The 57,671-nt window shown below is 45.7% G+C and carries 57 protein-coding genes and 2 pseudogenes (1 of these 59 running past the window's edge); 36 read left to right on the forward strand and 23 right to left on the reverse strand.

The genetic code is table 11. The annotated features are described in order from the left end of the window. The first annotated feature begins 206 nt into the window (after window positions 1-206). The gene (locus tag RIM23_RS13560; RefSeq protein WP_446367778.1) at window positions 207-554 is read left to right on the forward strand and encodes a hypothetical protein; all 348 of its coding nucleotides are present in this window, start codon (window positions 207-209) and stop codon (window positions 552-554) included. A 147-nt stretch (window positions 555-701) separates the two neighbouring features. On the opposite strand, the gene RIM23_RS13565 is transcribed toward RIM23_RS13560, so the two are convergent. The 4 genes from RIM23_RS13565 to RIM23_RS13580 all read right to left on the reverse strand — a co-directional run bounded on the left by RIM23_RS13565 (window position 702) and on the right by RIM23_RS13580 (window position 3,605). Next, window positions 702-914 carry a hypothetical protein gene (locus RIM23_RS13565; protein ID WP_446367779.1) on the reverse strand — a complete coding sequence of 71 codons (213 nt, stop codon included), beginning with the start codon at window positions 912-914 and terminating at the stop codon, window positions 702-704. Between the two features lie 33 nt (window positions 915-947). Next, window positions 948-1,199, reverse strand: coding sequence for a hypothetical protein (locus RIM23_RS13570; RefSeq protein ID WP_446367780.1), 252 nt, complete (start codon window positions 1,197-1,199; stop codon window positions 948-950). Between the two features lie 134 nt (window positions 1,200-1,333). Continuing rightward, window positions 1,334-2,050 carry a biliverdin-producing heme oxygenase gene (locus RIM23_RS13575; protein WP_446367781.1) on the reverse strand — a complete coding sequence of 239 codons (717 nt, stop codon included), beginning with the start codon at window positions 2,048-2,050 and terminating at the stop codon, window positions 1,334-1,336. A gap of 313 nt (window positions 2,051-2,363) precedes the next feature. Then, window positions 2,364-3,605 (reverse strand): vWA domain-containing protein, encoded by a 1,242-nt coding sequence (locus tag RIM23_RS13580; RefSeq protein ID WP_446367782.1) that lies wholly within the window; start codon window positions 3,603-3,605, stop codon window positions 2,364-2,366. 197 nt (window positions 3,606-3,802) lie between these two features. Here RIM23_RS13580 and RIM23_RS13585 point away from each other — a divergent pair, with 197 nt between their 5' ends. The 8 genes from RIM23_RS13585 (at window position 3,803) to RIM23_RS13620 (ending at window position 12,427) form a co-directional block, all read left to right on the forward strand. Further along, a complete protein-coding gene (locus RIM23_RS13585) occupies window positions 3,803-4,459 on the forward strand; it encodes an ATP-dependent Clp protease proteolytic subunit (protein ID WP_446367783.1) in 657 nt (218 codons plus the stop codon). Between the two features lie 220 nt (window positions 4,460-4,679). Further along, the gene (locus tag RIM23_RS13590) at window positions 4,680-5,276 is read left to right on the forward strand and encodes an ATP-dependent Clp protease proteolytic subunit (protein WP_446367784.1); all 597 of its coding nucleotides are present in this window, start codon (window positions 4,680-4,682) and stop codon (window positions 5,274-5,276) included. Between the two features lie 65 nt (window positions 5,277-5,341). Then, window positions 5,342-5,923, forward strand: a complete 582-nt coding sequence (locus RIM23_RS13595; protein WP_446367850.1) for a J domain-containing protein — start codon at window positions 5,342-5,344, stop codon at window positions 5,921-5,923. 569 nt (window positions 5,924-6,492) lie between these two features. Next, the gene (locus RIM23_RS13600; RefSeq protein WP_446367785.1) at window positions 6,493-6,777 is read left to right on the forward strand and encodes a hypothetical protein; all 285 of its coding nucleotides are present in this window, start codon (window positions 6,493-6,495) and stop codon (window positions 6,775-6,777) included. Between the two features lie 394 nt (window positions 6,778-7,171). Continuing rightward, the gene (locus tag RIM23_RS13605) at window positions 7,172-7,981 is read left to right on the forward strand and encodes a P pilus assembly protein, chaperone PapD (RefSeq protein WP_446367786.1); all 810 of its coding nucleotides are present in this window, start codon (window positions 7,172-7,174) and stop codon (window positions 7,979-7,981) included. A 536-nt stretch (window positions 7,982-8,517) separates the two neighbouring features. Further along, window positions 8,518-10,938 (forward strand): carboxypeptidase-like regulatory domain-containing protein, encoded by a 2,421-nt coding sequence (locus RIM23_RS13610; protein ID WP_446367787.1) that lies wholly within the window; start codon window positions 8,518-8,520, stop codon window positions 10,936-10,938. A 78-nt stretch (window positions 10,939-11,016) separates the two neighbouring features. Further along, window positions 11,017-11,604, forward strand: a complete 588-nt coding sequence (locus RIM23_RS13615; RefSeq protein ID WP_446367788.1) for a hypothetical protein — start codon at window positions 11,017-11,019, stop codon at window positions 11,602-11,604. Further along, entirely contained in the window at window positions 11,537-12,427 is an 891-nt protein-coding gene (locus tag RIM23_RS13620) for a CHAT domain-containing protein (RefSeq protein WP_446367789.1), read from the forward strand. Before RIM23_RS13615 ends, RIM23_RS13620 begins: the two co-directional genes overlap by 68 nt. 224 nt (window positions 12,428-12,651) lie before the next feature. On the opposite strand, the gene RIM23_RS13625 is transcribed toward RIM23_RS13620, so the two are convergent. Beyond that, window positions 12,652-13,890 carry a tetratricopeptide repeat protein gene (locus tag RIM23_RS13625; RefSeq protein WP_446367790.1) on the reverse strand — a complete coding sequence of 413 codons (1,239 nt, stop codon included), beginning with the start codon at window positions 13,888-13,890 and terminating at the stop codon, window positions 12,652-12,654. A 293-nt stretch (window positions 13,891-14,183) separates the two neighbouring features. Then, a complete protein-coding gene (locus tag RIM23_RS13630; RefSeq protein WP_446367791.1) occupies window positions 14,184-15,401 on the reverse strand; it encodes an RNA-guided endonuclease InsQ/TnpB family protein in 1,218 nt (405 codons plus the stop codon). Window positions 15,402-15,553: 152 nt separating this feature from the next. On the opposite strand from RIM23_RS13630, the gene RIM23_RS13635 reads away from it, so the two are divergent. Next, window positions 15,554-16,999: a YcjF family protein gene (locus RIM23_RS13635; protein WP_446367792.1), complete on the forward strand. Its 1,446-nt coding sequence runs from the start codon at window positions 15,554-15,556 to the stop codon at window positions 16,997-16,999. 120 nt (window positions 17,000-17,119) lie between these two features. Here the strand turns inward: RIM23_RS13635 and RIM23_RS13640 are convergent, their stop codons facing one another. Continuing rightward, entirely contained in the window at window positions 17,120-17,338 is a 219-nt protein-coding gene (locus RIM23_RS13640) for a hypothetical protein (protein WP_446367793.1), read from the reverse strand. 398 nt (window positions 17,339-17,736) lie between these two features. Beyond that, entirely contained in the window at window positions 17,737-18,360 is a 624-nt protein-coding gene (locus tag RIM23_RS13645) for an alpha-ketoglutarate-dependent dioxygenase AlkB (protein WP_446367794.1), read from the reverse strand. A 162-nt stretch (window positions 18,361-18,522) separates the two neighbouring features. Between RIM23_RS13645 and surE the strand changes: the two genes are divergently transcribed. Beyond that, window positions 18,523-19,200 (forward strand): 5'/3'-nucleotidase SurE, encoded by a 678-nt coding sequence (gene surE / locus RIM23_RS13650; protein ID WP_446367795.1) that lies wholly within the window; start codon window positions 18,523-18,525, stop codon window positions 19,198-19,200. A 93-nt stretch (window positions 19,201-19,293) separates the two neighbouring features. Here surE and RIM23_RS13655 read toward each other — a convergent pair whose 3' ends face one another. From RIM23_RS13655 to patD, 4 genes are all read right to left on the reverse strand, one after another. Beyond that, complete coding sequence (locus RIM23_RS13655; protein ID WP_446367796.1) at window positions 19,294-20,952, reverse strand: ABC transporter ATP-binding protein; 1,659 nt, start codon at window positions 20,950-20,952, stop codon at window positions 19,294-19,296. A 247-nt stretch (window positions 20,953-21,199) separates the two neighbouring features. Next, entirely contained in the window at window positions 21,200-21,721 is a 522-nt protein-coding gene (locus RIM23_RS13660; protein WP_446367797.1) for a hypothetical protein, read from the reverse strand. A 133-nt stretch (window positions 21,722-21,854) separates the two neighbouring features. Beyond that, window positions 21,855-22,439: a zf-TFIIB domain-containing protein gene (locus RIM23_RS13665; RefSeq protein ID WP_446367798.1), complete on the reverse strand. Its 585-nt coding sequence runs from the start codon at window positions 22,437-22,439 to the stop codon at window positions 21,855-21,857. 183 nt (window positions 22,440-22,622) lie between these two features. Then, window positions 22,623-22,982 (reverse strand): heterocyst frequency control protein PatD, encoded by a 360-nt coding sequence (gene patD / locus RIM23_RS13670; RefSeq protein WP_446338263.1) that lies wholly within the window; start codon window positions 22,980-22,982, stop codon window positions 22,623-22,625. Between the two features lie 529 nt (window positions 22,983-23,511). Between patD and RIM23_RS13675 the strand changes: the two genes are divergently transcribed. Further along, window positions 23,512-25,767 (forward strand): RelA/SpoT family protein, encoded by a 2,256-nt coding sequence (locus tag RIM23_RS13675; protein WP_446367799.1) that lies wholly within the window; start codon window positions 23,512-23,514, stop codon window positions 25,765-25,767. A gap of 163 nt (window positions 25,768-25,930) precedes the next feature. Here RIM23_RS13675 and RIM23_RS13680 read toward each other — a convergent pair whose 3' ends face one another. Next, on the reverse strand, window positions 25,931-26,746 hold the full coding sequence (locus RIM23_RS13680; RefSeq protein ID WP_446367800.1) for a Uma2 family endonuclease: 816 nt from the start codon (window positions 26,744-26,746) through the stop codon (window positions 25,931-25,933). Window positions 26,747-26,912: 166 nt separating this feature from the next. On the opposite strand from RIM23_RS13680, the gene RIM23_RS13685 reads away from it, so the two are divergent. Beyond that, complete coding sequence (locus tag RIM23_RS13685; RefSeq protein WP_446367801.1) at window positions 26,913-27,707, forward strand: DsbA family protein; 795 nt, start codon at window positions 26,913-26,915, stop codon at window positions 27,705-27,707. Between the two features lie 79 nt (window positions 27,708-27,786). Here RIM23_RS13685 and RIM23_RS13690 read toward each other — a convergent pair whose 3' ends face one another. Next, window positions 27,787-28,743, reverse strand: coding sequence for a hypothetical protein (locus tag RIM23_RS13690; RefSeq protein WP_446367802.1), 957 nt, complete (start codon window positions 28,741-28,743; stop codon window positions 27,787-27,789). Beyond that, entirely contained in the window at window positions 28,736-28,942 is a 207-nt protein-coding gene (locus tag RIM23_RS13695; RefSeq protein ID WP_446367803.1) for a hypothetical protein, read from the reverse strand. Before RIM23_RS13695 ends, RIM23_RS13690 begins: the two co-directional genes overlap by 8 nt. Before the next feature lie 155 nt (window positions 28,943-29,097). Between RIM23_RS13695 and glmU the strand changes: the two genes are divergently transcribed. Then, window positions 29,098-30,456 carry a bifunctional UDP-N-acetylglucosamine diphosphorylase/glucosamine-1-phosphate N-acetyltransferase GlmU gene (gene glmU / locus RIM23_RS13700; RefSeq protein WP_446367804.1) on the forward strand — a complete coding sequence of 453 codons (1,359 nt, stop codon included), beginning with the start codon at window positions 29,098-29,100 and terminating at the stop codon, window positions 30,454-30,456. A gap of 67 nt (window positions 30,457-30,523) precedes the next feature. Here glmU and RIM23_RS13705 read toward each other — a convergent pair whose 3' ends face one another. Both RIM23_RS13705 and RIM23_RS13710 read right to left on the reverse strand, forming a co-directional pair. Then, the gene (locus RIM23_RS13705) at window positions 30,524-31,438 is read right to left on the reverse strand and encodes an Rpn family recombination-promoting nuclease/putative transposase (RefSeq protein ID WP_446367805.1); all 915 of its coding nucleotides are present in this window, start codon (window positions 31,436-31,438) and stop codon (window positions 30,524-30,526) included. 44 nt (window positions 31,439-31,482) lie between these two features. Beyond that, a complete protein-coding gene (locus tag RIM23_RS13710; protein WP_446367806.1) occupies window positions 31,483-34,311 on the reverse strand; it encodes a GAF domain-containing protein in 2,829 nt (942 codons plus the stop codon). Between RIM23_RS13710 and RIM23_RS13715 the strand changes: the two genes are divergently transcribed. From RIM23_RS13715 to RIM23_RS13745, 7 genes are all read left to right on the forward strand, one after another. Beyond that, window positions 34,300-34,446: a hypothetical protein gene (locus RIM23_RS13715; protein WP_446367807.1), complete on the forward strand. Its 147-nt coding sequence runs from the start codon at window positions 34,300-34,302 to the stop codon at window positions 34,444-34,446. The two genes, RIM23_RS13710 and RIM23_RS13715, sit on opposite strands and share 12 nt — an antisense overlap. Beyond that, window positions 34,439-35,584, forward strand: a complete 1,146-nt coding sequence (locus tag RIM23_RS13720) for a quinone-dependent dihydroorotate dehydrogenase (protein ID WP_446367808.1) — start codon at window positions 34,439-34,441, stop codon at window positions 35,582-35,584. Before RIM23_RS13715 ends, RIM23_RS13720 begins: the two co-directional genes overlap by 8 nt. Window positions 35,585-35,999: 415 nt before the next feature. Next, the gene (locus RIM23_RS13725; protein ID WP_446367809.1) at window positions 36,000-36,224 is read left to right on the forward strand and encodes a hypothetical protein; all 225 of its coding nucleotides are present in this window, start codon (window positions 36,000-36,002) and stop codon (window positions 36,222-36,224) included. A gap of 83 nt (window positions 36,225-36,307) precedes the next feature. Beyond that, window positions 36,308-37,852, forward strand: coding sequence for an ArnT family glycosyltransferase (locus RIM23_RS13730; protein ID WP_446367810.1), 1,545 nt, complete (start codon window positions 36,308-36,310; stop codon window positions 37,850-37,852). Window positions 37,853-38,117: 265 nt separating this feature from the next. Continuing rightward, window positions 38,118-38,390 carry a BrnT family toxin gene (locus RIM23_RS13735; protein WP_446367811.1) on the forward strand — a complete coding sequence of 91 codons (273 nt, stop codon included), beginning with the start codon at window positions 38,118-38,120 and terminating at the stop codon, window positions 38,388-38,390. Beyond that, window positions 38,377-38,643, forward strand: coding sequence for a hypothetical protein (locus tag RIM23_RS13740; protein ID WP_446367812.1), 267 nt, complete (start codon window positions 38,377-38,379; stop codon window positions 38,641-38,643). The genes RIM23_RS13735 and RIM23_RS13740 overlap by 14 nt, the downstream gene beginning before the upstream one ends. A gap of 156 nt (window positions 38,644-38,799) precedes the next feature. Next, window positions 38,800-39,432: a transaldolase family protein gene (locus tag RIM23_RS13745; protein ID WP_446367813.1), complete on the forward strand. Its 633-nt coding sequence runs from the start codon at window positions 38,800-38,802 to the stop codon at window positions 39,430-39,432. A 269-nt stretch (window positions 39,433-39,701) separates the two neighbouring features. Here the strand turns inward: RIM23_RS13745 and RIM23_RS13750 are convergent, their stop codons facing one another. From RIM23_RS13750 to RIM23_RS13760, 3 genes are all read right to left on the reverse strand, one after another. Beyond that, the gene (locus RIM23_RS13750; RefSeq protein ID WP_446367814.1) at window positions 39,702-40,391 is read right to left on the reverse strand and encodes a YtxH domain-containing protein; all 690 of its coding nucleotides are present in this window, start codon (window positions 40,389-40,391) and stop codon (window positions 39,702-39,704) included. 264 nt (window positions 40,392-40,655) lie between these two features. Next, the gene (locus RIM23_RS13755) at window positions 40,656-41,543 is read right to left on the reverse strand and encodes a metal ABC transporter permease (RefSeq protein ID WP_446367851.1); all 888 of its coding nucleotides are present in this window, start codon (window positions 41,541-41,543) and stop codon (window positions 40,656-40,658) included. A 79-nt stretch (window positions 41,544-41,622) separates the two neighbouring features. Next, a complete protein-coding gene (locus RIM23_RS13760) occupies window positions 41,623-42,342 on the reverse strand; it encodes a metal ABC transporter ATP-binding protein (protein WP_446367815.1) in 720 nt (239 codons plus the stop codon). A 254-nt stretch (window positions 42,343-42,596) separates the two neighbouring features. Between RIM23_RS13760 and RIM23_RS13765 the strand changes: the two genes are divergently transcribed. Further along, entirely contained in the window at window positions 42,597-43,682 is a 1,086-nt protein-coding gene (locus RIM23_RS13765; RefSeq protein WP_446367816.1) for a metal ABC transporter solute-binding protein, Zn/Mn family, read from the forward strand. Here the strand turns inward: RIM23_RS13765 and RIM23_RS13770 are convergent. After that, window positions 43,664-44,899: an FAD-dependent oxidoreductase gene (locus RIM23_RS13770; protein WP_446367817.1), complete on the reverse strand. Its 1,236-nt coding sequence runs from the start codon at window positions 44,897-44,899 to the stop codon at window positions 43,664-43,666. The two genes, RIM23_RS13765 and RIM23_RS13770, sit on opposite strands and share 19 nt — an antisense overlap. Before the next feature lie 129 nt (window positions 44,900-45,028). On the opposite strand from RIM23_RS13770, the gene RIM23_RS13775 reads away from it, so the two are divergent. The 14 genes and pseudogenes from RIM23_RS13775 (at window position 45,029) to RIM23_RS13840 (ending at window position 56,565) form a co-directional block, all read left to right on the forward strand. Further along, window positions 45,029-46,708, forward strand: a complete 1,680-nt coding sequence (locus RIM23_RS13775) for an iron uptake porin (RefSeq protein WP_446367818.1) — start codon at window positions 45,029-45,031, stop codon at window positions 46,706-46,708. 118 nt (window positions 46,709-46,826) lie between these two features. Further along, window positions 46,827-47,798, forward strand: coding sequence for a CobW family GTP-binding protein (locus RIM23_RS13780; protein ID WP_446367819.1), 972 nt, complete (start codon window positions 46,827-46,829; stop codon window positions 47,796-47,798). Next, window positions 47,786-48,862, forward strand: coding sequence for a WD40 repeat domain-containing protein (locus RIM23_RS13785; protein ID WP_446367820.1), 1,077 nt, complete (start codon window positions 47,786-47,788; stop codon window positions 48,860-48,862). The genes RIM23_RS13780 and RIM23_RS13785 overlap by 13 nt, the downstream gene beginning before the upstream one ends. A 100-nt stretch (window positions 48,863-48,962) precedes the next feature. Beyond that, window positions 48,963-49,220 (forward strand): hypothetical protein, encoded by a 258-nt coding sequence (locus tag RIM23_RS13790; RefSeq protein ID WP_446367821.1) that lies wholly within the window; start codon window positions 48,963-48,965, stop codon window positions 49,218-49,220. Between the two features lie 15 nt (window positions 49,221-49,235). Continuing rightward, window positions 49,236-49,994 (forward strand): energy-coupling factor ABC transporter permease, encoded by a 759-nt coding sequence (locus RIM23_RS13795; protein WP_446367822.1) that lies wholly within the window; start codon window positions 49,236-49,238, stop codon window positions 49,992-49,994. Further along, the gene (locus tag RIM23_RS13800; RefSeq protein WP_446367823.1) at window positions 49,991-50,293 is read left to right on the forward strand and encodes an energy-coupling factor ABC transporter substrate-binding protein; all 303 of its coding nucleotides are present in this window, start codon (window positions 49,991-49,993) and stop codon (window positions 50,291-50,293) included. The genes RIM23_RS13795 and RIM23_RS13800 overlap by 4 nt, the downstream gene beginning before the upstream one ends. Window positions 50,294-50,606: 313 nt before the next feature. Then, window positions 50,607-51,404: a cobalt ECF transporter T component CbiQ gene (gene cbiQ, locus RIM23_RS13805; protein ID WP_446367824.1), complete on the forward strand. Its 798-nt coding sequence runs from the start codon at window positions 50,607-50,609 to the stop codon at window positions 51,402-51,404. A gap of 21 nt (window positions 51,405-51,425) precedes the next feature. Continuing rightward, a complete protein-coding gene (locus RIM23_RS13810; protein WP_446367825.1) occupies window positions 51,426-52,295 on the forward strand; it encodes an energy-coupling factor ABC transporter ATP-binding protein in 870 nt (289 codons plus the stop codon). Window positions 52,296-52,316: 21 nt separating this feature from the next. Further along, a complete protein-coding gene (locus RIM23_RS13815) occupies window positions 52,317-52,652 on the forward strand; it encodes a DUF1830 domain-containing protein (protein WP_446367826.1) in 336 nt (111 codons plus the stop codon). Continuing rightward, window positions 52,627-52,758 (forward strand): annotated as a pseudogene (locus tag RIM23_RS13820) (porphobilinogen synthase); the annotation flags it as partial. The gene RIM23_RS13815 and the pseudogene RIM23_RS13820, both read left to right, overlap by 26 nt. A gap of 12 nt (window positions 52,759-52,770) precedes the next feature. Further along, window positions 52,771-53,829, forward strand: coding sequence for a CobW family GTP-binding protein (locus RIM23_RS13825; protein WP_446367827.1), 1,059 nt, complete (start codon window positions 52,771-52,773; stop codon window positions 53,827-53,829). 86 nt (window positions 53,830-53,915) lie between these two features. Then, on the forward strand, window positions 53,916-54,914 hold the full coding sequence (locus tag RIM23_RS13830; RefSeq protein ID WP_446367828.1) for a CobW family GTP-binding protein: 999 nt from the start codon (window positions 53,916-53,918) through the stop codon (window positions 54,912-54,914). Between the two features lie 274 nt (window positions 54,915-55,188). Next, window positions 55,189-55,884 carry a Uma2 family endonuclease gene (locus tag RIM23_RS13835; protein WP_446367829.1) on the forward strand — a complete coding sequence of 232 codons (696 nt, stop codon included), beginning with the start codon at window positions 55,189-55,191 and terminating at the stop codon, window positions 55,882-55,884. 294 nt (window positions 55,885-56,178) lie between these two features. Next, window positions 56,179-56,565: an ArsR/SmtB family transcription factor gene (locus RIM23_RS13840; protein WP_446367830.1), complete on the forward strand. Its 387-nt coding sequence runs from the start codon at window positions 56,179-56,181 to the stop codon at window positions 56,563-56,565. On the opposite strand, the pseudogene RIM23_RS13845 reads toward RIM23_RS13840, so the two are convergent. After that, window positions 56,566-56,962, reverse strand: a pseudogene (locus RIM23_RS13845) (CobW family GTP-binding protein); the annotation flags it as partial. A 38-nt stretch (window positions 56,963-57,000) separates the two neighbouring features. Further along, a protein-coding gene (locus RIM23_RS13850; protein WP_446367831.1) for a metal ABC transporter permease crosses the window boundary here: on the reverse strand, window positions 57,001-57,671 show its 3' portion. 163 nt of this gene lie beyond the right edge of the window; the window shows 671 of its 834 coding nt (coding positions 164-834); the start codon falls outside the window, past its right edge — the gene reads right to left on this strand; its stop codon occupies window positions 57,001-57,003.

Consider the following 57,671-nt stretch of genomic DNA (forward strand, 5'->3'; position numbering starts at 1 on the left):
CTTCAGCATCTTGGATATTTTCTGCTATAACTCCCGGCAGGTTTAGGAGCTTAGTCATTTCTCTTTTTATCCTTGCCATTTTTATCTTATTATTTTAAGGTTTATTTTAATAGTTTAGCACACTAAGTACGGAAGACCCAAATTTTCCCGAACTTTATTTTACTATTCTCATTGAAAAAGATTTCCTAACCATATTCATTACTAACATGCTAACGCCAGCAATCATTGCTGTCTTGCTATTCTTCATCCAGAGTATCGTTAACCGCCTGAGTCCCCTAGAGACAATTGAGGTAACAGGAGCGTTTCTGTTTATTGTGATTCTTGATCAGATTAATCTGAGACAAAATCTTCTTGCCGCCGGTCTTTTGTACATTGATTATTTTTACTTTGCGTTGTATCTATTGATTTTGCTGGTGGCAATTAATGCACGTTTGTGCTCCTCGCGGCTTAGTCTTCCGGCTTTTGAGTATAAAGATAGCCTAATTCCCAAACTGCTTTATTGGCCCAATCTTTTGGGGTTCCTCTTGATAGTTACTCTGCTGGTCTTTTTTTAGGGGTTGCTGAATACGTCTTGTGGTGAGGGTAGGGAACAGGGAACGGGGAATAGGGAACAGTCGAAAATGTCCTAACCTTTATGGCGACAGCTAAGTACCTAGGCATAAATTCTCTCCGCTGTACTAAGAAAGTTCCCTGCAATAATCTTAATAAGGTGTTCCATTCGGGTAAAGCAGTTTAATCCGCTTTTGACGAAGCTGTTCTTCTTCTTTGTGAAGTTCTACTAATTGCTCCACTACTTCAGACGTCACCCCTAACAGTTCAGCCATTTGAGAGATTTTATCCAGTTCCGGTTCGTTCAACTCACCGTCTGCTGCTGAAGCTTTAATCGCTTGATAAACAACATCTCTTTGTACCAAGTTTTTTATTCGCTCAGAAGAATTCGCAAGCAGCTACGCCAGATCATCATTCGCTTCGTAAACTTCCAGTTCTTTCAGCACAGATTCGGGAGTTCCCAGAGCGCTGAAATAGCTAATTTGCTCGTCTCGTTCGGCTGGAGCGAGTGTGCCATCTCCCTTAGCACAAATAAGTGCAGCTTTGCCAACGGATTGAAAATCCTCACCGTTTGGAAAGCTGGTAAAGCCGTACATCTGGTTAAAGAGCCAGAGGTTACCTTTTCTTTGATAATCTGTAGTCGTTGTCATTGTTTTCTCCTCGGAATATTCCAGGCGTTAGATTAGGATTTTGAAAGTCTATCATGTTAATGCGGAACAAATCATCCTACTTCAATTAAGAAGATAGGATAACTTGTGCCGCCTCGCTCAGTATTACAGCGAGTTTATTCCGCCGTAGCCAGTTCTGTGCTACCACCACTCCGACGACGGGTTAGGGTGTTGAAGAGCATTTGACCAATGGCTTTAATCAGGTTACCTTCTAATTCCTGGAACAGATTCATATTCATGCCAAATGCCGCATTCGCCTCATCAACAATTCGTTCGGCGGTGGCGTCATCAATGGGGAGTTCATCCAAGGCTTGGCGATAGTTGGCTTTGAATGCCTTTTCGTCAGGAATCTCTTGAAACTCGTAAAAGGCTGTACCTTCACCCTCGGATAAATTCATCGCCCGTTGAGCAATCTTTTTCAGGATTTGCCCCCCGGATAAATCTCCCAGGTAGCGCGTGTAGCACTGGGCAATTAATAGTTCGGGTTCAGAGGCGGATACGTCGCGAATTCGTTGCACGTAGTCTTTCCCGGCGGCTGAAGGCGCTATTTGGTCGCGCCAATTTGCGCCGTAGTAGTAGTATAAGTCTTGCTCTAAACTTTTCTGGCGATTGAGTTGGGGAAAGTAGATTTTCGAGAGAACCGGATGTTGGCGATGGCGCTCCATTTCTTCTTCCATCGCACAATAGACGAAGTAGAGATTAACGACAAGTTTTCGGTACGAGTTCTTTTCTACGACGCCTTTCAAAAAGCATTTGACAAATCCCACGTTTTCTGCCATGCTGTGGGCTTTTTTGGTTCCCTCACGTAACTGGGTGGCTAGATTGGTACTCATGTTAAATTTCCTATCCCTAAGGTTAACGACTTGTGTATTTTTACGTCCAAAACGTATCAAAACTGTCCCAAATGCTTAGGGTAAACTGATATGATGAGAATTAATATTAAGAATTGTAAAATTGTTGACTCAAGTCTTACCCATAGGCAATAGCTTGAAGAGGCGGGTAAGGAATAGTAGGCAGGGTGTGGGGTGTGGGGTGTCGGGCGTGGGAAGAAAAAGCAGACACCCTGAACCTTAAAGGCTTTATGCCTTATGCCTTATACCTTATGCCTTGTCCCTGCCAAAAAGGAGTATTAACCAGGATTTAGGATCAATCCTGCAAGATTGTCTTAGACACAATCCGAGTTTTCTTGCGATCGGCTTCTGAGAGTTCTTCCCCAGATTGTAAACGAGTGGCGTTGGTTTGGAGGACAGTAGCTGCACTTTGATCTCCCATTTGGATCGCAGTATTGGCAGCCGTTTGTAACATTGTGGCAGCGCCAGCCCGATCGCCTTTTTGCAGTTTGGCTTCGGCTATTTGAGTTTGCCTGTATTTGGCTAATGCCAGAATTGATTTTTGGACTTTCGTGTTGGGAGCCGGTTGATAGGTACTCTGAACGTTAATCTCCACCGGGATCTGTTCCGACTTTAATCCCTCTTCCCCCGTAGCGGGGTCATCATAAAGCACTTGTAGCTTCGCGATCGCCTGATACCCCACAGAAAGTTGCCCCAAATACAGGTTCGCCAGAATCACCCGTTCCGCATCCGTCATCAAATCTCCCAAGCGGACGACAAATTGATCGCCTTGGGGTTGCAGAGGCAGTTCAATCGTATCCGGCGCGACTTGGGCAATGGGTTTTAATTCGGCAAACCGCACTTTGGGCATTAATTCAAATAACAAGTAAGCATTGGTCAATCCGACGGCTTGGATGCGGTTAAACAAGCGTCCAAACTCCTGCACGGCTTGCTCTGGCTGTTCAATATAACAAAGCGCACCACTCCCAGCATCGGCAATTTTTTCCAGAACATCTTGGTTCCAATTCGCCCCAAATCCTAGGGTATTGATCGTCAGCTTGTGTTCCACCGCCAGTTGGGCTAATTTCAAGCAGCGTTTATTGTCTCCATGCTCATTTTCGCCATCCGTCAGCAGAAACACCTGAGACACGGCTTCGGCTTTCCCTTTTGCCACTTCTTCAATACCCAGTTTCAACCCCTGATCAATGGCAGTTCCCCCATCAGCAGTCAGTTGCCGGATTTGGGATTTCATCGTTTCTGTATTGTCGATCGCTTGATTGGGCACCAGCACTTTGGCACGGTGATCAAAGGCAATCACAGATATGCGATCGCCCTGTTTGAGTCGTTCAATCAGTTGAATCGCCGCTTTTTTCACTGTTTCTAGGGGACGCCCATGCATCGAGCCACTGTGGTCTAGAATTAAGCATAAATTCAAGGGTAGCGACTGATCCAGTGATTGGCTGATTGCCCGAATCGCGATCGATAACTGACGCTGGGAACTGGGTTGATTGGCATCAAGATTGATATCGCTGAGGGCAGGGTGTAAACCAACTTTCATTGTCTAAAACTCCTAAGCCAGTAAAAAGAGGTAACTATAGTAACTTTCCTGCAATACATAAGTACTAGTCTAGAGCCAGGGTCGCTCATGGCACACCCCAAATCGCCATCGATGAAAAGAACTACCCCAGGCAACTTCACGACTCACGCTACTATGTTTTAAAGATAGCGCCATTATTGCATTCCCAAGTACCGTAGATGAAACAACCGATTCAGGCAGTTCAATCAACCTACTATGGTCGGCAAAACTACCGAACCCCGCCACCCGATTTACCTTCACTGCTCCTCAACGAGCGAATTGTCTATCTGGGTTTGCCCTTGGTACCACAAGTCACCGAACTGATTGTGGCAGAACTTTTGTATTTGCAGTACGACGATCCCGACAAGCCGATTAAAATTTACATCAACTCTACGGGAACCTCCCGTTACGATGGTGAACCGATTGGCTTTGAGACGGAAGCCTTTGCCATCTGTGACACGATGAATTACATTCAACCCCCCATCCATACCATTTGTATTGGTTCGGCAATGGGGATGGCGGCGATGCTACTGTCGGCGGGGACAAAAGGCTCTCGGGCAAGCTTACCCAATGCCTCTATTGTGCTGCACCAACCCAAGAGCTATGCACGGGGTCAAGCCACGGATATCCAGATTCGAGCCAAGGAAGTGCTAGCCAACAAAAAGACCATGATGGATATTTTTGCCAAAAATACGGGTCAATCTGCCCAAAAGATTGCCAAGGATATGGAGCGGATGTTGTACCTGACCCCCTATGAGGCAAAAGAGTATGGCTTGATTGATCGTGTGTTAGAGAGCGATGAGGTTCCGGCTGCGATAGCCGGCAGTGCGTCTTAATCCTTAATCTGGTACTCAACGGTGAGTATTTGTGGTTCGGCTTCGGGAAAACATCTAGATTAATGTCTAAACCCTTGCCTACAAAAAAGACGCGCCATGGCACGTCTGAAAAAAGTTGATCGGGGCGGGTTTAGTCGCATCTGGGTGAGAGAAGAAACGATAGTTGTGAAAAGAGCCCCTACAGACCATTAAAAACGTTTTCTAGAATTCGGAGCAAATTATGCCTATTGGCGTCCCCAAAGTTCCTTATCAACTTCCCGGTTCGGCTTATACCGATTGGATTGATATCTACAATCGTCTGTACCGAGAACGGATTATTTTTCTGGGTAAAGAAGTCGATGATGAGATTACTAACCAGATCATCGCGGTGATGCTTTACCTGGATTCGGAAGACAACAACAAAGATATTTATCTGTACATCAATTCTCCCGGTGGTTCAGTTACTGCAGGCATGGCGATTTATGACACCATGCAGCATATTAAGTCGGATGTAGTCACCATCTGTGTCGGTTTAGCGGCGTCGATGGGTTCCTTCCTGCTGACGGCTGGGAAAAAGGGGAAACGGTTAGCGTTACCTCATTCGCGGATCATGATTCACCAACCCTCTGGGGGGGTGCGTGGACAAGCGACGGATATTGAGATTGAAGCCAGGGAGATTTTGCGAATCCGGCGTCAACTAAACCAAATCTACGCCGACAAGACGGGTCAAACGGTTGAGAAGATTGAAAAAGATATCGATCGCGACTTTTTCATGTCCGCTCAAGAGGCGAAGGAGTACGGATTGATTGACCGTGTGATTGAGGAAAGAGCAGGATAAGATAGACGAATCGGTAGGGCAGTTCTAAAATACTGCCTCTACCCCTATCAGTGCTTGTTCTGGAAATGAATCTGGCGGATTGTTATCGATTGTTGGGTTTAAGTGATGGAGCCTCTCGATCTGAGATTAAGGCATCGTATCGGCGTTTGGCACGCCACTGTCATCCCGATGTCAATGTCGGCGATCAATTGGCTCAAACCAAGTTTATTGAGTTGACACAGGCGTATAAGCTGCTGCTGAATGTGGTTAAACCGTTGGGAACAACTCACTCGGCTGAGGATTCCCAGACGGTTACAGTGACAAAGAAGCCGCCAACCAAACCGCCGACTATTCCCCCTCTGTCGGAGATTGAATATCAGCTCAAATGGACGTCCTACGAGCGCTTACAGCAGTTGCTCAAAGAACAACGATTTGCCCGTGCGATCGCGCTGGTGGAGGGGTTGGCGCAGCGGATTCCCCACGATCCAGAGGTGCGTCAGTGGCAAGCGATTACCTATCAATGTTGGGGACGGTATTTGGTTAAGGATGGACAATTAAATAAAGCCAGAATTTATTTGAAAAAAGCCCTGAAGACTGACCCCCATAACCGTTCCCTGTGGGCGGAAGTTGAACGAGATTTTCGTCGTATGGAACAGATGGTTTATTGATGCTCACAAACAGTTACAGATTTTTTTGGGTTTTGGGTGCGATCGCTCCTTTTTTTTGGTATACTTTTATCATGGGAAAATGTGCTGACCTATAGACTCGATACTCATCACTTCAAACCTCAACCCTACTCAGAGCGATCGCATTACCCAATGGTCAATAATTCTCCTTTTGGGGCGAGCCGCTGGCACAAAGGAACAAGTCTAAAAACAGGGCGGGCGCGAGTCACATTGAGATGCAACCGAAAAGATAGTCGTAAAACCCGCCCCTACAGAGGATCGGGTCGCCCTTTACTCAATTTCCTGTGTCAAAATGTGTTTCTTATGAGTTATAGGTTTTCCTTGAGATGCTTCCAAATCAGACTATTCCCCCCTTTTTAAGAAGGGCTAGGGGGGATCTCTTATTGAGTCACGGTTTAACCTTAAGTTGACACTAATGACGCGACCTGCGCCCACAGACGTGCGCCCGCCCAATAATTAATTAGGCGCCCGATTAACAAGGTATACCGGACGACAGTGAACCCGATTGTTATTTGTCCCCAGTCTGGAAAGATTGCGAGAGTTAAAAGAAATTGACGAATTATTATCCAGAGTTCCCCCCTCCTCCAGGTCCGTTCCCCCCAGGTTCAGATGCTTTTTTAGATGCACGGGCAAGAGTTCCAGGTGCACAAACATTCTATAACGGTCCGGCTGACGGTGGTGGCGGTAGTTCTAGTCCATCCATGCCCATTTTTCCTTTGAGTCCTAACCCTGGCGAACCCCTTCGACAAACCGTGGAAGTGGATTTGGGCGTTGATGGTGGATTTTTTGAAGCTGGAATTTATCAGTATGCTGTCACTTTAACAATTGTTCCATAGGAGGTTTGTAGTAAGGGCTTTAGCCCTGATCAAATTCCGCGAGAAGACCCCAATGATACCCGAATCAGGGTTAGTTGGGGAAGATGCTAATTTCTCATTTTAAAACAGGGCGAGTCGAGTTGATTAATCAGTTGTCCCGTTTACCTTAGTGCAGCGACTCGCCCCTACCCCCTACCTGACTTTTCACGTTATGTGGCGCCTCTGTAGGGGCTCACTTTCACCACTATCTTTTCGGTTGCACCCAGATTTTACTAAACCCGCCCCGACGTTGCATGCAACGTCTCTACAACTTTTTAGTTGCACAAGAGATGTGACTCGCACCCGCCCCGAATCAGGTTTCTAGACTTCCCGTGAAAAGTTAGATCCCCTACCCCTACCCTTCCCTGATACGGCTATGACTTTAGGTTTTAATTCCGTCTTGCCAACCGTGACTCGCCTCAGTCGCTGGGCATTATCTGCGGCTTTACTCTATGCAGGTGCGACGCAAGCCCAGATGAGTGTGTCACCCTTAGTGATTGAAGCCCAAGCCAATCGGGGTCAAGCTCAGGCAATTATTAATGTTACCAATACCAGTAATCAACCGTTTCGGGGGCGAATTTACGCGGAACCTTTTACCTATGGCGATAATGGGTTTCAACTCTTGGACTCTAGCCCCAGCGATTTAACCCCTTACCTGCAATTTTCACCTAGAGAATTAACTGTACCACCGGGAGTGCAGCGACGCATCCGTTTAATTACTCGCTTTCCCCCCAGTTTACCAGACGGGGAATATCGAGCGGTTGTTTTTACGGAAACGCTTCAGGAAACAACGGATAGTGGTGGTAATTCTGTCGCTTTAACCGCACGAATTGGCACAACGGTTTATGTACGTCAGGGAGATTTATCACCAAGTTTGGCAGTGGAGAGTGCTAGTTGGAATTCTGAACAAGACCAAATTCAAGTATTGGTTGAAAATACTGGAATGGCATCAGCTAGAGCATCGGTGAGTTGGACTCTGCAGCAGGGAGATACGGTGGTGGAGACGGGGAGTTTGAAACCAACGGGGATTGTGGCTGAGAGTCAGCGTCAGTTTTTATTGAATTATCCTGATGAAGGGCAATTAGCGGCGGGTCAATATCAGATCACGGGTGAGTTGATCTGGGCTGAAGATGATGAGCGACGTACACAACCGTTTGGTGTTGATTTGATGATTCCTACACGGTAAATAAGGCGCGATCGCGTGGTTGAGCCGATTGGTTCTGAAGTTTTGGCTGGTGGGCAGTGCCTACGGTATATCTTGTGGTGTCGAGAGGTTGATCTTTTTTAACGCAGAGGAGCGCAGAGGTTGGCGCAGAGGAACGCAGAGGGTACGTGGGGTTTGAGTCGGGGAGGCGATGGGCTTTGTTTTTGCTGTTTATTTGGGTTTGTTCGCTATACCAGGAGAAGGGGGTTATGTCAAAAATAATCTGTGTTTTTTACAAAAATATATGCATCCAAGTGGTGCGGGTTTTGAGGGGGATTGAGGCTAAGTTGGATTTATTTTGATGCTATTTCAATGGTTTTGGGGAATGATGTCCAGGATTGGAAGAAATTTGGACAGACTTCCCCAGATGTTTAATTCTACCAAATCGCTGGATTGACGTAAATCCGTTAGTAGTTGAGAATTATTCTCACTGTTTTTGGGGCGGTTAAGTTCTGTAAATTAACAAAAATCTGATTGAAGTTGGGTGGGGGGAAAAGTTTTCGTTATCATCAGCCGTCATGGATACCGTACAGGAAGAATGTCGGCAATATTTGATTGGGGTGAGACAGCTAAAATGGTGGATTAGGGTTTTTTGGGCGCAAGCCTTGCGCCCCTACGTGATATATTCTTTTGGGTGGCAAATCCCGATCGCGCTGGGTCTGATTGTAGGAATAGCGGCTAAAGCTTTTTCTCAAAGCAATTCCAGTCTTGCTCCGCATTTAATCGGTCAAACACAGAGGGAGGATTCAGTCACTCCGGTTATCGAAATTTCCGATAACTTTACGGTTTTTCCGGTGGGAGTGAATGTCGGTGGGCGCCCGGTGATTTTTAGTGTTTTGGTGCGGGGACAAGAAGATGGTAGCCAAGCGGTTGAGTTTGAGAATTGGTTGATTCCTTACGATGCGGTGGTTCAGGCGTTGAAGCTGGAGGTGACACCTTTACCGGATGGACAATTAGACGTGCGATCGCCTGGATTGATTACTCGCCTCAATCCCCAGGAGTTACGGAATGATCCGGAGTTGGGGTTGGTTTTGTCGATTCAAGAGGTGGAAACGTTACTCGGTGTTCCCGCAGAATTTGATATTAATGAGTATGCGATTATCCTGAATCCACCTTGGTTGGGACAAAAAACCGGGGGGATTGCGGCGACAGAAACCCCAGTTCAACTGGAAGGTTTACCCCGAATCGCCCCGACAGATTTTACTCTAACGGCGATTGAGGAACGGATTACGGCGACAGGATCAGAGTCAGTGTCGGGTTTGGGTGAGTCTTCGTCCCTACGGTATCGGGGAGAATTAGCGGCGGTGGGAACATTACTATCGGGAAGTTGGTATGTCAGGGTGAATCAACCGGATTTGTTAGACTCGCCGAGTTGGAGTCTCACAGAAGCCCAGTATTTGCGACAAACCGATGGGGCGGATTATGTGGTGGGTTCTCAGCCGACGTTTTGGCGGAGTCAGGGAAGGGGGAATTATTGGGGCGTAACCACGATTCAACGACAAGGATTTACACCTCCGGTGACGTTTGGTGGGGGTGGATTTAGTCCAGGACAACGGTTGCAAGCGTCGCAGGTGGGGCGAACTATTGTGGGTGAAGCGGAACCTGGGACGTTGGTACGGCTGACGCAAGGATTTAGCGATCGCGTTTTGGCTGAAGTTCTCGTGGATTCTTCGGGTGTTTATCGGTTTGAGGAGGTGCCGATTGAGGGGCAAAGGTTAGGGAATTATCGCATTTTATTATATCCCCAAGGACGCCTTTCTGCTCAACCGGAGGTGCGGGAGGCGACGTTTTCTACGGTACCGGGACAAATTCCTGATGGGGCTTCAGCGATGATTGTTTCGGCGGGTTTTTCCCATCAACTACCTGGATTGAACCGTCAAAATTTTGTGGGAGAATGGCAAGATTTTCAGGGAGGAATTGCCCAACGTTGGGGTGTATCGGAAGCGTTGACTGTAGGTGTGGGTGGGATTTATGAGGAAAGCGCGAGGGGATTGGCTGATGTGTTTTTTCTCCCCAAAGGGATACCATTGGAATTGGCGGCGTCGGTGTTGAGTCCAGATCAAGAGGGGGATTGGGATATTAATGCTAATGTGCGTTATGAACCGACGTCTAATATTAGTTTACAATTCAATAGCGATCGCTTCTCCCAACGGCTTAACCTGAATTGGCGTGTGTTTCCCCGTTTAACGGTGTTGGGAACCTATAATAGTCGCGAGGGTACGGCGGTGGGGATGCAAACCGGGTTTAGTCGTCGTGGTTTTTTTACCTTTGCCCGGGCGACAATTGATGACCAAAATCGCTGGCGCTGGAATGCGACGCAACGGTTAGGATTTTTACAACTGAATCATCAGGGGAATGAGTTGGGGTTTCGGTCTGAGTTGAATTATAATCTATCGCGGCGTTTTCTGGGTGATGGTTATTCTGCACTGCTGAGTTATGAAACCCGCAACCTCCAGCGCCGGGATAATTTAGCCACAATTGGCTGGCGTTATCGATCCAAGGCGCGATCGCCAGATGGGAGTTATCTGTGGGAAACTCAGTTGGGCTATGGGTTGGGTTCTCAGGGTTCCGGATGGATTGCCCAGCTACAGACTACGATTATACCGGGTTTGCTTTTGCGTGGGCGTTATGATGGGGTATCCTTAACCTCGAATGAAGCCAATTATAGCCTAGAATTGGTGGCGAGTTTAAATGTACAGGAAGGGGTAGTTACAGATACCGCCGGAAATCCCGTTGCTGGGGCGAGGGTAGAAGCGATTAGCGCCGATGGCGAACAACGAGAATTTTCAGTCACGAATAGTGCAGGCGTCTATTATCTGGAACGGTTATCACCCGGAACATTTACATTACGAATCAATCAGGAACCCGCCCAACCGGGGACAATCACCCTGGATGAGGATGCAGAACCCTTTCAGGAGTTAAATCTGCGATCGCCCTAACCCACTCTGGGAACTGAAAACTGGCATAAATTTCACCAATCATTTAGATATGCTCTATAATATAAAGCTTCGTAAAATGTGTTTAACATTAGCACGTTAACGCTGCAAGCGGGCAAAAGTATCACGATTAATAATAATGTGGTAATTAACTTAGCGGGGGGCAACTTTAGCGCCACAATTAATGATGAAAATGCAGTAGCAGCCCAGCGAGATTCAGGAGTTGCCCAATTTGTGATGAATTCAGAGTCGCAAATTTTGACGGATGGGGGTAATATTTCGATAAAACCGGGAAGCTTTGGCGGTGAAGTTATAGGAACAGTACAGCTTAATGGTGGAACTCTTAATTCTGGGACAGGTACGATTGATATTACCGGCAGAGGAAGTCTTGACGGTGCAACAAAAACGGGGATTTTTCTGAGTAATGGTGCGGTTGTGGAATCAACAGGAACAGGCGCGATTACTTTAGAGGGAACAGGTGGCGCTGGAACAAATGCGACTCGCGGTATCGAGATACAAAATTCTAGAACAACTTTTACAAACTACGAACGAACTACGAGTACAACTCACCGATGCATTTCGCCGCCGGGGGAATGGTTATTTGCAACCCGCGCAACAACTTTATCAGTGGTTAATTGCACCGATTGCATCGGAACTGGAAGCGGCTGAAATTGATACGTTACTCTTTTCCATGGATGCGGGATTGCGGACGATACCTATGCCCGTCTTGCATGATGGTGAACAGTTTTTGATTGAAAACTACAGCCTCAGCATGATTCCCACATTCAGTCTGATGAATAGTAATTATCAGCCGATGACAAATCCGCAAATCTTGGCGATGGGGGCATCAGAATTTACGGAACTTAATCCGTTACCGGCTGTTCCGGTAGAGTTATCAACGATTGCCCAGGAAGTGGGTGGTCAAGTCTTTCTTAATCAGCAGTTTACATTAGAAAATTTAATTCAAGAACGCCAGCGTTATCCTTACGAAATTATTCACTTAGGAACTCATGCCGATTTTAAATCTGGGGGACAGAGTAATTCCTATGTGCAGTTGTGGAATGAAAAGCTAACCTTAGCGCAAATGCAACAAATGAATTGGGATAATCCGCCTGTGGAGTTATTAGTCTTATCGGCTTGTCGCACGGCGGTGGGAGACAACCAAGCGGAGTTAGGCTTTGCCGGATTAGCTGTGGCGTCGGGTGTGAAGACGGCTTTAGGTAGTGTATGGCAGGTGAGTGACCAAGGCACATTAGCCTTAATGACTGAATTTTATAACCAACTGGGTGAGACTCAAATTAAGGCAGAGGCGCTACGAGAAGCCCAGTTATCAATGTTGCGGGGAAATGTGGTGATTGAAGGGGGACAATTGCGCGGGAGTGGAACAGGGGGTGGGGTATTATTACCGCCACAATTGGCTGAGTTGGGACAAGTTGATTTATCCCATCCTTATTATTGGTCGGGATTTATGATGATTGGTAGTCCGTGGTAAGTCATTTGTCAGGCTATCGGTCTAAGGCGGGACATTTTGGTGAGGAAAGGGAACAGGGAACAGTCATTCTAAGAACTCCCTTTTGATAAGGCGATTAAAATCGCAACTACACAAACTTTCGTCCGCCTGCGCGGACTTTTGCGGACTGGTTAATAATGGCGGTGACTAACCTGGATGGGGGATTATGTGCCTTTGTTTCAGGGGTTTAGGGTGGGTTTTTGGGATTAAAGCAAGGCTTTAATTTTCTGCCACAATTTTACCAGATTTTGATGCCATTTTTGCCAACGCCAGCGATTAGTCGCCAGGTTTTGTAGCATCCACAGTTCATCATCATCCGGCTTCAAGTTTAACGCTTGATTGTAAGCGGTGACGGCTTCCTGATAGCGTTGTAATTCTTGAAGCGCATTTCCACGTTCTGTCCAGTAGTTATAATCTTGTTTGAGTTGCAAGGCTTGATCATAACTGTCAATCGCTTCTTCATAGCGCCTTAACCTAAATAAAGTCTTACCGCGCAAATACCAGGTCTGGTAATTCTTCGGGTGAATCCGCAATGAGTGATCATAACACTCAATCATCGATTCGTAGTCTTTTAGATTTAAAAGTACAACCGCTTTGGTGTTCCAGGCTAACTCATAATCTAGATTACTCTCCAAGGCGCGATCGCAACTCTCAATCGCCTCCTGATAACGTTCTAGGTGATTTAAGATCATCGCCCGATTATGCCAAGCTTTAGCCGAATTGGGATTTACTTTGATCCCTTGATCGAAGGATACCAGCGCCTCTTGATAACGATGTAACTGATACAACAGAAAACCGCGACTACAGCAGGTTTCCTCATCATCAGGTTGAATTGCCAAGGCGTTATCGTAGGATGCAATTGCTTCCTGCTGGCGATTTAATTTCCGTAATGTGTTCCCCCGATCAATCCAGGCTTTCCTATAGTTGGGGTTAATCGCTAAGGCGTGATTGTAGGAGTCAATCGCTTTTTCATACCGCTTGAACTTCCGCAACGCTATTGCCCGGTTGTACCATACTTTGACATCATTTGGGTTTAAGGTTAAGGCTTTATCGTAGGACGCGATCGCTTGGTCGTAGTGTTTTAACGTTTGTAGTGTAATCCCCCGGTAGTTCCATATTTTTGGATGATCAGGATTAAACTGTAAGGCTTTATCGAAACTCGCTAAAGCTTCTTCCTCACGTTCTAAATGGTGTAACGCTACCCCCTGATGATACCAAGCTGAGGTGCAATCGGTCTTAAGTGTGATTGCTTCATCGTAATAAACAAGCGCACCTTCATAATCTCCTTTTTCGGCTAAAGCATCTGCCTTTTCTACCTTTAAATCAGCCTTTTCTTTAGCGGTTTTACGGTAGGATAAGGGACTGGAAATTGTTAAAGTTGGGTGTGAATGTTGTTGAGATTTAGGGAGGGAATCCCACTCATAACTCATTTCGTTCATTAACATAGGCAGCAGTAAGGCGTGATCTAGATTCCAGCTTAATTTTAGCTGCCAAGCCGTTAAGCTGGAATCTTCCTAAATAAATAAATTTTGTCAAAATAGTTTTTCTATAGAGTTCAGGGTTTAGAGGGATGAATGTTTCTTATATTTGTTGTGCAGAGAAAATAAAACTGAATAGAGACTTTACCGACAACCTATCTACGACAAGGATGACCCGGTAAGGCTTCTGCAAATCCTCTGAAAACGTTATTGTAGTGAAATTGACACTCCCCCGGTTAAAAACGCGGGGGATTCTTCGTTCATCCAATCACCTTAGAGTATTGACTTTCATCAATGCAAAAGAGGGCGAGTTGTCCCGAAGCGTTTATCCAGTATTCCTGGAATGTTCCCGTATGCCCTACGGTACGAAGTGCTTCCTTGAGTATGTTGATTGCAGCGTTCCAATCACGGTCTAAAACAAATCCGCACTTACACTTGTGTGTTCGAGTTGACAAAGATTTTTTGACCGTACAACCGCAATTAGAACAATGCTGGGAAGTGTAGTGAGGTTTAACTGCAACCGTTGCTACACCAAACACTTTTCCGAAATACTCAAGAGTGCGTCTAAATTCAGACCAAGCTGCATCACTAATCGATTTAGCTAGGTGATGATTTTTGACCATATTCCGCACTTGCAAGTCTTCATAAGCTACCAAGTCGTTAGACCGGACTACGCACAATGCAGTCTTTACCGCAAAGTCTTTACGTTGCCTACTGACTTTCAAGTGTTTCTTAGCTAACTTCTGTTTGGCTTTTTTGTAGTTGTTAGATTGTGGTTGACCCTTTCTAAACTTTTTAGAAACTTTCCTTTGAAGTCGTTTCAATTGTTTCTCTGATTTCCTGAGAAATCTAGGATTATCAACTGTCACACCCTTTGAGTCGGTATAAAAATGGTTTAAACCGACATCTAATCCTACAGTATTGCCTGTTGGTATTTTATCCTCAGTTCTATCATGGTCAATACAAAACTGAGCATAATAACCATCGGCACGACGCACTACCCTAACTCTTTTTATTTGGTCAAGTTGGTAGTAATTTAAGTCACGAGTACCGTAGAGCTTGAACTCTCCAGCCTTAAACCCGTCAGTGAATGTGATTGAATCACGATTCTCTGATAGTTTCCAGCCTGAGGTTTTATACTCTACAGAACCATGATTAGAGCGATTCTTTTTGTACTTAGGATATCCCTTCTTTCCTTTGACTTGCTTTTTGCAGTTATCAAAGAATCTTGAGATAGCTGCCCAGGTACGTTCTGACATCGCTTGTCGAGCTTGAGAATTTAGTTTCCCAGCCCATGGAAACTCTTTACTTTTGCCAAGAATCGTACAATACTTGGATAAGTCATTACGGCTTTTAGCATGACCGTCTTCCCAATACCGAAGGCAAGAGTTACGGATAAACATACCAGTACGAATAGCTTCATCAAGCCGTTCGTACTGATATTTTTTACCTTTTAACTTACCTTCGTAGACAATCATTTTACCGCGTGGAGCTTATGGTAGAATTATAGCGTACCTGAACTGAAACTAGCAACTAAAGTTGCTAAACTAAACGTATCGCTCGGTTTCATCCCCCGGTTAAAACGCGGGGGCTTTCACCATTGTTAATTGGTAAGGTTAGAAAAAAAGATATGGCGGTTCAGTTGCGGCGACCTATTTTAGTGGGCGGTATTGCTTTATCCTTTGGATTATGGCTGCTCCCGACTTTACATCAGTCAGTGGCGGAGTGGGGAGAAGTTGGACTCTTGGGCGCGATCGCACTCGGTACTGGGGTATGGTTGTTTAACCAGGGAGGCTCTCGTCTGGTGGAGTTGTCACCCCCTTCTTCACCTCTAGATCGAGGGACTGTAGAGAGGGCGATCCAAGAGGCTGAATCCGCGATCGCTCGCCTCGAAACAGAAGTCGAGAACCCCTATATTAGCACATCGTTACGACAGCAGGTTTGCCAATTAACCGCCCAATTGGAGCGACAAAACCTGGAACTGCTGATCACCGGGGGTAAAGGCGTGGGAAAATCTCGCTTGGCGCAAGTTTTAGCATCAAAGGGGTTATCGGAGCAATTCCCCACAGTAAGCCTACAAGAAACCACCGCCTTATCTGCAGGCGATCGCACTCAGGATCTGATCCCAAACTTAGATTTAATCCTCTTTGTGATCACCAGTGACTTGACAGATTCAGAGTTTCAGCTTTTACACCATCTCAAAAGCCTCAATCAGCGAATTCTCCTAATCTTTAATAAACAAGACCAATATTTACCCCCAGAACGAGTGATAGTGTTGCAACAATTGCGACAACGACTCGTCCAACTCTTACCCCCAGAGGACATCGTTGCGATCGCGGCTTCCCCCACTCCGGTAAAAGTACGCCAGCATCAATCGGATGGCTCAGTCAAAGAATGGCTAGAGGAACAACCCGCCGATGTAACGGCTCTGACTCAACGATTAAACCTGATCTTAACTGAAGACGCCCAACAGTTGATATGGGGAACAACCCTCAGAGCGGCGGTAAGCCTAAAAGCCGAAGCCAAAACCGCCCTAAATCAAGCCAGACGCGATCGCGCTTTACCGCTGATTGAACAGTATCAGTGGATTACCGCCGCCACTGCGTTTGCTAACCCGGTTCCCGCCTTAGATTTACTCGCCACGGCGGCAATTAGTAGCCAATTAGTGATTGAATTAGCCGGAATTTATCAGCAAAAATTTTCCCTATCCCAAGCCCAATCCGCTGCCAAAACATTGAGTAGTTTAATGGTTAAACTCGGTCTGGTGGAACTCTCCACCCAAACTATTGGTAGTATTCTCAAAAGCAACGCTTTTACTTATATAGCTGGCGGTGCTGTACAAGGGGTTAGCGCGGCTTATCTCACCCGATTAGCGGGTCTTAGTTTAATCGAATATTTCCAAGAACAGGAGATTACTCAACAGACAGCAACCGATCAACCCTTAAACCTTGAACGCCTGAAAGAAAAGCTGCAAACTGTTTTCCAACAAAATCAACGGATGGGGTTTTTAGCAGGATTTGTTCAGCAAGCAGTAAGACGTTTGCGTTTAAATTCTTGTCCTAAGGTGTCCGTCTAGTCATAGCAGTAGAGACGTTCCGGCGGAACGTCTAATCAATTGTAGGGGTGGGTTTTACCGATAAGGTTAACGTAGAGACGCGCCATGCGTAGAGACGCGCCATGGCGCGTCTCTACAGGATTACTGTTCTGCGTCAGTCGTAGAAACGAAAGGAATAGAATCCCCCCCATAACCCACATCAAACACAATAGCGAATTGTAAATTAGGCATCATCCGCTTCAAAATACGCAAATGACCTTCAGCATCGCCACGACGACGGAAGTTACCCACGATGACATGTTGCAAATTAGATTGCAAGCGGACAATTTTCCACGGACTTAACCTGTCTTGATAATTCATAACACTCTTTCCTATAAAACCCCTTATGTCAACGACCCATGACTAATGGCTAAACACGATAGTCAGGGCTTTTGATTATGGATAGAGAACCCTGTGAGATCATGTTTCAGTCTTATATAGTGATACAGCTTTCATCAGCGCTATCGGGATAGAGTCCCTGGTACCGCGACCTTAGACGTTAAAACTGTGTCAGGGCACGTCTACAGGTTGTCCGAAAAAAGAGATTTTAGCAAGAGGAGGCGATTGAAATCGCTGCTACACAAACTTTCGTCCGCCTGCGCGGACTAAATTATAAAGGGGGTGGCTAACGCGGATTTGGTATTAGATGATTTTTAACGGGTGCATCTCATTTAAAATTTAGATTTGGGATTTTCTAAGCTTTACAGATTGGGTCACAATTACTTATAGGGGAATAAAACCTCTCGAAACGTGAGCGAAACTCTCCGACTTCTGACTAACTCTTGACCTTGATACTTATCCTTTTTGCGAGGAGGAATGCCATGTTGCCACTGATAGCGGGCAACCCCTTGTAAAATAATTAAACTTCCAGGTAATAAAAGAAAAGGAATCTGGGTTTGCGTGGGTGGATGGGTTAAGTTCATCACACAACGACTCCCCAAACTCAGGGAGATAATGGTATTACCAAAACAGGGAATGCAGTCAACATGATTGGTAATTCCTTGACCGGGTAAATACTCATTGACAATCAGTTGATCGGGAAGAATTGGGGTTACGCGATCGCGAACCAGTCGTTGTGCCAGTTGATCTGCCCAATCTGGCAATTCTCCTAAGTAGCTGGCGGATGCTAATGTCCGTTTTTGATATTCATAGCGATACCCATAATGTTGCACTCGGCGTTTTAATTGGGTTGACCATTCCTGTTGGTCGATAATCTCCAGTAATTGATTTTGCTCCTGGGTATTGATATAATCGGGAATATAGTTTAGTCCAGGTATATCTGGCACAATAGATTCTGAGTTATTGTCTACATTGAAGTTGATAGATTTTGAGGATGGTATCATTTTCTATAAAAATTTAGTCTATAATCCGATTAAGTAGCCCATGTAATTTTAACATATCAAAAATATTAATAGATTCATTAGTAGGCTTGTAGTAAGGGCTTTAGCCCTAGAAACGATTTACCGCTATGCTAGAACATTGGTGTTATCCGTTATGCCCATAAGATGACTTTAATTCTCACCAATGATGATGGAATAGATGCTCCAGGGATTCAAGCACTCCAGCACGCCGTCAAGGGTAAGGGCGTCATCGTCGCGCCTCAAACCCATTTATCCGGTTGTAGTCATCAAGTTACGACGCATAAGCCTATCCATGTCCAACAGCGCTCAGAATTTACCTACGCGGTAGCCGGTACACCCGTCGATTGCACCCGTCTCGCCCTGAGTCAACTGGTGCAAAATCCCCAATGGGTACTCTCTGGGATTAATGCAGGCGGTAATCTGGGGGTAGATATCCATATTTCCGGTACAGTCGCGGCGGTACGGGAAGCTGCAATTTTGGGAATTCCGGGGATTGCGATTTCCCACTGGATTAAACGCCCCTTGGTGATTGATTGGCAAGTGGCTAGTCGTTGGACAACCAGGGTGTTAGGGGAGTTATTTCAACGTTCCACTCCTCCAGGTATGTTTTGGAATGTCAATTTACCTCACCTAGAACCCGGTTCTCCAGAACCCGATATCGTATTCTGTAAACCGAGTACCCAGCCTTTACCCGTTAACTATGTTGTAGAGGGTGATCGCTATTACTATAAAGGAGAATATGCCAAACGCGATCGCGCCCCTGGTACAGATGTTGATATTTGTTTTGGGGGTAGTATCGCCGTGACTCTTCTTTCTCTTTGAATTCCCAATTTTCACGGGGAATCTAGAAACCTGCGTCTGGGCGGGTTTATTTACATCTGGGTGTAACCGAAACGATAGTAGTAAAACCCGCCCCTACACTGCCAATAATGGAGCGGCTTGTAATAGGGTTTGGGTATAAGGATGCTGGGGATTGGTAAACAAAGTTTCCGTTTTTGCCATTTCCACAATCTGACCCCGATTCATCACCGCGATCGCGTCACAGAAAAACCGCGCTACCCAAAGATCATGGGTAATAAATAAATAGGTTAACTCAAATTCTTCTTTTAGCGATCGCATTAATTCTAGTACCTGCGTCTGCACAGTTGCATCCAGCATACTCACGGGTTCATCACAGATAATCAAACTGGGGCGAGTAATCAACGCCCGCGCGATCGCAACTCGTTGCTGCTGTCCCCCGGATAAGTCCCTGGGATAGCGGTGGTAATAGTCTGCTGGGGGAGTTAAGCCCACCCGTTCTAGCATTTCCATCACCTGATGTTTCGCTTCTATGGGTGTCGCCAAGTTGTGGATAAACAAGGGATCAGCAATACTATCACCCACTGTCATTAAAGGATTCAGACAAGCCAACGGATCTTGAAAAATCATTTGGATATGTCGCCGCATCTCCCGTAGAGATTTCCGGTTCAGTTGGGTTAAATTTATGCCTTGAAATTCAACAGTACCAGAGGTGGGCGGAATTAGTTGCAAAATGGTGCGCGATAGTGTACTTTTGCCACATCCCGATTCTCCCACAAGTCCCAAAACTTGACCCGGATACAGGTCAAAGCTAACCTCATCCACTGCTTTGATAACTTGAGCAGAGCCCGAAAACAATTGGGCGATAAAATTTTGTTCTAAGGTGAAATATTGCTTTAAATTTTGCACTTGGAGAATGGGTGTCGGGAGAATGTTCTCCCCCGGTGTAGAGACGCGCCATGGCGCGTCTCTACATTGTTCGTGATCATTCACCGTTTGCATAAGCAGCGCGGCTTGCAGGAGCGATCGCGTATACTCATGCTCAGGGTGGTGTAAAATATCCCCAACTGCCCCCATTTCTACCAGTTTGCCCTCATACATCACCGCTACGCGATCGCAATATTCCCCCACCATTGCCAAGTCATGAGAAATTAACAACAGCGCCATATCCCGTTCTTGGCAAAGTCGCTTCAGTTCCTGTAAGATCTGAGCTGAGACGGTGACATCTAGACTTGTGGTTGGCTCATCAGCGACAATCATCTTAGGATTGAGTAGAAGGGCGAGTGCGATCGCGACTCGTTGCCGCATTCCACCACTAAATTCATGGGGATACTGTGACCAACGGTTAGCAGGTATCTTCACCGCTTCTAGGGTTTCAATTGCCTTTTGCTTACTTTCAGAACGCGATAAGTGAGGTTGATGGGCTTGTAAGGTTTCCAGACAATGATCCCCAATCGTCATCAAGGGGTCAAGGCGTGTCATCGGATCTTGAAATACCAGCGCCACCACTTCCCCGCGAAACTGGCGCAGTTGAGTTGGGTTTAATTCAAAAACAGACTGTCCTTTAAATCTAATTTGTCCTTCAATTTTTGTTGCTTTTGGCAATAACCGCATCGCGGCGCGTCCCAGAGTAGATTTGCCACACCCCGACTCTCCCACCAATCCCAATCGTTCTCCGGGATTTAGGGTAAATGAGACATTATTCACCGCCCAATAGTCAGGATTACTTGGATAAGCAATATGTAAATTTTCGATACAAAATAGAGATTTAGTCATTCGTCATATCAGGTTCGGTTGAATACTTACATTACTACACCGTGTTAGAAAGTGCTGTACCCCTTGATTTTTCCAGATACCCAGTTGCGGTTAAACCTAACAGGAAGAAAAATTTTTCTGTAGGGGCGGGTTTTACCATTAGCGTTTCGGGTTAACCCAGATTGAACTAAACCCGCCCCCACTGTAGAGACGTAGCATGACAAAGAAAGTCGAAGCGATCGTTGTTTTTGCCGCGTTCGAGGTTATCCTACAAATTGTCTGGATCAATGCCCAATTCTCGTAACCGTTGCGCCAATTGCTGGGCGCGTTCTTCGGCAGCGATTGCGCGTTCTTCTGCGGCGGTAGCCCTTTCTTCAGCAGTGTTAGCCCTTTCTTCGGCAAGAATCGCTTGTTCATTATCCGTAGGAATCAACTCTCCTGAAGGAGTCATCCATCGCAACCATTGTGCGTTAATCTCACGAAATCGTCCTGACCACAATCCTAAGCTTAACCCTAACTCCGGCATAAAAAACCGATTATCGGTTAAATTCACCCGTTGATAATTCCCCTCAACTAAATCGTAATAAAGATTTAAATCACAGGCAGAAAACACCTGCTCCCAACTCCAATGGGTTGGTTGAAAGGTTAAAAGGAGTAGGAGCGGTTGAAAAAAGTGAAACTCATCGGGCAATCCAGGGTCCTCCGGATTATCACTGGGCAAATCGTACATTGTGGGCAAGGTTTGCCGGGGAGAATGTGGGGGATTGGATTGGGTAGGCAGGCGAATCATAATGATGTGAAGTATTGATGACTATTAAATCTATTCAACCATTTTAGTTGTATAATGATTGAAGTTCTTGATGCCAATCGGTGATTAACAATCGGTAGGGGCGGGCGACTCGCTTGCATAAATTATCAATAACCTATTTCGGATTGTGTCGTTGCCAGTTTCCGCCGACGCGCCGCATCAGGTAAGCGACACCAAAATCCCCATTGGGATGTTCCGCTAATTTTTCCCCCAACTCAATCACCTGCGCCGCTAAATCACTCCCTAATTTGTCAACCGTGGCTTGGCGTTCTTTTTGCCAAAGGTGCTGTTCTCGTGCTTTACTCTGCCATTCGTTGGTAAACAGTTGCTCAATTACGGTATGGAGTCCCAAACTTTCTAGAATGTCCCACTCCCCGTAATCGCACCAAATCCCGCGACAGTGAGAACACCGTTCCACATAAAAGGGCGTCTTGAGATTAACTTTAGCGCGAGAGAGATAGCGCTGGCACTCTGGACATAATGCGGCTTTGGTATCGAAAGGTGACTTGACAAAATTCACATTTAATGATTTCGGGGGAAGCTCAGGCATTATCTGAGCAGACGGTTGATGGGCTTGCCATGCTTCATACTCTTTGGCAGGAATCCAAGTGCCTTTACACTCTTGGCAATACTTCACGGCAAACTGATCCTCTAAATAGCCGTCTAAGAGTGGGACTTTTCTACATTTGGGACATTGCACCGATTTTCTTCCTCAAAGCACCTGTCCTTATTAAAACTCAAAACTCAGACGTAGCATTCTATGTCTCTACAGGGTTGGGGCGGGTTTAATTACATCTGGGTGGCAAGAAACGATAATGGTAAAACCCGCCCCTACACAATTCAAAACTCAAAACGCCCCCCTCGACAGGACTGGACGAGAGCGCTACAGTTGAAGCATGACACCACAGTATTGGATCAGGGTGTTCAAGCGATCGCGGATGATAGCCACCCTAGACTGAACAGTTGCAGAATGTCGCGCCGTCCGCAACATTAGTATATCGGTTTCTAGCAGTCGGATATGTCTATGGATTTCGGTTTGCCTAGACTGCCATGCTGAGACTTGTTCCTCATTGACCTCATCGGGATTGAGCGTGATAATTCGCCCTTGAAAGAGCTGTTTCACCGCCTGGAAACGCTCCTGGATCTCGGTTTTGTCTAACTCTTGACTCTGGGTGCTCTTGTGCAGGGTCTCTAGGACTTGTTGAAAGTCCTGATAGGATTGCCGTTGGGAGGGGACTAACATTATGAGACAGGTTGGTCTAGAATAAACGTAAAGAATCTTGTATTTTTGTTTATAAATGCAAGAATTTGCCACCAAGCTGAGGATCAGGTTTGAGTCTGAAAGTCAGCTAGTATTCTCATTTCAGAGCAACCAACGTGAAGAGGAGCCGTAATGGTGGTGTGGTACTGCCAAAACGGATTTCCTCTAAAACAGTTGCTACTTGCTGTCTTAGCAACCCGCTATTGACAACCATCTGCAAAAAACCTAGGGTGTTGGCTTCAACCAAGTCCTTTGGTTATTCAAGATTTCCCTGGAAATAAAGTCCGTGACAGAAGCGACATGTTGCTTGTGTACCGAATCCAAAGGATAGATATTTGGTAGTTCATGTTACTATTTCTCATCTAGGTCTAATTACTATACGGATAGTCTAGGGAATTTTGACCCGTTTCTGGAATTCACAAAAGCCAATAACTATACCACTAAATAGAGATCTTACTGCCATTACCGTTCAACCATCCTTATTATTGATAAATCTATCAGGGAAAAAATTATGAGTGCAACTGTCCTAACCACCACCTATAACCTAGACGTTCCCGACTGGTTGCAGGACTGTTTATCAACAGCCTCTGCCACCTCTGACCCATCAGCGCCGGATGAGGCGGCGTTAGTGGTGCGGGCGTTTGAATTTGCCTATCAACTTCATTCACAACAGTATCGAGCCTCTGGAGAACCCTATATCGCTCATCCTGTGGCAGTTGCTGGCTTATTAAGAGACTTAGGCGGCAACAGTACCATGATAGCGGCGGGCTTACTCCATGATGTAGTCGAAGACACGGATGTCACTCTCGAGGAGATTGAGTCAATATTTGGTGCAGAGGTACGCCATTTAGTCGAAGGAGTCACCAAACTCTCTAAATTTAACTTCTCCAGTAAAACCGAACGCCAAGCCGAGAACTTCCGCCGTATGTTCCTCGCCATGGCGAAGGATATCCGGGTGATAGTGGTGAAGTTGGCAGACCGCTTGCATAATATGCGGACACTAGAACATCTTAAGCCAGAAAAACAGCGTGCGATCGCCCAGGAAACCCGCGAGATTTTCGCCCCCTTAGCCAATCGCTTGGGGATTGGGCGGTTTAAATGGGAGTTAGAAGATTTATCCTTCAAGTATCTTGAACCTCATGCTTATCGCAAAGTACAGGAACTGGTCGCTGAACGGCGTCAAGACCGGGAGGAACGATTAGCCCAAGTTTCGCAGATTTTGCGAGAGCGCCTTACGGAGATGGGCATTCAATGTATGGACTTGAGTAGTCGTCCTAAGCATCTTTATGGAATTTATCAGAAGATGCAGCGCCGCAACAAGGAGTTTCACGAAATTTATGATTTAGCCGCGATGCGGATCATCGTTGAGACCAACGAAGAGTGCTATCGCGCATTAGCTGTCATCCATGATGCCTTTCGACCGATTCCAGGTCGGTTTAAAGATTATATTGGCTTACCGAAACCCAATCGTTATCAGTCCCTACATACAGGGGTAATTGGCTTCCATGGGCGTCCCATCGAAGTGCAAATTCGCACCCTGGAAATGCATCGAATTGCCGAATATGGGATTGCTGCACATTGGAAGTATAAAGAAACCGGGAGTTCTGATCCGACCCAGATTGGTGACGACGATGATAAGTTTACCTGGTTGCGGCAGTTGCTGGAATGGCAGAATGACCTGAAAGACGCCCATGAATATATTGAAAGTGTCAAGGATAATTTATTTGACGATGATGTCTACGTCTTTACCCCCGATGGAGATGTGGTATCCCTGAGTCGGGGCGCAACCCCCATAGACTTTGCCTATCGGATTCACACCGAGATTGGCAATCACTGTGCTGGGGTGAGAATTAATGGTCAGTGGCGAGTCCTGGATACGCCGTTGAAAAATGGGGATATTGTAGAAATTATCACCCAGAAAAATAGTCACCCCAGTTTAGATTGGTTAAACTTTGTCGTCACCCCCAGTGCTAGAAACCGGATTCGCCAATGGTACAAGCGATCGCACCGGGATGAAAATGTGGCGCGAGGTCGAGAATTGCTGGAGAAGGAACTGGGTAAAAATGGATTTGAATCCTTGCTCAAATCGGAACCCATGCAATCCGTCGCCGAACGCTGTAACTATCAGAATTCTGAAGATTTAATGGCGGCGTTGGGGTATGGAGAAGTCACCCTGAATTTAGTGGTCAATCGGTTGCGCGATGCGGTGAAAGCTTCACAACCTCTGGAAATTGAACCCGAAGAAATAGAAAATTTAGTTCCACCGCTACCGACAGCGAAAGCGGCGAGTGATCAGTGGACGGTTAAAGGCGAACCCATTGCGGGCGTCGAGGGATTAATGCATCGGATTGCTGGGTGTTGTAACCCGGTTCCCGGCGAACCCATTATTGGTACAGTCACCCGATTGCGGGGAATTTCGATTCATCGTCAAGGGTGTCCCAATGTCGAAAATATTGAGGGAGATCGATTAGTTCCAGTGAGTTGGAATCCGACGGATCAGGAGAGTGGGCGTCCCCAAACCTATCCGATTAATATTCAAATTGAAGTGTTGGATCGAGTCGGAGTTTTGAAGGATATTCTCTCCCGCTTAAGTGACCATCATATCAATGTGCGGAAAGCTCAGGTGAAAACTCAAGACGGTAAACCCGCGCTGATTGATTTGTGTATCGATATTCGGGATTACGGACAATTGCAGCAGAGTTTCGCTCAAATTAAAAAGATGAGCGATATTTTGAATCTGCGGCGGATCAGCGATATTAATGAATGAACAGGTTAAAGTTTTAGAGACGCTTCTTGCATTGCGTCCGTAGGGGCGGGTTTTACGACTATCGTTTTTTACCTCACCCAAATGCAACTAAACCCGCCCCGACCAATGTGTAGGGGCTCTTTTCACGACTATCGTTTCTGACTCAGAATTAAAGCGCGATACGTTAGGACAAAGTGTTGGGATCAATTCCCAACTCTTGCAATTTTGCCATTAACGCCTGATTGCGTTGCCGTTCTTCCTCTAGGTTGTTCGTCATCGCGTCAGCGCGTTGGCGTTCCTGTTCAGCGCGTTGGCGTTCTTGTTCGGCGCGTTGACGTTCCTGTTCGGCTTGTTCCGCACTCCACAGCAACAGGTTCCCAGACTCATCCCACCAGCGTAACCAATGGGTTGTTGAGCCTAATCGAGTGCCATACCAGATACCTAAAAATAGCCCTAATTCAGGAACCCAGTAGCGTCCTTCCGCTGTGGGTTGTTGCAATAGGTATCGATTATCTTGTAACCGACGGACTTCTAGGATTAGTTCTAGGGGATTAAAGATGACATAGGTGGGAACTTGCAGAATTTGCTCATAGAAGTACAACTTCCCATAGGGAAACGTTGGTCGTACTGAGTATTCTCCTGTTTCCGTTTCTGACAAAAACTCCATGACTATCCCAACTGGACTTCCTTCCCGATTGGGGGTATAGCTGCGACGAATTACGCCTTCTGCAACCGGTAATACCTGGGGTACATACAGCCAATCTGGTGCTTTGACCACAATTCTCCGATTTACCGTCGCCACAAGCCCAAAATTAGAAGCGATTAACATTTGCGAATTCAGGCGATTGGCTGCACCTAAGGCGTCTGTCACTGCGGCGGCGAGGGGTGGTTGTTGAATGTTTTCCACGGGATCATCAGGCAGGATAAAATCGTCGGGAAGCTTTTCCCAGGTAACTAGGGGTTCTTGGCGTTTGGCGGAGGTTGGAGTTTGCAGAACCATCTGAGATTGTTTAACCTTGGCGGTTGTTATATCTTCTTGTAGTGCGCTAAAGCGCCGACTACGAACGAACGGAACGGTGCTCGCAGTATTCCCTATAAACTGAATCTTACCTCTTGCCCGCCCGATACAATCAACAATGAATGATGAACCATAGACCATCTAAATTATGTACCCATTTCGGCTTTGTGCGATCGCGCTCTCTCATCTTTCCCGGTTGACTCAGACAATTGTGGGACTTTTGCTCCTTTTTATTACCTTACTCGGCTCTTCTCTACCCGTTCAAGCCGCTAACCCAGTTAGTCCCCAATTTGAAGAACAAGTGTTGCAAGTTATTCGCGAACACCCAGAAGTAATTCTAGAATCCGTTCAGGCGTATCAGCAGCTTGTCCAACAGCAACTCCAACAAGCCCAGCAAGCGTTTGTTAAGGAACTCAAAATGAATCCTCAAGCCGTTATTGGGGAGTCACCCACCACGGGGGCGTCTCAGTCCAAGATTGTCATGGTGGAGTTTTCCGATTTTCAATGTCCCTATTGTGCTAGGGCGCATAACACGGTGCAACGGTTTATGGCAAAGCATCAGGATGAGGTAACGTTGACCTATAAGCATTACCCTTTAGCCTCAATTCATCCCCAAGCTATCTCAGCAGCGAAAGCAGCATGGGCGGCGTTTCAACAGGGGAAGTTTTGGGAGTATCACGATGTGCTGTTTACTCAGCAGGAAAAACTAGGGGAATTATTTTATATTGAAACAGCCAAGGGTTTGAAATTAAATGTAGACCAATTTAACCGCGATCGCAATAGCCAAGCAGCAGAAACGGCGATTAGTCAGGATATTCAGTTAGCTGAGAGTTTGGGAATTACTGGGACTCCCTTTTTTGTCATGAATGGGGAGGTATTCACCGGGGCGATAGAATTAGAAGAGATGGAGAAACGTTTCACTCGGGTTAAACAGTCGTTATAAGTAGGGCTTGCTGAATCAGTATTGTGGTGAAGGGAGGGAACAGGGGGAGTAGAGGGAGAGATTTAATTTTCCCACCGACTTAAGGCGTAACCTCTTGTAGTTGGTTTCCGGGATTAAGTTCTGATGTTTTTTCATTCGTTTCGGTAGAGATGAACGGTTCTGTAGAAAAAGGTTCAGATGATTTCTCTGGCTCCTCTGACTCCATCCTCGCCAGTTGAACGGTTCTCTCAACTTCTTCCTTAAAATGCTGCTTTTGCGAATATTCAGCCATCTTAATTTGAGCCGTCTCGTAGACAGATGTACCTGGTGGAATCTGCGACAGATAGTTCAACGCGCCTTTAAAATCTCGTTTGGCGGCTTGGTTATAGGCTTGTTGTAAAAGATATTCTGCTTTAATGCGTTGTTTTTCTTCATACTCAGCTAACTTCGGTTGAACTTTAGCCGCCGTTGTTGTCTCTGGGGGAATTTGTTTGAGCAAGTTCAAAGCTTCGGTAAAATCCTTGTTTTGAGCTTTGGCGTAAGCTTGATCCAGTAATTGTTTCGCTTCAGCTTCTAACTCAGGTTTGGCTTGTTCAACCAGTGACTCAGCTTTACGCCGCCAGAAGTGTACCCCATCCATTTGGCGAGCAGCTTCCAAAACATCTCGCCATCGCTTCTCCTTCAGAGCTTGTTCAGCGGCTTGGTATTGAGCAGCTGCTGTGTGCCATTCCCGCCGCCACCGTTTCAGGCTGGTGATAGAATCCTGGTATAAAGCACTCTCACGGGGAATCGATTTAGCTAGTGCGATCGCCTTTTGAAAATTTCCCGCATCATATTCTGCCCTCGCCCGTTCTAATCGGTCAAGGTCAGGGTTGGATGGAACAGCATTCAACAGAGAATAAAGCCCAAATGAGATCACCACAGTATTACAGGCGGCTAGACTCACTCCCATACCCTTTAACATAGGGGGTAGCTGGAAAAACCAACGGAAATCAAATAGCGTCGATTCGGTTTGGGGTTCTAATACGACTCCATCCGATGGTTTTGTGTTACTCACTGTAGACTGCTGCTCCATACAACCTATCCAAAACACTTATATTGGTGGCATTTCGGTGTTTACTTCCTGCTGCTTCGGGGACTCCTGATTGCTTAAGTGTGATCAAGTCACCCTCATTTTCCATATTTCTATAGATGAACAATTTTTCCGGAATCCCAGGTACTGGAATTAATCGCCGCCAAGATTGACGAACTCGCATTTGGTGCCGTTATCGAAACAGGTGTGGTAACCATGGTGGAAATTTTTCATAAAGTAACCGTCAACTTTAATTCTGTCCGACTAGGTATAACATACTATGGTATTATCAGTTAGCAAAAATCTATAATTCGGTAGCAGATCACCCCTATCACAATCATGGTTGCAGTCGCGATTTTAGCAGCAGGGCGCGGGACACGAATGAAATCCAATTTGCCCAAGGTATGTCACAATTTGGGTTCCTTGTCAATGGTGGAACGAGTTCTCAAGAGTTGTCTTGGTGTCAATCCGTTGCGGTGTCTTGTGATTGTCGGTTATCAAGCAGAACTTGTGAAAAATTCTCTCGCCCAGTTCCAGGATATCGAATTTGTTGAGCAGACTGCACAATTGGGAACCGGTCATGCTGTACAACAACTCCTACCCTACTTAGAGGGATTTACTGAGGATTTGTTAGTCTTGAATGGCGATGTTCCCCTATTGCGCCCCCAAACGCTGCAACAATTATTAGAAGCCCATAAAACCCATCAAAATGCCGCTACCCTCTTAACCGCGCAACTCCCCAATCCTCAAGGATATGGGCGAGTTTTTTGTGATGGTCAAAATCTGGTCACCCAGATTGTGGAAGATCGAGACTGCACCACAGCACAAAAGCAGAACCGTCGGATTAATGGGGGAGTCTATTGTTTCAATTGGCAGAAATTGGCAAAAATACTGCCAAATCTACAAACGAATAATGACCAGCAAGAATATTATTTAACTGATGCGATTCATGAACTAGAACCCGTAATGGCGGTTGATGTGGAGGACTACCAGGAAATTTTAGGGATCAACAACCGCAACCAGTTAGCCCAAGCTTACGAAATTTTACAGGAGCGGGTGAAGGAAGGGTGGATGAGTGCAGGAGTAACGTTAATTAATCCCGATAGTATTACCATTGATGACACGGTAGAATTAGAACCGGATGTAATTATTGAACCCCAAACCCATCTGCGGGGAAAAACGGTGATTGGTTCCGGGAGTCGGATTGGACCGGGAAGCCTGATTGAAAATAGTCGATTAGGGAAAAATGTCACGGCGCTGTATTCGGTGGTGAGTGATTCTGTGGTGCAAGAGAATAGCCGAATCGGACCCTATACCCATCTTAGAGGTCATGTAACCCTCGGGGAGTCCTGTCGGGTGGGGAATTTTGTGGAACTGAAAAACACTCAAATTGGCGATCGCACGAATATCGCCCACCTCTCTTATCTGGGGGATGCGACATTGGGGAATCAGGTGAACATCGGTGCGGGAACGATTACCGCCAACTACGATGGGGTACAAAAGCATCGCACCCAAATCGGCGATCGCACGAAGACGGGTTCCAATAGTGTCCTTGTTGCACCCGTAACTTTGGGTCAAGATGTCACAGTAGCGGCGGGTTCAGTCGTAACCGAAAATACACCAGATGATTGTCTAGTAATTGCGCGATCGCGTCAAGTCGTCAAACCCGGTTGGCGTCTCAATGTTCCAACCCCCTAGGGGCTTGCGTAGGGGCTTGGTTCCCCAACCCTCAAACAAAGACATTGGGACAAATTCCCGCTCAAAATCACCCATTTTCGAGTAACCAACTTGATAACTCTTCTAAATTGTTGAAATCAAAAACATCATTGCTTAGACGTTCCAACTGTTCAACCGATAACTTTTGAATCCGCTGACTAATTTCTGGCGGAATTGACCCAAACTGTCGCTCCAGAAAACGGAATATCCATCGGATTCCTTGCTCTAACCCTTCTTGCCGTCCCTCCTGCTTTGCCTTAACAATCGCTCCCCGTTGGTCTTCCAGGAACATTTCTTGCTTACGCAATTTTTCCACTTCCTCTACACTCAAATTCGCTTGATTGGCGATATTCATCGCTTTATCTAGTTCTGGAAGTTGGCTAAATGTGGGGGGAATCACTTCCAAACTGGGAGCCTCTTTAATAAAATAAATCCATTTATCCGTTAAACTCTCTAATTCATCCAGTGTTTTCGTGAATTTCGGTAATTCTACAAAAATTAACTCGATTTCTGGATCAGGATAGTCAAATAACTCCTGTTTTTCTTTCAAGCTAAACCGGGTCAGATACCGTTGCGTCTGATTAAACATGGGAAAGTCGGTAATCGTTAAGGCAATCACTGGTTTAAGGTAAGAGTATCCTTCACCATATTTTAATTGATTTCCGTATGTTTTTGTCAGGTTATAAATGACCCGCTTCTCAAAGAAGGCTAGGTTGAGGACTTGCATTTCAATTAGCACAGTTGAGCCATTATCCAGTAAGGCTTTGACATCCAGATAGCTATCTTTTAGGTCAACCACATCCCTAGCATTATAGGGGTCAATGATTTCTAAATCCTGAATCACGGGGTTGGCTTCATAAATCAAGGCATTTAAAAAGCTAATTAGGATATCTTTACTATCTTTTGAGCCAAATATTTTTTTAAAAGCAAAGTCAGTTTTCGGGCTGATAAATCTGAGAGTCATAGCTTTTTAATGTTTAAGCCGCGATCGCCAAAATCGTACCAAATTTACTTGTGATTCTGTTCTAATGGCAAAAGTAACCGGATCAAATAGTCATGGACTTGAGTTTGGTAAAAGAGGAGATCGCCCCCCCAACTTCGCAAAATCTGTTGACAAATTTTCATACTTAAGCTGGGCAAGGATTTTTTTGGTGAAGCGGTGAGAGCCTGCTGACACTCCTCCAGAGAACTGTTTTCACAAATCAGTAACTCTAATAAAGGATAAGGTGAAGTTGAGCGCAGAGTGGGCTTGACATCCGCACGCAAGGGACAGCACCACAGATGAATCCAAAGTCCGGCAGGGGAATGTAAGCCAATGGTGAGCAATAACTCTAACAAAATGCATTCTAGCTTAAGGCGATCGCCATAAATGGTAAACTGACTCACATTATGCATATTCAGCACCAGTTGACGCTGATGATAAAACGGTTCAACCTGTCGCAGCGATCGCTTCAACAAGGTTGACAACTGTATGGGACGTAGGTTAGTCGTGAGTTGCCATTGTTCTTGCTTGAGGATCGGATTCAATCCCGCCAGAACGTCTTCTAACTGATGCAACAGTTGCTGACGACGCATCTTTTGTAAAGCAGAATTAGTAACATACTGCGTCGCTTCAGCCGGATAGGTGTTTTGAGAGTCCAATGCCAGTAACCCATTGTTCATCTCTTGCACAGACTGATACAATTTCTCTAAGCATCGGTGTTTGTACCAGTTTAGAGCTTGCAAATCTTCCCGATCTTGGGTTTGCCGAATCAAACGATAGCGATACTCACGCAAGCTAGTAAACTGTTGGGTTAGGGTTTCGAGTACCGATAACATATCTTCAGACCACGTCCGTTCCTCGCGCTCGGCAATCAGTACCAATCCCGTGGCTGAGGTTTTACCCTGATGCAACGCAATCACCAAGATTTGACCAATATCGGGACTATTAAACCATTGACGGATCGAATCAGGCAGATCCCTGACCAAACAGCAGCAGAAATGCGGCGTAGCTAGAGCCTCTTGAATCAAGGGGTTGGTTGCTACTGGAATCGTTAAATCTGGGGGGAGAGCCAAACTGGGATCAGCAACAACGGCAGTCGTTACCGTTGCCCAAGGAATTTGGGGAGTCCAGGTTAGCAGCGCCACTAGAGGAGATTCCAACAGCTTTGCCACATAATTAATCCAAGCCTTTTCAAAGCGCACCGGCTCTTTGGAGGAACAGTTGAGCAGGGATAATCCCGACTGCAGGGTTTGGCGAGCCAAAAATGAACGTTTGGCGTTATCCAACTCACCCGAAAGAGTCAGCAGCAGATGGATGAGTTGGGCAATGGTTTTGGCAAAATCCCGTTCATTACGGTTCCATGTCCGGGGACTGTCATGACCAATGATTAACAGGAAGCTGGGTGAGTTGGGGGAATGTTCTGGAATAGACAAGAACTCCAGCAGCACAGAGCGCACATTAAGTTGAGTGAAACTGTCCCGCCAGGATATCAGTAGCCCATCTGCCTCTACATCTTCAATCGCCACCATTTTGGTTTGTTCACTCAACCACCCCTGCACCTCTGGCTCAAGAGGCGGTAGGGGTGATGGGCAAGGACGGCGATTCGACGGTTGTTTGCCAAATACGAGGTTGAACTGACCCGAGGGATCAGGTTGTAGGATTAAAAAGCGATCGGCTCTTAGATGCTGGCAAATCAGCTTTCCACAATCATTGAGGGCAGTTTCAGTCGTGGGGCTAGAAGCGATTGTCTGAGCAATCGTTGCCACCAACTGGCTATCCTTTATGCTTAACTGAACTTGAGATTCTAGTTCCTCACAACTCACCACCAGCGCCACTAATTGAGCGGTTGCTAGTATAGAGTTCCGTTCTGCCCGCTCCCAAATCCGAGGAGCATCATCTTCTACCGACACAAAACCCAAGAGTTCCCCCTGGCTTTGAATCGGGGCTGCCATCAATGAACGAGTCCGCAGCCGATTTAGGATATGTTTTGTGGTTTCTGGCTTGAGTTGGCTTCTACTGGTTCCAATCGTCACTAACTGACCCCTAGCCAGCGCCTGATAAAAGTCAGTGGCTTCAGCAACAGTAAGACCTGCGGTCGAGCCTCGTGACCCTACCACACTGCGGAGAGATTGGCGATTGCCCACCCGATGCCAGAAATAGCGTTGCTGCGGATTATACCAATAAATACTGGTGCGTGTGGGCGTGATAAAATCTTGGGTCATCGACACCAATTTATCCAGACGCTGAACCACCTTGGGCAATTTGATCAGCTCATCGAGGGCTTGAAAAAGGGGTTTATCGGGGCGTTTAATTGCTGATTGTTGCCAATTTACTTCTATTTCATGTAACGCCGTCGCTAATCCCCCCAAAACCATGGATAAATGGGCTTTGTCTTCAGGTTGGGGAGAGATACCCCACTGATTTGAACCCAACAAGGTTATGCCAAAACATCGATCCTTGGCTCGCAAGGGCAACAGCAATGTTCCCTGAATGCCTAAGTTTTCGGCAATTCGGCGCCATTCTCCAGCTCGGCTTTCTTTCTGAATATCTGGAAGGGTGATCGGGCGCTGCTGGATTACTACCTGTTCTAAAAGATCCCCCGGTTGCAGGTTGTATCGCTGCTTCAAAAAATCGGTATCCGCCGTCTGAGCGATACCCCCTTTCCCAAATAAGCGATGCTCTAAGCGATCATAAAGCCCAATCCAGATTAGGTGGTAATCAAACTCCGTTTGCAGGTAATTTAGAGTAGTCTCGATCAACACGTCAGTATTTTCCTCTTCCCGCAATGTCTCCAACACTCGTCCTAGGGCAACAAATGGATGATCGTTTTGGGGTGGTAGATTTTGCTGACCCATAATCAGTTATCAGTTATCAGTTATCAGTTATCAGGGAATGGGGAATGGGGAATGGGGAATGGGGAAGCTGGGGGAACTGGGGGAGCAAACAAAGGACATAAGACCAATGACAAAGGACATAAGACCAATGACTGATATTTACCAATCTGCCATTCGCCCAATTCTATTTTCGCTGTTGAAGGCAGACCCGGAGTGGGCGCACGAACAAACGATACACTTATTAGGTTGGCTAGACCGTACTAATGAATCCTCCTCAACTCCTTGGCTTTCCTCTCAATTGCACCAAGCCTTTTGCCTAAGTGATGCTCGCTTAGAACAAACACTGTGGGGACTGAAATTCCCCAATCCTCTAGGTTTAGCCGCCGGATTTGATAAGGATGGGGTAGCGGCTCGAATTTGGCGGATCTTTGGTTTTGGCTTTGCTGAACTGGGAACTGTTACCTTTGAAGCCCAACCCGGAAATCCACAACCCCGGTTGTTCCGATTGCTCCAAGATAGAGCCGTTCTCAACCGCATGGGGTTTAATAATCGAGGGGCAAAAGCATTGGCTCAACGATTAGGAGCGATCGCGCATCAGCCTTTTGAGCCGATCCCCTTGGGGATCAATCTGGGTAAGTCTAAGGTAACACCTCTAGAAGATGCGGCAACGGACTATTTAGCTAGTTTCCGCCTGCTTAAGCCCTGGGGCGATTATTTTGTGGTTAACGTTAGTTCACCCAATACACCCGGATTGCGATCGCTGCAAGATGCTGAGCAACTGCAAATCATTTTGGAGACGTTGCAACAGGATAATCTTGGGCAAAAGCCGCTTTTAGTCAAGATTGCACCGGATTTGGAGTGGGACGCGATCGCAGATGTTGTTCATTTAGCTCAAACTTACCAGCTTGCGGGGATTGTTGCTACCAACACAACCATTAACCGGGATAGGCTCAAAACTCAAGTTATCGCCGCAACCGGTAAACCCGTGACTGAAGAAGCAGGCGGAATTAGTGGTGCGCCTTTGCGGGAGCGTTCGACAGAGGTGATTCGCTTTATTCACCAGCAAACCCAGGGGAAACTACCGATTATCGGTGTGGGTGGGATTTTTACCGCCGAGGATGCTTGGGAAAAACTCACCGCCGGTGCCAGTTTGATTCAAGTGTACACAGGATTAGTCTATGAGGGACCCTGGATGGTGCGGCGAATCATGCAGGGATTGTTAAGAAAGTTGGAACAAAAAGGATTGAGTTCAATTACTGAGGTGGTGGAGCAGCCACCATCCTCTACGGAGTGAAGCTTAGTCCTCGTAAAGTTTTGCCTAGGGCGGATAACACGGCACGAATCATCAGGTTATCCCCATCCACATATTTTTTTTGATACTACTATACTATATAATGTACACCACTGTAGAGATAGATGTTTTGGATGTCGTCCTGTGATGGTCAACAAACGGCGGCTAATTTAGTACGTAAGTATTAGTTATTCTGATACAGAGAAACTTTATCAGTTAGCGTCAATCGGACAAAGCAATTTAACCTCCTAAAAGTTAGCATAAAGAGTAGCTTAGTCTTCTGTTGGTGTGAAAGTGCTTTAGGGAAGGACATCCTATCTGCAGTGGTGGGAAAGAAGATACAGCTTAGGTTTGGTGAGTTTCCTTTATTGAGGAGTCACTCATCACCCAATTGATTGTCAAGCTATTGAGGTTTTGTATGTGGGAAACAGTTTTTATCGGATTAGTCGCATTTTACCTGGTCATGCTACCGATCTTATTCAGCCGATGGTTAGATTTCATGCAACATGATGACAGCTTATCCTCAAAGGATAAGTTTTTCTCTTGGGTGATTTTGGTCATTGCTACCATTATGTGGCCCATAGTGGTGCCAATCTCTTATCTAGAACTGTTGGACACCCGAAGAACGTTTAATAATTACTAGAGCATAAGTTCCAGAGTTAAGAACGCGGTAGAGATTGAGTCGGTAATAGAGACAACTCACCTCTTCTGTCAAGAGATAAAGACTTGACAAAACGACGACTAAATTTCACTGAATATCATTGGCTAATCGGTTTTTCCTTAGCCGCCCTTTTCCTGGGAGGTATGTCTGTCGGGAATGTACCGCTACGAGATTGGGATGAGGGGACTCGCGCCCTAATTGCCAGAGAGATTTATCGTACAGGGAATTGGCTTCATCCGACGCTTGGGGGGGAACCCTATCTGCTCAAACCCCCGTTAATGGATTGGTTAATTGCTCTCTCGTATAAATTATGGGGGATTGGAGAATTAACCACCCGCCTACCGGGAGCGTTTTTGTCCGCTTGTGGGGTTCCGCTACTCTATTTGTTGGGGCGAGAACTTTTTGCCCAACGTCTACCTGCTGTATTTGCGGCTAGCGTTTACTTGACGTTGTTACCTGTGGTGCGTCATGGGCGTCTGGCGATGCTGGATGGTACGGTGGTGTTGTTTTTTGTGCTATTGCTATTGTGCTTACTGAAAGCGCGTCACGATAAGCGTTGGGCGGTTGGGATTGGGATTAGCCTGGGATTGATTACGTTAACCAAAGGAATTTTGGTGATCCTGTTGGGTGCTATAGCGTTTGGGTTTCTCTTAGCTGATGGACAATTAGCACAGTTGAAACATCCCTATTTTTGGCTAGGGATTCTCTTGGGGAGTACCCCTGCGATCGCGTGGTATATTGCACAGTGGCAGTATTATGGCGAAACCTTTTGGCAGGTGCATTTTCAGGCGCAGGGGTTGAACCGCATCTCGGAATCGGTGGAAGGAAACCAGGGTGCGCCTTGGTATTATTTGCTGGAATTACTCAAATACAGTTTTCCCTGGCTACTGTTTTGGTTTGGCGGATTGGGGTTAGCTTGGCATCATCGTCAAAGGAGTTGGGGCAAACTGGTACTGATTGGTACGATTGGCTATCTGGGGACGATTTCCCTAATGGGAACAAAGTTACCTTGGTACATTATGCCGTTATACCCTTTTTTTGCTCTAACTGTTGGCGTATTTTTAGCACATTTATGGCAAAAAAGCAAGCATTATCCCCAAGTTTTAGTCTGGCTTTTAGGGTTGATGGCAGTTGCTGGGGTGGGAGGATGTGTTTATTTTATCCTGGCAGATCCGCAGCCTGTGTTGATTATGATGGGCGTAGTTGTGGCGTTAACAATGGGCTTAGCGGCTTGGCACGTTTATCAGCATAATCGTCAATTTATCCCAATTTTATTGGGTGGAACTTACGTGACGTTGTTGTTGTTGATGATGTCTACATCGTGGGTTTGGGAATTAAATGAAGCCTTTGCAGTGAAACCAGTCGCCCAGTTGATTCAGAAACATACTCCCCCAGAAACTGTAGTTTATACGTCATTTGGTTATCGGCGTCCCAGTTTAGATTTTTATAGCGATCGCCAAGTGATTCCGGCGGATACAACTACGTTGAAACAGTTAGCGTCAACGTCGGCGTATTTACTGGTAGATGAGTCAACTTTGGCAGTATTACCGATTCGCGATCGCGTCATTCTTGGTAGTAGCGAAGGCTTCACCCTAATTGCACCACCTTAAAGATGAATGGCACTGAAAAGCGTGCATTGTTGGAGCGCCGCAACCCTTGATATAGCGTAGGGTGGGCAATGCCCACCAGCATGGTAAGTCAGTACCATTCACCTTAATGATGTCTCTGTAGTTCAATTGGGTATCCATTGTGCGATCGCTAAATTTGGCGTTGATGTTGGATGGGGGATGTTTGGTTTCGGCGCGTCAACCCAACCTACTGCGATAGGCGATCGCACTAAAAATCCCTTCAAATACTTGATGTTATAATCATTCTATGAATTTTGAATGGGACGACAACAAAGCGGCAATAAATCTGTCAAAGCACAGAGTTTCATTTGAGGAAGCCAAAACCGTTTTTGATGATCCGCTTTATGTTGACTTCTACGATCCCGATCATTCTGAGGATGAGGAGCGTTATCTTATTATTGGAGAATCAAACCGGGGAAGTTTACTCATTGTATCGTATACAGAAAGAGGAGATTTGATTCGCCTGATTAGTGCAAGAGTGGTAACACAAGCTGAACGAGAAGCTTATGAAGAGGGTTAAGCCAGATATGGAAGATGATCTGCGAGCAGAATACGACTTAAAGAGTTTACGAGTCAGAAAGTTAGGCTCTGGACGAAAAAGTTTTGCCGGGAAAACTGTACGCTTAGAGCCTGATGTTGCAGAGATGTTTCCTAATGCTGAGGCAGTCAATGAAGCTCTGCGATTTCTGATTAGGGTTATGCAGGACAATCAAGCCATTGCTCCCGAAATCAAGTCGAGCACTTCGTTGGATCAAACAGACGAAAGTCCTTAATTTTACAGCGCTTTTGGTGGTAAGTGAGGTACATAGATCCCCGCTCTAAGCTTTAAGCAGTAAAAAATCTTACACCTCCTGTGGAAGAATTTCTAGGGATGCTGGTGTGGATGGTGCAAGACGGATAATTAGAATGGGTGTAACGGAAAATGGATCATGATTTATTTGGATTCAGCATTAGTCAGTGAAGCGAAAACGGTAGAGAAATGGGGATGGATAAAGGGAATAACTACGAATCCGACACTACTCGCCAAAAGTGATTTACCACCAGAAACGACACTGAAACAACTGGCGGCAATTAGTCCGGGGGAACTGTATTATCAACTCATGGCAACCGATTTTCAGGGGATGGTAGCAGAAGGACGAAAAGCGTTTGAGATTATTGGGGAAAAAACAGTATTGAAAGTTCCGGCTACAGCCATAGGATTTCAGGTTGTCGCCCATCTATCTCCAGAGATTCCCTGTTCAGTCACCGCCATTTACATCGCCGCCCAAGCCGCCGTTGCAACAGAAGCCGGAGCCAAATATGCGATCGCCTACGTGAATCGCGCCACTCGTTTACTAGGGGATGGCTTGGCGTTGGTAAGAGAAATGGCAGCTATCCTCAAAGACAGTCCCACGGAAATTCTAGCCGCCAGTCTCAAATCACCAGCAGAAGCGGCGGGGGCTTTAATCGCTGGGGCGGATCATCTGACGCTACCGTTGGAGATATTGAATGCGATGACAACTCACAATTTATCGGAGCAAACCATTAATGAATTTGCCCAAAAAGGGCGGGGACTGATGTAGCAGGGGTGATGGGGAAGCTGAGGGAGCAGAGACGTTCCGATGAAACATCTTCTTGAGACCTTCCACCGGAACGTCTCTACAAGTCCTAACATGAATGTCACTGACTGGTATGCTGGTGGGCAATGCCCACCCTACGGTATATCAAAGGTTTTGGCGATCTCACAAGGCAAATTTTCAGTGCCATTCGTCCTAACATCCTTGGCGGTTGCTATAAGGGGGAAAAAGAATAACAGAATTCCTTTCCCCTTTTTCCGTTAGGAAGGCTTATTCTACCGTTTTGTGTCCCGGACGGAGAATGTTGGCTTGTCGATTTCAGGTAATTCAGGTGTTTCTGGCTTAACGTCAATCGGCGTCACGTCTGTTTCTGCGACGTTCTTGTCCACAACAGTGACAGGTTTTGCCCCGATTACCGTTGAAGTTGGTTCAACAATAATCTGTTCTTGTTCTTCGACTACCTCACCATCTTGATTTCTCGATGGCTTAGCCTTCTCGGCTTGATCTTGAACTTTATCGGCTGCACCAATTGCAGCACTTTTCGCTTTATCAGCTTGACTTTCAATAGAAGGTTTAGCCTTCTCGGCTGCATCTTGAATCTTGTCGGCTGTCTTGACAGCAGCACTTTTAGCTTGGTTAGCGGCGTTTTCAATAGCTGGCTTAGCTTGTTCAGCCGCATCTTGCACTTTATTGGCTGCCTGTTCAGCAGCACTTTTGAGTTTATCAGGTGCATCCTCAGGAGTGGCTTTAGCGGTCAAACCACCAGCTACGGCGCCTGTGACAGCACCCACGACGGCACCTCGTTTGCCAGCAACTTGACCACCCAATACAGCACCAATGGCTGCACCAACTACCCCAGCGCCGACTACACCCTTACCTTCATTGTTAGAAGATTCATCGGGTTGATTGGCAGTGGGTTCAAGAGGTTGATTATTTTTATCCAAAAATTGCTTATTACTATCCATGTAGAGTTGTCCTCCTTTACTGATATTGAATGTTCCCTTAAGAGATTTAAGGCTCTTTTCTATCTTTTATCACCTTAACAATCAACCGTTATCGCTGACGCCAAGCTAAAGGAGGATATTACGGCAGGTTGAGTCAGTCGATAGATATATTTCTGGTTTGACCAAGCTTGAGCTAATTTTTCAATCTATTCAAAAACTTGCTCTAACAGAAACTGAGTAAGAGTATCTCATTTTTAACCTGAGTTAGTGGTCAAAAAAAGGGAATCAGCGTCTCCAGAGTTTTATGGGTTGCAGAATTTTAGAAATCCAACGGAAGGTTCCGGGTTCAGTTAAAATTCCCTGAGTGGGACTGAATAGAAATGCCAGAATAAAGAAACTAAAGACAACCAGGACAATCGCCGAACCCGATGGTAAATCTAGGTAATAGCTTAAATACATACCCGTGACACCCGCCATTACACCGATTATTGCCCCCAATCCCATCATCTGATCCAATTCTTTGACCAAAAGATAGGCAGTAATGGCAGGACCGACGAGGAGGGAGATAACCAGAAGCACGCCAACGGTTTGCATACTGGCGACAATCGTCAAGGTAATGGCACAAATGAAGCCGAAATACATAGTGGTAACGGGTAAACCACTGGCTTGAGCGCCGAGGGGATCAAAGGTGTAGAAAAGGAGTTCTTTGTAAAAAAGTTTGGTCAACAGTAAAATGACGACTGTAATTATTAGCGTGTGCCAGACATCGCTGGTTCTGACGCCTAAAATATCGCCAAAGAGAATAGAACTGAGGTCGAATTGATTCGTTTCTAACAGGGAAATCAAGATAACTCCCAAGCCCAAAAAACTGGTTAACGTTAACGCCATTGCCGCATCCACCTTGACTCGCGATCGCTGATGAATGCCAGCCACCACTAAAGCGCTCAATGTCCCGGCTATAAACGCCCCCAGAGACAGAAATTGCTCCTCCACAAAAAAGGCAATGGATAGTCCAGGTAAAACAGCATGGGCGATCACATGACCAATCATAACCATCTGTTGCACAATTAAATAACTACCCACAACCGCCCCTAAAATTCCCAACAGCACCGCAATGGCTATAGCTTCACGCATATATCCCCATTGGAGTGGTTCAATTAACCCATCCCACATCACATCCACCTCACTTATTCTTGGTTTCCTGTTTGCTATTAATATCCCATTAAAACCCGTGATTAAATCGGGATGAACATTATGCAACAATAAGACTCATGATTTTTCCATAAGCTTTTTTGATATTTTCAGTTGTCAATACTTCTGACCTTGAACCCACAGCAATTAATTCTTTATTTAACAGCAACATTTGGTCATATTGCTCTAATGTTTCTCCCAAGTCATGACTTATAACTAATAAAATTTTATTTTGAAATTTTAATTCTTGAAAAATCTCAAAAATAATCTCTTCAGTCTTTTGATCAATACCAGCAAACGGCTCATCAAAAAAAAACAACTCCGCCTGTTGCGCCAGCGCCCTTGCCAAAAATACTCGTTGTTGTTGTCCACCAGAGAGTTCGCCAATTTGACGATGACGGTACTCAAACAAGCCGACCCGTTGCAGTGCATCCTGAACAATCTCGTGAGATTGACGAGACGGCTCTCTAAACCAGCCTGTGTGAACCGTGCGTCCCATCATCACGACATTCCATACTGTAACCGGATAATTCCAATCAATTTGGCTGCGCTGCGGTACATAGGCGAGCCGTTTTCGTTGACTTTTCAGGGGTTTGGCGTGAAATGTTGCCACTCCTCTGGTGAGAGGAATAAGTCCCAGAATTGCCTTAATAATCGTACTTTTGCCAGCACCGTTAGGTCCCAAGAGCACCGTTAACTGTCCGGGTTGGATAGAAAAAGAAATACCGGAGATTGCCCAGGTATTTCGGTAGTTGACCGCCAAATCATGAACTTCGAGCATTATGACCTGTCTGTGAGAATGACTACCATTAACAAGTTCTGCTTTCAGCTTATCGGATAATGATTCCCGTGATTTCACACCAAGCGCCTTGGGTAGGGATAGGGAAGTAGGGGCGAAGCATTCGCGCCCAGATCTATCGGTTTTCTACTCAAATTCCAACGCGAATGCTTCGCCCAATCCTAGGGGGTGGAGGTGATCCAAGAGTATTAGAATGATTATCATTATAATGATCTCTCGGTTAAAGGAGCTTGACTATGCTAAAGTATGTATTCAGCCAAACCCTGAACGGCTGGAATAGTAAGGTGTTGGCATTAGCGATCGCACTGACAGGGTGTGTTCAAACCAACCAGACAGCCGTTTCGCCAACAGGTGAAGGAACGGTATCAGGTGATAAACCCAGTGTGGTAGTGTCTCATCGCGTCCTTTGCGATTTAACCAAAGAAATTGCCCAGGACACCATTCAACTCAATTGTTTATTAGACCCGAACCAAGATCCTCATACCTACAGATCAACCCCATCCCACCGCAAAGCCGTTGAAACCGCACAACTGATCCTTTATGGTGGCTATGATGGGGAAGCCGGTGTTGAGGGATTAATTGAAGCCAGCAATACATCCGCCCCTATCGTTGCTGTCTTTGAGGAAGCTGTCCCCAATCCCCTGGAGGGAGAAGCACATCACCATGATCACGGGGAAAAGGAACAAGGTGAACACTCAGATCATGAAGAAAACCATGCCGCAGATAAGGGGGAAAAAGTTCCTGACCCCCATGTTTGGCATGATGTGCAAAACGGTATGGCGATGGTTGAGGTGATTCGCAACCAACTAGCACAGATTAATCCCGATCAGGCTGACCTCTATGCAGAAAATGCCCAACAGTTAACCAGCCAACTCGACCAGTTAGATACCTGGGTAAACGCGCAAGTGGCAACAATTCCCCCAGGAAAACGTAAAATTGTCACCACTCATGACGCCTTGGCTTATTATGTCAACGCTTATGGATTTGAGGCGGCGGAATCCTTGCAAGGACTCAGTACCGAAGAAACACCATCAGCCGCACGGGTAAAGGAATTAGTAGAAACCATTGAACAAGCCAAGGTTCCCACGATTTTTGTGGAAACCACAACCAATTCCACCGCCATTGAGACTGTTGCGAGGGAAGCAGATGTCAAGGTTTCTGAACAAAAATTGATTGTTGGTAGTCTGGGTGCCCAAAATAGTGACACAGGAACCTATATAGGAATGATCACCCATAATACCTGCGCGATCGCGGAAGGTTTGGGCGGAACCTGTACTCCCTTCAAAATGATGACAGGTGATAATCAGCCTGAAGAGGAATGATACAGCGTCGGCTTGGTTAAGGCGGGTACGATGCGATCGCTCGCCAGTTTACCACCGTATAGATTCCGTGCCACAGGTCCTATCTGTAGGGCGGCTAAACCTCCCATCACGAATAACTCACAACCTGACCAACGCAGATGCTCATCTAAAACGGGCATACCCTTGACAAGAGGTATCGGATATGAATCAATAACATCCTTAAGTAACGGGTCAACGGTGGCATCAAAGCCAGTTCCAGTCGCATACCAAATACGTTGACATTTATAAACTTGACCCTGATCACACTTAACCTGCCACTGGTTATCCTGCCACCGAGCCTCAACCACCTGGCATTCTGGATAAAACCTCAGCATACCTTGCCTTTCCAGGCGGCGTAACTGAAACATCATTTTCGGCGTCATTGATCCCCCATTTCGCGCCCCCTGAATCATCTCCCACCGCTTCTGCCAATCCGGTTCAGCCCAAAAGTCCTTGAGATACTTGGGTCCCAACCAACCCGGTTCAGCATCAAACCATTTTTCCTGGAGTCGGCGCCGTGACATTAACATCACCTTCGCTCCCCGTGCTGCTGCACCCACGGCTAAATGTCCACTCGTCAACCCACCCCCAATAATTAACACCTGCTCACCGGCTATCTGCACGTTCCCTAAATCGACGCTTTGAGCATGGCATAGTCTGTCCTTTGGATAAGCCGATGCCATCTTATCTACCCAATCCGGTACAATCTTTCTCCCCGCACCCGTAGCCAGAACCACCCGACGAGCGATGACTGATTGCCCATTGGACAACTCTAGGCGAAATCGAGGGCGTTTGAAAACCGTGGTTGGTTTAAGACTACTCACATCAGCCCTAACCAGCTTATCCGGCAATCCCCACTGATGGATAACATCCTGACAAAACTCCTGAAATAGCTGCGTTCCGGGAAGATCATAAGGCGGGAAAAATTCCGACTCCCGGTTTTCGGCAAAAGAGCGCAGCGCATAAGGGTTGGGGTGGGGATGGTGTACCGCAGGGGATCTCAGATGAGGGATTTCTAAGGCAGCAAATTGATGGAACCACCGATTCATCCATCTACCACTGCCATCAAAAACCCAAAACCTATCCTTCATTGTCTTACGTTTTTGTAGCAGGTGAGTGACTAGGGTTAGAGCCTGGGGACCTGCGCCAATAACGGCAATGTCAATGTTCGCGGGTAAGGATGCCGAATGGTAAGTCATGGAAAATCAGACCCTGGATTTACAATAACGATAATCGTTCTTATGATAATGATTATCATAATTTTGACACCGAGTCACCGATAGGTGATCGGGCAAGACCTTGAACTGAATAGGGTGTGAGGAGTTACTATGGCAAAAACATGGTGGAATACTTTAATCGTTAACCCAGTGGTATTGGGTACTTGGGCAGTCTGTGCAGCCCCAAATGCTTTGGCACAGATTGAGGGGTACAACCCCATCAGTCAGGCGAACGCTCTTGAGCAAGTCACCAGTGTCTCTCAGTTACGAGATGTTTCCCCTGGTGATTGGGCGTATGAAGCCCTACGCAGTCTGGTGGAACGCTATGGCTGTATCGCTGGCTATCCCGATGGCACCTATCGCGGGAATCGAGCCTTAACCCGATTTGAGTTTGCCGCTGGTTTGAATGCGTGCTTGCAGCAAATTGAGCGTTTACTCCCTAATGGCGAACTGGAGGGGAGTGATTTGGCAACCTTACGACGGTTGGTGCAAGAATTTGAGGCGGAATTGGCAACTCTAGGGGCGCGAGTGGATAATTTGGAAGGTCGAGTCGCTTTTTTAGAGGATCATCAGTTTTCCACAACAACCAAACTTCGCGGAGAAGTCAGCTTTGCCCTGAGTAGTGTGTTTGGGGATGAAAAGGCAGATGGTAGTGGAGAAGATTTGGAAGATGAAGTAGTTTTCGACAACCGAGTGCGTCTATTTTTAGAGACGAGTTTTACAGGGGAGGACTTGTTACTAACTCGCTTGGATGCACTGAATACGGTTCCTTTTAGTCCGGGTGAAGGAGATAATCCCAATATTACCGGAACTAGCATGACCCGTCTCGCTTTTGATGAAGGTAATGATAATGATGTAGCGATTGGTAAGTTATTTTATCGCTTCTCTCTGGGAGAAATGGCAGCGTCACATAATCAGGAAGAGGAGGAACATGGACATGGGCATGGTGCTGTTAAAGATGCGAAACTTTCCTTTATTATTGATGCCGTTGGTGGTGAGTTTAACGAGAACTTTGCCAACTATAATGAGTTTTTCTCGGAAGAACTTACGGGGGCAATTTCTCGTTTTGGGCGTTTCAATCCGATTTATTATCAGGGACTTGAAGGTACAGGTGCTAGTATGACCTATAACTTCAATTCAGCGCTTAATTTATCCTTGGGTTATCTGGCTCCCAATGCTAATGATCCGAGTCAGAAAAACGGGTTGTTTAATGGTAGCTATGCTGCCATCGCCCAACTGGGGATTGAACCGAGCGAAAGTTTGCGTTTAGGTCTGACTTATGTGCGTTCCTATTATCCTGGGGGACAGGTGGTGGTTTCTGGGGAAACGGGGAGTGAATTGGCAAATGTGCCATTTGGGGAAGATACTGCCACGTCAGCGGATCAGTTTGGGCTTTCTGCCAGTTTACGTCTCGGTCCTACTTTTACGCTTTCGGGTTGGGGCGGTTTGACCCTGGCTCATGCTCAAGATAATGGTTTTAATAATGGTGTCTTGGTGGATGAGGGCGATGACGCTACTATTTTTAACTGGGCAGTTACCCTGGCATTGCCTGATTTTGGCTCAGAGGGGAGTCTGCTGGGGTTTGTTGTCGGACAGCCGCCGAAGGTAACGCATAATAATGGCGGTTTTGAGGATGATGATGCGTCTTGGCATCTGGAAGCTCAGTATCGTTATCAACTCACGGATAATATCGCGATTAATCCAGGGGTGTTCGTGATTCTTAACCCAGAACACGATGATAACAATGACACGATTTGGGTGGGGACGCTTCGCACTATCTTTGAATTCTAGAGACGTGCCATCTGTAGAGACGTGCCATGGCACGTCTCTACATTATTTGGGTGAAAGGTATTGTCGCCTAGGGTAAAAACGTTTAATATATGAGAATGATAATCATTTTAACTAGCGTATGGTAACAACTCAAGCCTCCAGTACCATTCCGGTTACTGTTCTCACCGGCTATCTCGGCGCAGGGAAAACCACCCTGCTTAACCACATCCTTACTTATGAACATGGCAAGAAAGTCGCCGTCATCGTCAACGAGTTTGGAGAAGTTGGTATTGATAACCAATTAGTGATTGATACCGATGAAGAAATATTTGAGATGAACAACGGGTGCATTTGCTGTACCGTCCGAGGGGATTTGATGCGGATTATCGGGAATCTAATCAAGCGGCGTAACAAGTTTGATCATCTGGTGATAGAAACCACTGGACTAGCTGACCCCGCCCCCGTGATTCAAACCTTTTTTATTGATGAAGATATGCGGCAGCAACTGCTTTTAGATGCCGTGGTAACAGTGGTGGATGCCAAGCATATTTGGCAGCATTGGGAGGCGGATGAGGCGCAAGAACAGATTGCTTTTGCTGATGTAATTTTGCTGAACAAGACAGATTTAGTCTCCCCGGATGAGTTAGATGAGTTGGAGAAGCGAATACGGGGGATGAATGCTCTAGCAAAAATTTACCGCACCCAAAACTCTGAGTTAGGCATGGAGGCGTTATTAGGTGTGAAAGCCTTTGACCTCAACCGTGCTTTGGAGATTGACCCCAACTTCCTCAGCGAAGATGCTCACGAACATGATCAGTCGGTTCATTCCTTTGCTTTGGTTGAATCAAAACCTGTGGATGGGGAAAAACTGAATAATTGGCTCTCGCAATTGTTACAAACCAAGGGGCCTGATATTTTCCGGATGAAGGGAATTATCAACATGGCTGGAGAAGACCAACGGTTTGTCTTTCAAGGGGTACACATGTTGTTTGATGGTCGAGGCGATCGCGCCTGGAAACCTGGAGAACGCCGGAAAAGCGAACTGGTGTTTATTGGTCGCAATTTAGAGGAAGCGAAGCTGAGAGAGGACTTTAGAGCGTGTCTGGTTTAGGGATTACCCAGAAAAATTTACTAGAACAACAGTGGCGTGGGCAACTCTCGGAGTATGTCACGGCTGTGGCTTGGTCAGTTGATGGGTGTTTAGCGGTAAGTTCAGCGGCGGGGGAGGTTCTGCTGTGGGATGGCGGGAATGGTGACTCACGTTTAATTCTCGGTTCAGACGACACAGGTGAACAGTCGATTGATTGTCTGGACTTTTCCCCCGATGGGCAATTTTTGGCAGCGGGAGGACAAGATGGTGGGGTGAGAATTTGGCAGGTGAAGCCCCAACTTCAATTGATCACGACTCTCAATAATGCCCCCAAATGGGTTGATCACCTGCGTTGGAGTCCCACGGGGAACCAATTAGCATTTAGTTTGGGGCGTTATGTCCAAGTCTGGGAGGCGGCTGAACAAGAAACGATTATCACATTACCTTTTGACTTGTCCTCGGTATTGGGAATGACTTGGCATCCTCAAGGACAACATTTAGCGATCGCGGGTGATCAGGGTGCTAAGGTTTGGGATAGTCGGAATTGGGATGATGACCCTTATCTTATCAATATGCCGGCGGCGAGTGTGGCGATTGCTTGGTCACCGGATGGCAAGTATCTCGCTTCTGGTAATCTCGACTTAACGATTACAGTCGTCCAATGGGGTAATCCTCATCCCTGGGTGATGCGGGGATTTCCTGGCAAAATTCGCAACTTGAGATGGTCAAAATCCATGTCAAATACTGCACCATTATTAGCTGCTTCCAGTGGTGAGGGGATTGTGATCTGGAAAAAACAAACGGATGATCGTCAGGGTTGGGATGCACGGGTTTTAGATCTGCATACTGAAATCGTCCAGGATATCGCCTTTCAACCCAAGAGTTTACTGTTAGCGTCAGCGAGTAATGATGGCTGGATTTGTCTGTGGCAAAAAGCCAAGCAAATTGCCCAAATTTTAAACGGTGCGCCCCAGGGTTTTTCTTGTCTGGCTTGGCATCCTGGGGGAAGTCAATTGGCGGCTGGCGGTCAAAATGGGGAGGTTTTGGTTTGGTCAGAATCCCAGCGGGGTAAAGGATTTGGTTAATGAAAGTTTGCTGAATAAGAAGTATGTACATGTAGAGACGCGCCATGGCGCGTCTAAAAATCTGGCGAAGAGAATAAACAATTAATAACTGACAATAGTCATGGATTTATTTTCTCGTACTGACAAACAAACCAATCCCGAAAAAATCCAGCAAATTAAACAGTGGATTTATAATGTTTTAGAGATTAATGAAAAAATTTCAGTGTCTCTGAGTCAATTGCGCTGTACTGAACCGGGATGTCCACCCATTGAAACCGTTATTGCTATCTTGGATAAACCCCAGCGACAGTATAAAATCCACAAACCTATTGCAGAACTAGAACAGATTGACATTCAAAACTTGCTAGAGAAATCGTAGATATTGAGAATATCCATGAAAATAAAACAACTTATTTCTCTAGGTTTAATCACTGCCACAAGTGTAACTGTAACCATTTTAGCCGCACGCCCCGCTCAAGCGATGCACATTATGGAAGGGTTTTTACCCGTAACCTGGGCAATTTTTTGGTGGATACTCTTCCTGCCTTTTTTTTGGCTGGGACTACGTTCCCTTAATCAGATCACGAAAGATTATCCCGAATTAAAACTGCTGTTGGCTTTAGCAGGTGCTTTCACCTTTGTCTTGTCGGCGTTAAAAATTCCCTCGGTGACAGGTAGTTCTTCTCATCCTACAGGTACAGGACTTGGTGCTATATTATTTAGTCCCTTAATTATGACAGTTTTGGCAAGTTTTGTCCTTCTCTTTCAAGCTTTATTATTAGCTCATGGGGGGTTGACAACCTTAGGCGCTAATGCATTTTCAATGGCAGTTGTTGGTCCGATTGTGGCCTATGGTTTGTATCGTTTAGTGCTGCAAGTAAGTGGAAGACAATCCGTTGCCATATTTCTCGCCGCCGCTGTAGCTAATTTAATCACCTACGTTGTCACGTCTCTACAGTTAGCCCTGGCATTTCCTGCACCAGAAGGCGGTATTTTAAGCTCATTTATCAAATTTGCTGGTATTTTCGCTGTCACCCAAATTCCCCTGGCAATTAGTGAAGGATTGTTAACGGTGTTAGTTTGGAATTGGCTGGTAACTTATAGCCAAGAGCAATTACAAGTATTAAAACAGATTAAACCGAAATCACTATGAAACGACAAAGAACAAGCTGGAATAATTGGTTATTAATTTCAGGCGTAATCCTTCTCGCGGTTATCCCTTTACTTACCATTCGAGATTCTGAATTTAGCGGTGCTGATGGACAAGCCGAAGCCGTGATTGGAGACATTCAGCCTGAGTATGAACCGTGGTTTGAACCTTTGTTAGTACCTCCAGGTGGTGAAACAGAATCGCTGTTATTTGCCTTACAAGCTGGGATTGGTGCGGGGACAATCGGTTACGCGATTGGTTTATATCGAGGAAAAACTGAGCGCAATTCTACCTTTAAGTAGAATGTCACTGATTTAAGCGTTTGTAGTAAGCGCTTTAGCGCTTCTGGCACTAAAGTGCCGACTACGAACTCATCTTATTTCAGTGCTATTCACCTTTAAGCAGGTGGAAAAATTAAAGGTAGCGGCGGTAATTGTCATTTGTCTTTCGTCCTTCGTCATTGGTTATTTGTTTTCTTTACATTTTATCGGGTCAAATTCGTCCAAATTAGGGCATCACTAAATTATGACAAATGTACCATTACTCCCAGACGTTCCACGGTCACGTCTCTACTCACCACAATAATGATTAAGCCAACCCTAATTAAATGAGATCATGACTCTCCCCATTGATACGCTTTCTTATAAAAATAACCTGAGAAGCCTACCCCCAGAGCAAAAATTACTATTTGCTTTAGTCGTTTTAGGAATTGCTCTCATCGCTTCCCCTCTAACTCAAGTTTTGATTATTCTCTGGCTGGCAATTTGGACAATCGGTTATGCCAAAATTCCTATCCAATCTTATTTTAAGCTTCTGGGTGTGAGTAGTCTATTTTTGGCGATGGGTTTGCCTGCATTAGTGATTAACATGATAGTGGCGAACCAAATCGATTTAGTTGCCACTGATCAACTCGGAGGTATTCAGTTAGGGGGGTTATATTTCTATCTCAGTCACAGTGGTTGGCAAGAAGCGGGTAAAATTTTTATCCGATCTTTGGCTTGTATCTCATGCTTACTTTTTATGCTGCTAACTATTCCTTTTATCGAAATTGTGCAAACCCTACGTCGTTGTCAACTCCCTGAAACGATCAGTGATTTGCTTATGTTAATGTACCGCTTTGTTTTTATGCTGATCAATACCGTGATTGAGTTACGATTAGCACAACAAGCGAGAGGAGGATATCGCACTTGGAAATTAGCGGTTAAGAGTACAAGTTTGCTCGTTAGTCAATTGCTGCAACGGACAATAATTCGCTACCAGCAATTTTGTGTAGGGTTAGCCGCTAGAGGATTTACCGATAGATTCTATTGGTTTAATGAACAACATCGGAAATATTCCCAGCGCTATGCCTTAGAAGGAATTATTGGGTGTTTAAGTTTGTCAGGATTAGATCTTTACCTTAGAGTTAGTTAAAGTAACTGTATTACCACATCCATGACCAATACCTTGCTCCATTTTCAAGAGATAATCTATACATATCCTGGTCAAGATAATCCTATTTTTGTGGGATTAAACCTATCTATTGTTAAAAATAAGAAAACTGCGATTATTGGTCAAAACGGATCAGGCAAATCCACCCTATTTCTACTGGCAGATGGGTTACATAAAGTTCAGAAAGGAAAAATTTACTGGAAAAACGAGGAATTAAAATACAACCGCAAATTTCTCAATCGATGGCGACAACGAATTGGGTTAGCCTTTCAAGATCCTGAACAACAATTAGTCGCCGGAACAGTTATAGAGGATATCGCTTATGGTTTAGCTAATTTGCAATTACCCAAAGCCGAATTTGAACAGAGACTTGATGACGCGATCGCGGACTTTGTTTTGCAGGAATTAGTCAACCTTCCCCTGCACAATCTCAGCTTAGGACAAAAGCGGCGCGTTGCTTTAGCGGGTGTGATGGCGTTGAAGCCAGAATTACTCCTTTTAGACGAACCGACGGCTTATTTAGATAGGAGGCAAACTCAGAATTTTATGCAAGAATTAGATCGGATTCATGAGTCAGGAACCACAGTTGTTCTGGCAACCCATGACTTAGATATTGCCTATCAATGGGCAGATTGGTTCTTGGTTCTCCATCAAGGACAATTGGTTATGGAAGGTGAGGCGGAAGCGGTTTTTTCGCAACAGGAATTAATTGAAGAGTTACAACTCGGTTTGCCAACCGTATGGCAAGTCTGGCAAGCCTTACCCAAGCACCTTCGTTGTTCAGAAAATATATCTGTTCCCCGAACAGTGAGTGAACTAAACGAGAAATTGTCAGGAACTCTGATGCAACATCTATCTCAATCCAGACGTTGATTAAACAAAGCAATTATAACGATGACTCAAATTCTTGATGCTTTGCCTCCAGATTTTCCCTCGAAAATCTTATGTGGCTATTTCAATCAGACGAGACAAGTTCAGATTGTGCGGATTGTCAATATTCCCAATTGGTACTTTGAGCGAGTCGTATTTCCTCGGCAACATCTCTTATTTGAAGCCTGTTCTGAGGCTCAACTGGAAATTTATACAGGGGCAATGAGCCAGGGAATTCTTCTAGATACAATAGGCTGCGATCGGTTATGCATTCAACAGAAATTCATCCGAGTATCCAACAAAGACTTAAAAAAACTCCCGGTTTTTCACCAATCTAGATATTATTCAGCAGGTTTGTAACGCGACTCAACTCCCCGTGGCGGCTTAGAATGTCAGCGGTGAATATGCCATGATTAAAGCCGCAAGTCAAAGGGGTTGGATTGACGAAAAATCCATGATTTTAGACTAAAATACAACTATGGTACAGACAACAAAACAAACTGAATCGGAAATAGTAAACCTTCCCAAACGAGGGATGCCTGTCACGATTATTACCGGATTTCTGGGGAGTGGCAAAACTACCTTAGTTAATCAAATTCTCGAAAATAAGCAGAATTTGAAAGTCGCTGTTTTAGTCAATGAATTTGGAGATATCAATATTGACTCACAGCTTCTCGTTTCTTTGGATGAAGACATGGTGGAGTTGAGTAATGGTTGTATCTGCTGTACGATTAATGATGGATTAGTTGATGCTGTTTATCGCGTTTTAGAACGAGAAGATCGGCTTGACTATTTAGTCATTGAAACCACGGGAGTGGCTGATCCGTTACCCATTGCGATCACCTTCTTAGGTACGGAACTGCGAAACCTGACGCGGCTGGATTCGATCTTAACGGTAGTCGATGCTGAAACCTTTACCCCAGAGCATTTTGACAGTGAAGCCGCGTTTAAACAGGTGGCGTATGGTGATATCGTTTTGCTGAATAAAACTGACCTCGCTGATCAGAAAAAGCTGGATGAATTAGAGAGTTATATCAGCCTAATTAAACGGGGAGCAAGACTCATCCGTTGTCAATATGGTCAAGTGCCATTACCCTTAATTTTAGATGTGGGATTAACCCAGATAGAACACTACAAGCAGGAGTTGGAGGAAAGCCAGCACCACGATCATGGGCATCATTCCCATGATAATCACTCCCATCACCACCATGATCACTCTCATCATTCTCATCACTTAGAAAATGATGGATTTGTTTCCCTGTCTTTCCAGAGCGATCGCCCTTTTGATGTCCACAAATTTGAGTATTTTTTGACTGAACAGATGCCGAATACTGTGTTCCGGGCAAAAGGTATTCTCTGGTTTAGTGATAGCCCTTTACGCCATATCTTTCAACTCAGCGGTCCTCGTTTTGAATTAAACCCTGAGCCTTGGTTAGGTTCACCGAAAACTCAGCTCGTCTTGATTGGACGTCATCTCGATCTAGATGAAATCAAAACGATACTGGACAACTGTCTAGCTGAATCGGTAAAATTATAGTCAATTAATTATTACTATACAATTGGTTTAGGGCGAGTCAGATCGTTCAATCCGCCAATTTGTCGTTACTCAACCGGAGGGATTTTATGACCCCTAGTGTCAAACAAGTTCGTCCCACATTTTTCACCGCTTCTGGGCGGGGAATACCTGTTACCATTATCACGGGTTTTTTGGGAAGCGGCAAAACTACGCTGCTCAATTATATTTTGCATAATCATCAGGATTTGAAGATAGCCGTTATTGTTAATGAATTTGGCGACATTGATATCGATTCCAAACTCTTGGTATCGATTGATGAAAATATGGTGCAACTGAGTAATGGTTGCATTTGCTGCACGATTAATGAAAATCTCGTTGATACGGTTGAGGCGTTAATTCACCGTGATGATCCGGTGGATTACATCCTGGTTGAAACCACGGGAGTGGCAGATCCGTTGCCAATTATGCTGAGTTTTATCACCACAGAATTACAAACCGTTACTCACATTGATTCCATATTGACGGTTGTTGATGCGGAGTCGTTAACGCCGAATCACTATGACAGTGAAGCGGCACGGAATCAACTCATTTTTGCTGATATTATTCTGTTGAACAAAACCGATTTAGTTGCGCCAAAACGAATTAATCAACTAGAGGACTATATTCGTTTCCTTAAACCTGGAGCTAGAGTCCTCCAAACCCAGTATGGACAGGTGTCATTGCCACTGATTTTGAATGTGAACCTTAATGAGCCTAGCACCTATAAAAGTGCAGCATCAGCCGAGCATCATTTGGCTCATGATCATCAGTCTCACCATCTGGAACATGATCAGTTTATGGCAGTCTCATTTGAGAGCGATCGCGCCTTAAATCTGCCCAAATTTCAAACCTTTATCGATAACCTACCCACCAATGTTTATCGGGGTAAGGGCATTCTCTGGTTTCAGGGGAGTCAGTTACGCCATCTGTTTCAATTAAGTGGTAAACGATGTGATATAAAAAGTGAACGTTCTCACCCTCCTCGTTGGAATCAACTCGTTTTCATTGGACGAAATTTAAATGCAGAGTGGATTCGACAAGAATTAGCAAATTGCATGGCAAGTTAAGAGCCTAAATAGACGATTCATCTTGTTAATAAGTATCCGCTTTTAGTATCTCATATAAAAATGATTATAGGAAGGATTATAGGACTATTATTAGTTCATAAAGTGCAATAAATACTGCCTCAATGGGTAAAAACCCTGACAAAGAAGTAAGCGAGATGCTCACACTGCCGTTTAGTTCTTTCCTCCTGAACTCTACTGTACCACACCGTGTTAGAAAGTGCTGTAAAATGGATACCAACCATCTCCTTCATCCTCTAAACTTTGATTTTTGATTATGGTGTTGCAGCAGCCTGCTCGTTCCATCCCAATTCCACCCCTGGAAAGTGGCGATCGCTTGACTCGTGCTGAGTTTGAGCGCCGCTATGAGGCGACCCCGGAAAAATTTAAAGCTGAATTGATTGAAGGAGTGGTTTACGTGGCATCCCCAGTTACAGTTTTTCATGGTACACCTCATGCTGCCTTAGTCACCTGGTTAGGGGTATATTGGACGGCCACTCCCGGTGTCAGTGTGGCTGATAACACCACAACCCGGTTGGATTTAGATAATGAACCCCAACCAGATGCACTGCTGCGAATTGAAGTTGGCGGTAACTCCACGATTAGCGAAGATGGCTATATCGAAGGGACACCAGAGTTAGTGGCTGAAATTGCCACAAGCAGTGCGGCAATTGATTTAGGAGTTAAGCGGAATGCCTATCGCCGCAATGGGGTGCAGGAATATTTGGTGTGGTCAACCTTTGAGAACCACCTCAGTTGGTTTCGGTTGCAAGCAGAAGAATTTGTCTTAATTGAACCGGATGCCGATGGCATGATTCGCAGTAGCGTGTTTCCCGGGTTGTGGCTGAACGTGCCAGCCTTATTAGAGGGCAGAATGATGGAGGTGCTGAATGGGCTGCAAGCTGGGATTGCTGCCCCAATCCATCAAGCCTTTGTGCAGGAGTTGGTGGGGCGATCTCGCAATCTTGAATGAAGCCTGTTAGTTGAGCAGCAAACCCTGAGTGTGCGATCGCGCCATTCTGGGGATTTGGGGGCACTTCCTCTTTCGGAGTTACTGGAAAAAATGCAAGTCGTCAGGGGTTATTGCTGGTTTGTACCCTCTTTATTATGCTCACATTGCGAACGCAAATGTTGTTGACGCTGTATGAACCACTCGCGATCGCTGGTGTTTAGTGCAGGGGCAAGGGCAGTACATTGAGGCTGTGGGTGAGGTGAATCAACGTTAGATAGGTAGAATTGAGTTGTAGAGTTTGAGCCATGAGGATCTGTGGTCGAGCCAAAGTCAAACGATGTCTGCCAAGTCCGCTGTTTCAACGTAGAACTGGTCGCTCAGGTCAATGAAGCCCTTCCGGGAGATGATTTGCTCGAAGATGCTCAAATTCTCTTTGGTGCTTTAGCCGATCGCTCGCGCCTGAAGATTCTTTATGCTCTCAGCCGGGGCGAAGAACTCTGTGTTTGTGATGTTGCCACTCTGCTAGAAATCAAGGTCGCCGCCGCCTCCCACCACCTGCGAAAACTGCGCGACCTCAAAATCCTGAAGTACAGAAATGACGGCAAACTGGCGTATTACTCCCTGAAAGACCAGCGAGTCACCGAGATTCTCCGCTACGCCCTGAGTCAACTTGCTGAATCAAACATTCTAACGTTGGTTTGATTCATCAAGCATAAGCACTGTCCGGTTTCCAGCTTCTATTTCCGGTTTCCATTTTTCTAATTTATCCTCTATTTCTTTTTTTTTTAGCTTTGACCAATTCATCATTTTTAGCCGGATTCTTTTTTTGAGTCTTTTTCCAACTTACTTGAGCCTCTTTTAAATTATCGTTGATCGTGCAGCATATACAGCCATTGGTCAGTTCAATCATGTCTTCTTCAACAGTGATCAAGAACTGGCTGTCAATGTTGATATCGCCAAATTCGTTGACTAAAACAGCAACTTTATAATTTTCTAAATTTTGCAAGATATAGTTCAACAGCGTTGTTTTACCGCTGCCCAGGAAGCCTGTAATGACAGTTACAGGTAGTTTTTGAGGTAAGCTGGCGGTGTCTAACATAAATAAACTCAAACCTAACAAATTAAACGGGAAAGACTCTACTGAAACAATCTGGTCTCCCTTTGGCGGTATCGCCGGAGAAAATTGATGCCCAAACTGGCAAGATAAGCGATCGCGGCGCACAGCACGATCGTGGCACCAGAGGTAAAATTGAGGACGTAGGAAAGCCACAATCCGGCTGTGGTAAAGACCATACACAGCAAGCTAGCCAGTAGCATCATTTTCTTCAAGTCCTTGACATACAGATTCGCGATCGCGGCAGGCATAGACAGCAAGGCAATCAGTAAAATTACGCCCACCACCTGCATCAGCATCACCACCGTCAGCGCAATAATTCCCATCAGCATCAGGTAAAGCGCATTCACGGGTACATTCCGCACTGTGGCAAAAGTTTCGTCAAAGGAGATCGCCAATAACTCTTTGTAAAACAGCGCGACCAAAATGACGATCATTATATTTAGCGCCAGCATAATCCAGAGATCGCGTCTAGGAACCGAGAGAATACTACCAAATAAATAACTCCTGAGATTTGCCGTATAGCCCGGTGTCAAATCAACAAAAATTACCCCAATTGCCATACCAATTGCCCATAACATACCAATGACAGTATCTTGTCGCAACTGAGTTTTACGCTGCACCCAGCCCATGATCAACGCCGCCATCAGACTGAAGGCGCTTGCCCCTAGCACTGGATTAAATCCCAAGAAAA

Source organism: Coleofasciculus sp. G3-WIS-01, from assembly GCF_040223135.1.
Lineage (GTDB): Bacteria > Cyanobacteriota > Cyanobacteriia > Cyanobacteriales > Coleofasciculaceae > Coleofasciculus.

What these genes read in the sequence shown, in the direction of transcription:
- RIM23_RS13645 (WP_446367794.1), bottom strand. Translation starts at nt 18,360, where the DNA reads ATGATACCATCCTCAAAATCTATCAACTTCAATGTAGACAATAACTCA.
- RIM23_RS13755 (WP_446367851.1), bottom strand. Translation starts at nt 41,543, where the DNA reads ATGTGGGATGGGTTAATTGAACCACTCCAATGGGGATATATGCGTGAA.
- RIM23_RS13585 (WP_446367783.1), top strand. Translation starts at nt 3,803, where the DNA reads ATGAAACAACCGATTCAGGCAGTTCAATCAACCTACTATGGTCGGCAA.
- RIM23_RS13740 (WP_446367812.1), top strand. Translation starts at nt 38,377, where the DNA reads ATGAAGAGGGTTAAGCCAGATATGGAAGATGATCTGCGAGCAGAATAC.
- RIM23_RS13590 (WP_446367784.1), top strand. Translation starts at nt 4,680, where the DNA reads ATGCCTATTGGCGTCCCCAAAGTTCCTTATCAACTTCCCGGTTCGGCT.
- RIM23_RS13610 (WP_446367787.1), top strand. Translation starts at nt 8,518, where the DNA reads ATGGATACCGTACAGGAAGAATGTCGGCAATATTTGATTGGGGTGAGA.
- RIM23_RS13795 (WP_446367822.1), top strand. Translation starts at nt 49,236, where the DNA reads ATGAAAATAAAACAACTTATTTCTCTAGGTTTAATCACTGCCACAAGT.
- RIM23_RS13780 (WP_446367819.1), top strand. Translation starts at nt 46,827, where the DNA reads ATGGTAACAACTCAAGCCTCCAGTACCATTCCGGTTACTGTTCTCACC.
- RIM23_RS13625 (WP_446367790.1), bottom strand. Translation starts at nt 13,890, where the DNA reads ATGTTAATGAACGAAATGAGTTATGAGTGGGATTCCCTCCCTAAATCT.
- cbiQ (WP_446367824.1), top strand. Translation starts at nt 50,607, where the DNA reads ATGACTCTCCCCATTGATACGCTTTCTTATAAAAATAACCTGAGAAGC.
- RIM23_RS13685 (WP_446367801.1), top strand. Translation starts at nt 26,913, where the DNA reads ATGTACCCATTTCGGCTTTGTGCGATCGCGCTCTCTCATCTTTCCCGG.
- RIM23_RS13745 (WP_446367813.1), top strand. Translation starts at nt 38,800, where the DNA reads ATGATTTATTTGGATTCAGCATTAGTCAGTGAAGCGAAAACGGTAGAG.
- RIM23_RS13655 (WP_446367796.1), bottom strand. Translation starts at nt 20,952, where the DNA reads ATGACTAAATCTCTATTTTGTATCGAAAATTTACATATTGCTTATCCA.
- RIM23_RS13710 (WP_446367806.1), bottom strand. Translation starts at nt 34,311, where the DNA reads ATGGGTCAGCAAAATCTACCACCCCAAAACGATCATCCATTTGTTGCC.
- RIM23_RS13770 (WP_446367817.1), bottom strand. Translation starts at nt 44,899, where the DNA reads ATGACTTACCATTCGGCATCCTTACCCGCGAACATTGACATTGCCGTT.
- patD (WP_446338263.1), bottom strand. Translation starts at nt 22,982, where the DNA reads ATGTTAGTCCCCTCCCAACGGCAATCCTATCAGGACTTTCAACAAGTC.
- surE (WP_446367795.1), top strand. Translation starts at nt 18,523, where the DNA reads ATGACTTTAATTCTCACCAATGATGATGGAATAGATGCTCCAGGGATT.
- RIM23_RS13595 (WP_446367850.1), top strand. Translation starts at nt 5,342, where the DNA reads ATGAATCTGGCGGATTGTTATCGATTGTTGGGTTTAAGTGATGGAGCC.
- RIM23_RS13630 (WP_446367791.1), bottom strand. Translation starts at nt 15,401, where the DNA reads ATGATTGTCTACGAAGGTAAGTTAAAAGGTAAAAAATATCAGTACGAA.
- RIM23_RS13635 (WP_446367792.1), top strand. Translation starts at nt 15,554, where the DNA reads ATGGCGGTTCAGTTGCGGCGACCTATTTTAGTGGGCGGTATTGCTTTA.
- RIM23_RS13810 (WP_446367825.1), top strand. Translation starts at nt 51,426, where the DNA reads ATGACCAATACCTTGCTCCATTTTCAAGAGATAATCTATACATATCCT.
- RIM23_RS13750 (WP_446367814.1), bottom strand. Translation starts at nt 40,391, where the DNA reads ATGGATAGTAATAAGCAATTTTTGGATAAAAATAATCAACCTCTTGAA.
- RIM23_RS13790 (WP_446367821.1), top strand. Translation starts at nt 48,963, where the DNA reads ATGGATTTATTTTCTCGTACTGACAAACAAACCAATCCCGAAAAAATC.
- RIM23_RS13575 (WP_446367781.1), bottom strand. Translation starts at nt 2,050, where the DNA reads ATGAGTACCAATCTAGCCACCCAGTTACGTGAGGGAACCAAAAAAGCC.
- RIM23_RS13705 (WP_446367805.1), bottom strand. Translation starts at nt 31,438, where the DNA reads ATGACTCTCAGATTTATCAGCCCGAAAACTGACTTTGCTTTTAAAAAA.
- RIM23_RS13605 (WP_446367786.1), top strand. Translation starts at nt 7,172, where the DNA reads ATGACTTTAGGTTTTAATTCCGTCTTGCCAACCGTGACTCGCCTCAGT.
- glmU (WP_446367804.1), top strand. Translation starts at nt 29,098, where the DNA reads ATGGTTGCAGTCGCGATTTTAGCAGCAGGGCGCGGGACACGAATGAAA.
- RIM23_RS13765 (WP_446367816.1), top strand. Translation starts at nt 42,597, where the DNA reads ATGCTAAAGTATGTATTCAGCCAAACCCTGAACGGCTGGAATAGTAAG.
- RIM23_RS13570 (WP_446367780.1), bottom strand. Translation starts at nt 1,199, where the DNA reads ATGACAACGACTACAGATTATCAAAGAAAAGGTAACCTCTGGCTCTTT.
- RIM23_RS13725 (WP_446367809.1), top strand. Translation starts at nt 36,000, where the DNA reads ATGTGGGAAACAGTTTTTATCGGATTAGTCGCATTTTACCTGGTCATG.
- RIM23_RS13825 (WP_446367827.1), top strand. Translation starts at nt 52,771, where the DNA reads ATGGTACAGACAACAAAACAAACTGAATCGGAAATAGTAAACCTTCCC.
- RIM23_RS13835 (WP_446367829.1), top strand. Translation starts at nt 55,189, where the DNA reads ATGGTGTTGCAGCAGCCTGCTCGTTCCATCCCAATTCCACCCCTGGAA.
- RIM23_RS13760 (WP_446367815.1), bottom strand. Translation starts at nt 42,342, where the DNA reads ATGCTCGAAGTTCATGATTTGGCGGTCAACTACCGAAATACCTGGGCA.
- RIM23_RS13675 (WP_446367799.1), top strand. Translation starts at nt 23,512, where the DNA reads ATGAGTGCAACTGTCCTAACCACCACCTATAACCTAGACGTTCCCGAC.
- RIM23_RS13560 (WP_446367778.1), top strand. Translation starts at nt 207, where the DNA reads ATGCTAACGCCAGCAATCATTGCTGTCTTGCTATTCTTCATCCAGAGT.
- RIM23_RS13640 (WP_446367793.1), bottom strand. Translation starts at nt 17,338, where the DNA reads ATGAATTATCAAGACAGGTTAAGTCCGTGGAAAATTGTCCGCTTGCAA.
- RIM23_RS13660 (WP_446367797.1), bottom strand. Translation starts at nt 21,721, where the DNA reads ATGATTCGCCTGCCTACCCAATCCAATCCCCCACATTCTCCCCGGCAA.
- RIM23_RS13775 (WP_446367818.1), top strand. Translation starts at nt 45,029, where the DNA reads ATGGCAAAAACATGGTGGAATACTTTAATCGTTAACCCAGTGGTATTG.
- RIM23_RS13815 (WP_446367826.1), top strand. Translation starts at nt 52,317, where the DNA reads ATGACTCAAATTCTTGATGCTTTGCCTCCAGATTTTCCCTCGAAAATC.
- RIM23_RS13580 (WP_446367782.1), bottom strand. Translation starts at nt 3,605, where the DNA reads ATGAAAGTTGGTTTACACCCTGCCCTCAGCGATATCAATCTTGATGCC.
- RIM23_RS13680 (WP_446367800.1), bottom strand. Translation starts at nt 26,746, where the DNA reads ATGGTTCTGCAAACTCCAACCTCCGCCAAACGCCAAGAACCCCTAGTT.
- RIM23_RS13830 (WP_446367828.1), top strand. Translation starts at nt 53,916, where the DNA reads ATGACCCCTAGTGTCAAACAAGTTCGTCCCACATTTTTCACCGCTTCT.
- RIM23_RS13800 (WP_446367823.1), top strand. Translation starts at nt 49,991, where the DNA reads ATGAAACGACAAAGAACAAGCTGGAATAATTGGTTATTAATTTCAGGC.
- RIM23_RS13695 (WP_446367803.1), bottom strand. Translation starts at nt 28,942, where the DNA reads ATGCGAGTTCGTCAATCTTGGCGGCGATTAATTCCAGTACCTGGGATT.
- RIM23_RS13720 (WP_446367808.1), top strand. Translation starts at nt 34,439, where the DNA reads ATGACTGATATTTACCAATCTGCCATTCGCCCAATTCTATTTTCGCTG.
- RIM23_RS13735 (WP_446367811.1), top strand. Translation starts at nt 38,118, where the DNA reads ATGAATTTTGAATGGGACGACAACAAAGCGGCAATAAATCTGTCAAAG.